57 protein-coding genes, 1 tRNA gene and 1 pseudogene (2 of these 59 cut by a window edge) are annotated in these 55,826 nt (G+C 61.2%); 39 read left to right on the forward strand and 20 right to left on the reverse strand.

Annotation, left to right across the window (positions count from 1 at the left end):
* Nucleotides 1-2,402 carry the 3' portion of a cation:proton antiporter domain-containing protein gene (locus PTE31013_RS24785; protein WP_174978514.1) on the forward strand. The gene continues 121 nt to the left of window position 1, outside the view, so only the last 2,402 of its 2,523 coding nucleotides appear in the window; its start codon lies off the left edge, out of view; it ends in the stop codon at nt 2,400-2,402.
* Between the two features lie 100 nt (nt 2,403-2,502).
* Here PTE31013_RS24785 and PTE31013_RS10675 read toward each other — a convergent pair whose 3' ends face one another.
* Complete coding sequence (locus tag PTE31013_RS10675) at nt 2,503-3,402, reverse strand: pirin family protein (RefSeq protein WP_150612787.1); 900 nt, start codon at nt 3,400-3,402, stop codon at nt 2,503-2,505.
* A 199-nt stretch (nt 3,403-3,601) separates the two neighbouring features.
* On the opposite strand from PTE31013_RS10675, the gene greB reads away from it, so the two are divergent.
* On the forward strand, nt 3,602-4,165 hold the full coding sequence (greB, locus tag PTE31013_RS10680) for a transcription elongation factor GreB (RefSeq protein ID WP_150612788.1): 564 nt from the start codon (nt 3,602-3,604) through the stop codon (nt 4,163-4,165).
* A 66-nt stretch (nt 4,166-4,231) separates the two neighbouring features.
* On the opposite strand, the gene PTE31013_RS10685 is transcribed toward greB, so the two are convergent.
* The 4 genes from PTE31013_RS10685 to PTE31013_RS10700 all read right to left on the reverse strand — a co-directional run bounded on the left by PTE31013_RS10685 (nt 4,232) and on the right by PTE31013_RS10700 (nt 8,625).
* The gene (locus PTE31013_RS10685) at nt 4,232-6,655 is read right to left on the reverse strand and encodes a RelA/SpoT family protein (RefSeq protein WP_150612789.1); all 2,424 of its coding nucleotides are present in this window, start codon (nt 6,653-6,655) and stop codon (nt 4,232-4,234) included.
* Between the two features lie 60 nt (nt 6,656-6,715).
* Nucleotides 6,716-6,922, reverse strand: a complete 207-nt coding sequence (gene rpoZ / locus PTE31013_RS10690) for a DNA-directed RNA polymerase subunit omega (protein WP_150612790.1) — start codon at nt 6,920-6,922, stop codon at nt 6,716-6,718.
* Nucleotides 6,923-7,012: 90 nt separating this feature from the next.
* On the reverse strand, nt 7,013-7,690 hold the full coding sequence (gmk, locus tag PTE31013_RS10695) for a guanylate kinase (RefSeq protein WP_150612791.1): 678 nt from the start codon (nt 7,688-7,690) through the stop codon (nt 7,013-7,015).
* Nucleotides 7,691-7,695: 5 nt separating this feature from the next.
* Nucleotides 7,696-8,625 (reverse strand): YicC/YloC family endoribonuclease, encoded by a 930-nt coding sequence (locus PTE31013_RS10700; protein ID WP_174978515.1) that lies wholly within the window; start codon nt 8,623-8,625, stop codon nt 7,696-7,698.
* Between the two features lie 210 nt (nt 8,626-8,835).
* Here PTE31013_RS10700 and rph point away from each other — a divergent pair, with 210 nt between their 5' ends.
* From rph to hemW, 3 genes are read left to right on the forward strand one after another with little or no spacing between them, the layout of a single operon-like run.
* Nucleotides 8,836-9,564, forward strand: a complete 729-nt coding sequence (gene rph / locus PTE31013_RS10705) for a ribonuclease PH (protein WP_150612792.1) — start codon at nt 8,836-8,838, stop codon at nt 9,562-9,564.
* A gap of 2 nt (nt 9,565-9,566) precedes the next feature.
* The gene (rdgB, locus tag PTE31013_RS10710; protein WP_150612793.1) at nt 9,567-10,184 is read left to right on the forward strand and encodes an RdgB/HAM1 family non-canonical purine NTP pyrophosphatase; all 618 of its coding nucleotides are present in this window, start codon (nt 9,567-9,569) and stop codon (nt 10,182-10,184) included.
* A 5-nt stretch (nt 10,185-10,189) separates the two neighbouring features.
* Nucleotides 10,190-11,410, forward strand: a complete 1,221-nt coding sequence (gene hemW / locus PTE31013_RS10715; protein ID WP_150612794.1) for a radical SAM family heme chaperone HemW — start codon at nt 10,190-10,192, stop codon at nt 11,408-11,410.
* An 18-nt stretch (nt 11,411-11,428) separates the two neighbouring features.
* Here the strand turns inward: hemW and PTE31013_RS10720 are convergent, their stop codons facing one another.
* Nucleotides 11,429-13,153 (reverse strand): acyl-CoA synthetase, encoded by a 1,725-nt coding sequence (locus tag PTE31013_RS10720; protein WP_150612795.1) that lies wholly within the window; start codon nt 13,151-13,153, stop codon nt 11,429-11,431.
* 314 nt (nt 13,154-13,467) lie between these two features.
* Here PTE31013_RS10720 and PTE31013_RS10725 point away from each other — a divergent pair.
* The 15 genes from PTE31013_RS10725 (at nt 13,468) to PTE31013_RS10800 (ending at nt 23,067) form a co-directional block, all read left to right on the forward strand.
* Nucleotides 13,468-13,557 (forward strand) — tRNA-Ser (locus tag PTE31013_RS10725).
* A gap of 250 nt (nt 13,558-13,807) precedes the next feature.
* The gene (locus tag PTE31013_RS10730; RefSeq protein ID WP_150612796.1) at nt 13,808-15,052 is read left to right on the forward strand and encodes a tyrosine-type recombinase/integrase; all 1,245 of its coding nucleotides are present in this window, start codon (nt 13,808-13,810) and stop codon (nt 15,050-15,052) included.
* Nucleotides 15,052-15,717 (forward strand): hypothetical protein, encoded by a 666-nt coding sequence (locus PTE31013_RS10735; RefSeq protein WP_150612797.1) that lies wholly within the window; start codon nt 15,052-15,054, stop codon nt 15,715-15,717. Before PTE31013_RS10730 ends, PTE31013_RS10735 begins: the two co-directional genes overlap by 1 nt.
* 147 nt (nt 15,718-15,864) lie before the next feature.
* On the forward strand, nt 15,865-16,080 hold the full coding sequence (locus PTE31013_RS10740) for a helix-turn-helix transcriptional regulator (RefSeq protein WP_150612798.1): 216 nt from the start codon (nt 15,865-15,867) through the stop codon (nt 16,078-16,080).
* Nucleotides 16,077-16,814 (forward strand): KilA-N domain-containing protein, encoded by a 738-nt coding sequence (locus PTE31013_RS10745; protein ID WP_150612799.1) that lies wholly within the window; start codon nt 16,077-16,079, stop codon nt 16,812-16,814. The genes PTE31013_RS10740 and PTE31013_RS10745 overlap by 4 nt, the downstream gene beginning before the upstream one ends.
* Nucleotides 16,811-17,122, forward strand: coding sequence for a hypothetical protein (locus tag PTE31013_RS10750; protein WP_150612800.1), 312 nt, complete (start codon nt 16,811-16,813; stop codon nt 17,120-17,122). Before PTE31013_RS10745 ends, PTE31013_RS10750 begins: the two co-directional genes overlap by 4 nt.
* A complete protein-coding gene (locus PTE31013_RS10755) occupies nt 17,122-17,358 on the forward strand; it encodes a transcriptional coactivator p15/PC4 family protein (protein ID WP_150612801.1) in 237 nt (78 codons plus the stop codon). The genes PTE31013_RS10750 and PTE31013_RS10755 overlap by 1 nt, the downstream gene beginning before the upstream one ends.
* Nucleotides 17,358-17,819, forward strand: a complete 462-nt coding sequence (locus PTE31013_RS25070) for an ash family protein (RefSeq protein WP_246174338.1) — start codon at nt 17,358-17,360, stop codon at nt 17,817-17,819. The genes PTE31013_RS10755 and PTE31013_RS25070 overlap by 1 nt, the downstream gene beginning before the upstream one ends.
* A gap of 197 nt (nt 17,820-18,016) precedes the next feature.
* Nucleotides 18,017-18,310 (forward strand): hypothetical protein, encoded by a 294-nt coding sequence (locus PTE31013_RS10770; protein WP_150612802.1) that lies wholly within the window; start codon nt 18,017-18,019, stop codon nt 18,308-18,310.
* Nucleotides 18,303-18,530: a hypothetical protein gene (locus tag PTE31013_RS10775; protein WP_150612803.1), complete on the forward strand. Its 228-nt coding sequence runs from the start codon at nt 18,303-18,305 to the stop codon at nt 18,528-18,530. Before PTE31013_RS10770 ends, PTE31013_RS10775 begins: the two co-directional genes overlap by 8 nt.
* Nucleotides 18,523-18,762: a hypothetical protein gene (locus PTE31013_RS10780; protein WP_150612804.1), complete on the forward strand. Its 240-nt coding sequence runs from the start codon at nt 18,523-18,525 to the stop codon at nt 18,760-18,762. The genes PTE31013_RS10775 and PTE31013_RS10780 overlap by 8 nt, the downstream gene beginning before the upstream one ends.
* Nucleotides 18,759-19,052, forward strand: coding sequence for a hypothetical protein (locus PTE31013_RS10785; RefSeq protein ID WP_150612805.1), 294 nt, complete (start codon nt 18,759-18,761; stop codon nt 19,050-19,052). The genes PTE31013_RS10780 and PTE31013_RS10785 overlap by 4 nt, the downstream gene beginning before the upstream one ends.
* Entirely contained in the window at nt 19,049-21,742 is a 2,694-nt protein-coding gene (locus PTE31013_RS10790; protein ID WP_150612806.1) for a DUF927 domain-containing protein, read from the forward strand. The genes PTE31013_RS10785 and PTE31013_RS10790 overlap by 4 nt, the downstream gene beginning before the upstream one ends.
* Nucleotides 21,743-22,041: 299 nt before the next feature.
* A complete protein-coding gene (locus PTE31013_RS10795; protein ID WP_150612807.1) occupies nt 22,042-22,359 on the forward strand; it encodes a hypothetical protein in 318 nt (105 codons plus the stop codon).
* Between the two features lie 54 nt (nt 22,360-22,413).
* Nucleotides 22,414-23,067 carry a hypothetical protein gene (locus PTE31013_RS10800; RefSeq protein WP_150612808.1) on the forward strand — a complete coding sequence of 218 codons (654 nt, stop codon included), beginning with the start codon at nt 22,414-22,416 and terminating at the stop codon, nt 23,065-23,067.
* 226 nt (nt 23,068-23,293) lie between these two features.
* Here the strand turns inward: PTE31013_RS10800 and PTE31013_RS10805 are convergent, their stop codons facing one another.
* Together PTE31013_RS10805 and PTE31013_RS10810 are read right to left on the reverse strand one after the other, a co-directional pair.
* Complete coding sequence (locus PTE31013_RS10805; RefSeq protein ID WP_150612809.1) at nt 23,294-23,947, reverse strand: hypothetical protein; 654 nt, start codon at nt 23,945-23,947, stop codon at nt 23,294-23,296.
* 190 nt (nt 23,948-24,137) lie between these two features.
* Nucleotides 24,138-24,680 carry a hypothetical protein gene (locus PTE31013_RS10810; protein WP_150612810.1) on the reverse strand — a complete coding sequence of 181 codons (543 nt, stop codon included), beginning with the start codon at nt 24,678-24,680 and terminating at the stop codon, nt 24,138-24,140.
* Nucleotides 24,681-24,870: 190 nt separating this feature from the next.
* Between PTE31013_RS10810 and PTE31013_RS10815 the strand changes: the two genes are divergently transcribed.
* From PTE31013_RS10815 to PTE31013_RS10845, 7 genes are all read left to right on the forward strand, one after another.
* Nucleotides 24,871-25,830: a hypothetical protein gene (locus tag PTE31013_RS10815; RefSeq protein ID WP_150612811.1), complete on the forward strand. Its 960-nt coding sequence runs from the start codon at nt 24,871-24,873 to the stop codon at nt 25,828-25,830.
* A 37-nt stretch (nt 25,831-25,867) separates the two neighbouring features.
* Nucleotides 25,868-26,062, forward strand: coding sequence for a hypothetical protein (locus tag PTE31013_RS10820; RefSeq protein ID WP_150612812.1), 195 nt, complete (start codon nt 25,868-25,870; stop codon nt 26,060-26,062).
* Between the two features lie 306 nt (nt 26,063-26,368).
* A complete protein-coding gene (locus tag PTE31013_RS10825; protein WP_150612813.1) occupies nt 26,369-27,829 on the forward strand; it encodes a DNA circularization protein in 1,461 nt (486 codons plus the stop codon).
* Between the two features lie 13 nt (nt 27,830-27,842).
* Nucleotides 27,843-28,922, forward strand: coding sequence for a tyrosine-type recombinase/integrase (locus tag PTE31013_RS10830; protein ID WP_246174274.1), 1,080 nt, complete (start codon nt 27,843-27,845; stop codon nt 28,920-28,922).
* 247 nt (nt 28,923-29,169) lie between these two features.
* Nucleotides 29,170-29,811, forward strand: coding sequence for a hypothetical protein (locus PTE31013_RS10835; protein WP_150612814.1), 642 nt, complete (start codon nt 29,170-29,172; stop codon nt 29,809-29,811).
* 330 nt (nt 29,812-30,141) lie between these two features.
* Nucleotides 30,142-30,537, forward strand: a complete 396-nt coding sequence (locus tag PTE31013_RS24795) for a hypothetical protein (protein WP_174978516.1) — start codon at nt 30,142-30,144, stop codon at nt 30,535-30,537.
* An 801-nt stretch (nt 30,538-31,338) separates the two neighbouring features.
* Nucleotides 31,339-33,162, forward strand: a complete 1,824-nt coding sequence (locus tag PTE31013_RS10845) for a DUF4209 domain-containing protein (protein ID WP_150612816.1) — start codon at nt 31,339-31,341, stop codon at nt 33,160-33,162.
* A 463-nt stretch (nt 33,163-33,625) separates the two neighbouring features.
* Here the strand turns inward: PTE31013_RS10845 and PTE31013_RS10850 are convergent, their stop codons facing one another.
* From PTE31013_RS10850 to PTE31013_RS10865, 3 genes are all read right to left on the reverse strand, one after another.
* Complete coding sequence (locus tag PTE31013_RS10850; RefSeq protein WP_150612817.1) at nt 33,626-33,967, reverse strand: DHCW motif cupin fold protein; 342 nt, start codon at nt 33,965-33,967, stop codon at nt 33,626-33,628.
* Between the two features lie 285 nt (nt 33,968-34,252).
* Nucleotides 34,253-34,594, reverse strand: a complete 342-nt coding sequence (locus PTE31013_RS10860) for a BrnA antitoxin family protein (RefSeq protein ID WP_174978517.1) — start codon at nt 34,592-34,594, stop codon at nt 34,253-34,255.
* Between the two features lie 6 nt (nt 34,595-34,600).
* Nucleotides 34,601-34,852: a BrnT family toxin gene (locus PTE31013_RS10865; protein ID WP_246174275.1), complete on the reverse strand. Its 252-nt coding sequence runs from the start codon at nt 34,850-34,852 to the stop codon at nt 34,601-34,603.
* 430 nt (nt 34,853-35,282) lie between these two features.
* On the opposite strand from PTE31013_RS10865, the gene PTE31013_RS10870 reads away from it, so the two are divergent.
* From PTE31013_RS10870 to PTE31013_RS10880, 3 genes are all read left to right on the forward strand, one after another.
* The gene (locus PTE31013_RS10870) at nt 35,283-36,167 is read left to right on the forward strand and encodes an MBL fold metallo-hydrolase (protein WP_150612818.1); all 885 of its coding nucleotides are present in this window, start codon (nt 35,283-35,285) and stop codon (nt 36,165-36,167) included.
* Nucleotides 36,168-36,196: 29 nt separating this feature from the next.
* On the forward strand, nt 36,197-37,165 hold the full coding sequence (locus PTE31013_RS10875; protein ID WP_150612819.1) for an alpha/beta hydrolase: 969 nt from the start codon (nt 36,197-36,199) through the stop codon (nt 37,163-37,165).
* Nucleotides 37,166-37,326: 161 nt separating this feature from the next.
* Entirely contained in the window at nt 37,327-38,223 is an 897-nt protein-coding gene (locus PTE31013_RS10880; protein WP_150612820.1) for a LysR family transcriptional regulator, read from the forward strand.
* 38 nt (nt 38,224-38,261) lie between these two features.
* Here the strand turns inward: PTE31013_RS10880 and PTE31013_RS10885 are convergent, their stop codons facing one another.
* Nucleotides 38,262-39,209, reverse strand: coding sequence for a LysR family transcriptional regulator (locus PTE31013_RS10885; protein ID WP_150612821.1), 948 nt, complete (start codon nt 39,207-39,209; stop codon nt 38,262-38,264).
* 179 nt (nt 39,210-39,388) lie between these two features.
* Here PTE31013_RS10885 and PTE31013_RS10890 point away from each other — a divergent pair, with 179 nt between their 5' ends.
* A complete protein-coding gene (locus PTE31013_RS10890; protein WP_150612822.1) occupies nt 39,389-40,312 on the forward strand; it encodes a gluconolaconase in 924 nt (307 codons plus the stop codon).
* A gap of 86 nt (nt 40,313-40,398) precedes the next feature.
* Here PTE31013_RS10890 and PTE31013_RS10895 read toward each other — a convergent pair.
* The 5 genes and pseudogenes from PTE31013_RS10895 to PTE31013_RS10915 form a co-directional block, all read right to left on the reverse strand.
* A pseudogene (locus PTE31013_RS10895) lies at nt 40,399-40,560 on the reverse strand (STAS domain-containing protein); the annotation flags it as partial.
* A 120-nt stretch (nt 40,561-40,680) separates the two neighbouring features.
* Nucleotides 40,681-42,060 carry a tripartite tricarboxylate transporter permease gene (locus PTE31013_RS10900; protein ID WP_150612823.1) on the reverse strand — a complete coding sequence of 460 codons (1,380 nt, stop codon included), beginning with the start codon at nt 42,058-42,060 and terminating at the stop codon, nt 40,681-40,683.
* A complete protein-coding gene (locus tag PTE31013_RS10905) occupies nt 42,057-42,563 on the reverse strand; it encodes a hypothetical protein (protein WP_425495556.1) in 507 nt (168 codons plus the stop codon). The genes PTE31013_RS10900 and PTE31013_RS10905 overlap by 4 nt, the downstream gene beginning before the upstream one ends.
* Nucleotides 42,564-42,623: 60 nt before the next feature.
* A complete protein-coding gene (locus tag PTE31013_RS10910) occupies nt 42,624-43,553 on the reverse strand; it encodes a hydroxymethylglutaryl-CoA lyase (RefSeq protein WP_150613038.1) in 930 nt (309 codons plus the stop codon).
* Nucleotides 43,546-44,832 carry a hydroxymethylglutaryl-CoA reductase, degradative gene (locus PTE31013_RS10915; protein WP_150612824.1) on the reverse strand — a complete coding sequence of 429 codons (1,287 nt, stop codon included), beginning with the start codon at nt 44,830-44,832 and terminating at the stop codon, nt 43,546-43,548. Before PTE31013_RS10915 ends, PTE31013_RS10910 begins: the two co-directional genes overlap by 8 nt.
* Before the next feature lie 198 nt (nt 44,833-45,030).
* Between PTE31013_RS10915 and PTE31013_RS10920 the strand changes: the two genes are divergently transcribed.
* The 3 genes from PTE31013_RS10920 (at nt 45,031) to PTE31013_RS10930 (ending at nt 47,700) form a co-directional block, all read left to right on the forward strand.
* The gene (locus PTE31013_RS10920; RefSeq protein WP_425495557.1) at nt 45,031-46,380 is read left to right on the forward strand and encodes an aminotransferase-like domain-containing protein; all 1,350 of its coding nucleotides are present in this window, start codon (nt 45,031-45,033) and stop codon (nt 46,378-46,380) included.
* Nucleotides 46,381-46,584: 204 nt separating this feature from the next.
* Entirely contained in the window at nt 46,585-47,322 is a 738-nt protein-coding gene (locus PTE31013_RS10925) for a class I SAM-dependent methyltransferase (protein WP_150612826.1), read from the forward strand.
* A gap of 3 nt (nt 47,323-47,325) precedes the next feature.
* A complete protein-coding gene (locus PTE31013_RS10930; RefSeq protein WP_150612827.1) occupies nt 47,326-47,700 on the forward strand; it encodes a GtrA family protein in 375 nt (124 codons plus the stop codon).
* 4 nt (nt 47,701-47,704) lie between these two features.
* On the opposite strand, the gene PTE31013_RS10935 is transcribed toward PTE31013_RS10930, so the two are convergent.
* From PTE31013_RS10935 to PTE31013_RS10945, 3 genes are read right to left on the reverse strand one after another with little or no spacing between them, the layout of a single operon-like run.
* Nucleotides 47,705-48,766, reverse strand: coding sequence for a glycosyltransferase family 2 protein (locus tag PTE31013_RS10935; protein ID WP_150612828.1), 1,062 nt, complete (start codon nt 48,764-48,766; stop codon nt 47,705-47,707).
* A complete protein-coding gene (locus PTE31013_RS10940) occupies nt 48,747-49,694 on the reverse strand; it encodes a phosphatase PAP2 family protein (RefSeq protein WP_150612829.1) in 948 nt (315 codons plus the stop codon). Before PTE31013_RS10940 ends, PTE31013_RS10935 begins: the two co-directional genes overlap by 20 nt.
* Entirely contained in the window at nt 49,691-50,986 is a 1,296-nt protein-coding gene (locus tag PTE31013_RS10945) for a glycosyltransferase family 87 protein (protein WP_150612830.1), read from the reverse strand. The genes PTE31013_RS10940 and PTE31013_RS10945 overlap by 4 nt, the downstream gene beginning before the upstream one ends.
* Before the next feature lie 1,204 nt (nt 50,987-52,190).
* Between PTE31013_RS10945 and PTE31013_RS10950 the strand changes: the two genes are divergently transcribed.
* The 5 genes from PTE31013_RS10950 to PTE31013_RS10970 all read left to right on the forward strand — a co-directional run.
* Complete coding sequence (locus PTE31013_RS10950) at nt 52,191-52,376, forward strand: Flp family type IVb pilin (protein WP_150612831.1); 186 nt, start codon at nt 52,191-52,193, stop codon at nt 52,374-52,376.
* 120 nt (nt 52,377-52,496) lie between these two features.
* Nucleotides 52,497-53,018 (forward strand): A24 family peptidase, encoded by a 522-nt coding sequence (locus PTE31013_RS10955; RefSeq protein WP_150612832.1) that lies wholly within the window; start codon nt 52,497-52,499, stop codon nt 53,016-53,018.
* Nucleotides 53,019-53,049: 31 nt separating this feature from the next.
* A complete protein-coding gene (locus PTE31013_RS10960; RefSeq protein ID WP_150612833.1) occupies nt 53,050-54,471 on the forward strand; it encodes an ATP-binding protein in 1,422 nt (473 codons plus the stop codon).
* 12 nt (nt 54,472-54,483) lie between these two features.
* Nucleotides 54,484-55,326: a Flp pilus assembly protein CpaB gene (gene cpaB / locus PTE31013_RS10965; protein ID WP_150612834.1), complete on the forward strand. Its 843-nt coding sequence runs from the start codon at nt 54,484-54,486 to the stop codon at nt 55,324-55,326.
* A 76-nt stretch (nt 55,327-55,402) separates the two neighbouring features.
* Nucleotides 55,403-55,826 carry the start of a type II and III secretion system protein family protein gene (locus PTE31013_RS10970; RefSeq protein ID WP_150612835.1) on the forward strand. Its footprint extends 1,352 nt past the window's final position, so the window shows 424 of its 1,776 coding nt (coding positions 1-424); the start codon lies at nt 55,403-55,405; its stop codon lies beyond the right edge, outside the window.

A 55,826-nucleotide genomic window follows, 5' to 3' on the forward strand; every position in this document is an offset into this window, starting at 1 on the left:
TGGCCGGCGTGCTGCTCGGCCCCTCCGTCTTCGGCGCCCTGATGCCCGCTTGGCAACACGCCATCTTCCCCGATACCGAAGCGCAGAAAAGGATGCTCGACGCAGTCGCCGAGCTGGGCGTGCTGCTCCTGCTGCTGTCTACCGGGCTGGAAACCGATCTGGGTCTCGTTCGCCGCATGAAGCGAATGGCGATCTTCGCGTCGGCGGGCGGCATGGTGATCCCGTTCGCCTGCGGCGTCGCGCTTGGCTGGTATCTGCCCGGCGATCTCCTGCCGCATCCCGAGACCAGACTCGTCACCGCCCTCTTCCTCGGCACTGCGCTGTCGATCTCGTCCGTTAAAGTCGTGGCGATGGTCATTCGCGAAGTCGACTATCTGCGCCGCAACATCGGCCAGATCATCCTCGCGGCCGCCATCCTAGACGACACCACCGGCTGGATCATCATCGCTGCCATCGCCGGCCTTGGAGCGAGCGGTTCGATCGATCTTGGCCATCTGTCGATCAGCCTGGGCGGCACGTTACTGTTCATCGTGCTGTGCTTCACCGTGGGCAAACGTGCCGTGGCCGTCGCGATTCGCTGGACCAACGACCACTTCACCGCCGAGATGCCCGCGCTCAGCGCGATTCTCGTCATCACGTTCGTGCTGGCGCTCGCCACCGACCGGCTCGGCGTGCATACCGCGCTGGGCGCGTTCATGGCCGGCGTCATGATCGGGCAGTCGCCGATTCTCACCGAGCAGATCGAGGCACAGCTACGCGGGCTGATCGTCGCGCTCTTCGCGCCGGTGTTTTTCGGCGTGGCCGGCCTGTCCGTGGATCTGACGATCCTGCTCGACCGGCGCATGCTCGGGCTGGTCGCCGGATTGATCCTGATCGCGAGCATAGGCAAATTCACTGGCGGCTTCCTCGGTGCACGCCTCGGCGGCATGTCGTCGGCCGAAGCGCTGGCGCTCGCGACCGGCATGAACGCGCGCGGCTCGACGGAGATCATCGTGGCGAGCATCGGGCTCTCGCTCGGCGTGCTCAGCAGGGATCTGTTCACGATGATCGTCATCATGGCGCTGATCACCACACTCATCATGCCGCCCGTGCTGCGGCGGGCACTCGTGCGCATTCCACTCTCGGCGCAGGAGAAGGCGCGGCTCCAGAAGGAAGCCGCCGAGGCGAAGGACTTCCTGCCGAACGTCGAGCGGATTCTGGCCGCGGTGGACGGCAGCGCCAACGGGCGCTTCGCCGCATGGATCGCGGGACTGACGGCTGGCGTGCGCGGCACGCTGACGACCGTGCTCGCGCCCTCGCCTGCCCGAGCGGACGGCGACAACAAGGCGCGTGACGCCAGCGAGACCAACCAAGCCCCGGGCAAACGCGGTGGCAAGGCCAAGGCGGCGCATGAAGCCCTTGACCACGACGGCGACGGGCGCGACGCCTACGAGATCGCGCTCGCCGCCGCCACGCTGGCGGCGCCACGCGCCCCTGGCACACCGGGGGTGGCGGACGATTCAGGGGCTGACAAGGCTCGCGAGGCCGCGCGCTTGGTGCTGCGCGAGCGAAGCGGCAAGGCGCCGCAGAAGACGCCGGAATTGCCGCATGGCCCCATCAAGGCGAACGCCAACAAGGCGGCATCGGCCGACAGGCCGAACAACAGTGCCCCGAAGCACGCACCGGTGGGGGAAGCCTACGACGACAAACACGTAAGCGACGCGACCGAGGCGGGCGATTTCGTCGCAAGCGATCCATCGGACGCAGCGCGCGAGCAGGAAGCGTCGCACCCCGGTCGCAGCAACGAAGCCAATCGCATTTCCGACGAACTCGCCAAGGGCTACGGCTTCGTGATTGCCGGATTCGATGTCCCGGGCGAGGAATCGGATTCCGACGTCCCGCCGCTGCCCTTGCCTACAGGCGTGCTGCCGCTCACCAAAGCGTTCGACGGTGCCATCGGCATCGTGCTGGCCCACGGCGAGCATGCACGCCAGCCCGACGCGCCGCTCAGCATTCTCGTGCCGGTGTCCGGCACCGACTATTCGCGGCATGCGGCCGAACTCGCGATCACGCTGGCGCGCGCAGCGAACGCGCCCGTCACGGCACTCCACGTCTCCGCGCGCGTCGCGCCCGGCATGCTGCACCGGCGCTGGCGCCCGCGGGTGCTGCGGCCCGACGCCGCTGAAGCGGCCATGTTGGACAACCTGCATGCGCTGGCCGAGCGCAACGGCGTGAAGCTGCGCACCCGTCTGCTCGCCGGCGGCAAGGTCGACGAAGCCGTGCTGTATCAGATCCATCACGGCAAACACAATCTGCTGGTACTTGGCGTGCAGCCGCGTTTCGGTGACCGCCTTAACTTCGGCGCCGTCTCTCACCGTCTGCTGGAAGAGCGCCGATGCTCGGTGATCGTGCTCAGTGCGTAAGATGGACCATGAGGCATCGGCCGTCAGCCTGAGCTGCTGGCAGAAAAAACGCCCGCTGCCGATCGCTTCGGCAACCGGCGCCGACACGCCCAGGCGACGCTCAACTCGCCGACGGCTTGCGCGCCGGCAGTGGAATCCACTCCGCCTCACCAGGCACGGTGCCCATCTGCTGGGCCGTCCAGGCCGCCTTGGCCTGTTCGATGCGCTCACGGCTCGATGACACGAAGTTCCAGAAGATGAAGCGGTCGCCGTCGAGGGGCGCACCGCCCAGCAGCATCAGCCGCGCCGGTGTGTCGCCCGCCACGATGCGCATGTCCGCGCCCGGCGCGAGCACGCCCATGCGGTGCTCCAGCAGCACCTCGTCGTTGACCGTCACTTCGCCCTGCACGGTATAGACGGCGCGCTCCGCATACTCGGGCGGCAGTACGAATGCTGCGCCCGGCGCCATATCGACGGCCAGATAGAAGATCGGCGAAAACACCTTCACCGGTGCTTTCTTGCCAAACGCCTCGCCGAGAATCAGACGCATATGCACGCCGGGCAGGAAGATATCCGGCAGCGACGAGGCCGCGTGATGGGCAAACGTCGGCTCGGTCTCTTCGTCGGCCTGCGGCAGCGCCACCCACGTCTGAATCCCGTGCACGTCGCCGCCACGCTCGCGCACGTCATGCGGTGTACGTTCGGAGTGAACGATGCCACGCCCTGCCGTCATCCAGTTGACTGCGCCCGGCGTGATGCGCTGATCGCTACCAAGACTGTCGCGATGCCAGATCTCGCCGTCGAACAGGTAGGTGACGGTCGCCAGGCCGATGTGCGGATGCGGACGAACGTCCATGCCCTGCCCCGGCGACAGCGTGGCCGGCCCCATGTGGTCGAAGAAGATGAACGGCCCGACCGTCTTGAACGGCAGGCTGGGCAGGCTGCGCTGCACGGTGAAGGCGCCGATGTCGCTCAGATGCGGCGCGAGCACGGCGAGGAAGGGACTCGTGGATTCGGTCATGGTGCGGCTCTCCTGCGTTCGGATGGGCGATGGGGCGAATGTGAAGTGATTGTAGAGGACATTGCGGACACACTCCATGACACCTGAGCATGATTGCCGAGCGGCTTATCGCGCCTGCACGCATGTGCGACGCGCATCGCTCCTATAATGCAGGGATCCCGAAACGCTATATGCACACGCGCGTCGTGTGCATCGACTTATGAACAAGGCCTTCGTCAAGGAAGACAGCGGCGACGACGATGACGATCTCGACGCCGGCACCCCGGAAATTCCCGCGGGTACCAAGAACTACATTACGCCGACGGGCTATCGGCGCCTGAAGGACGAGTTGCTCGACCTCCTCGACAATCAACGCCCTGAGGTCGTGAAGATCGTGTCGTGGGCGGCGTCCAACGGCGACCGCTCGGAGAACGGCGATTACATCTACGGCAAGCGACGCTTGCGCGAGATCGACCGGCGCATCCGCTTTCTCACGCGACGCCTCGACAACGCCGAGGTGGTCGACACGCGTCGTCAGGAGAACGTCGATCAGGTGTTTTTCGGCGCCGAAGTGACCTATGCCGACGGCAAGGGCAACGAACACACGATCATGATCGTCGGCATTGACGAGGTCGATCTCGATCGGGGGCATGTGAGCTGGATTTCGCCGATGGCCCGCGCGATCACGAAAGCGAAAGTTGGCGACACAGTGCCGCTGCGCACCCCCGCCGGGCTGGAACAGATCGAGATCCTGGACGTGCGCTATCCGCCGTCGGAAGGCTAGCGAATAAGGGAATTCGGGCAGACGTTGTCGGCGCACGCCCGTCAAACGGGGGCGCCGGCGCGCGTGTCAATAGTCGCCGCGCTCGCGCGTGATGCGCATGGCGTGACTGGCGTTCAGTGCTTCCTGGTGGCGCTCGCTCGGTCGCTCGCGCGCCACGCGCATCACATCCGGATTCACGCGAATGCGACGCATGACGTTCGCCAGATGTACGCGGTCGCTCACCTGGATGAGGAATCGTAGCGTTGCCGACTCGTCCGGCACCACCTCATCCATGCCGATGTGCACGATGTTCGCGTCCGACGCCGTAATGTCGGCCGCCACCCGCGAAAACACGCCGCGGTTGTGACGCACGAGCACCTTGATGCCCACGTCGAACAGACGTCCCGGCTGCGCCGCCCAGGCCACGTCGATCCAGCGGGTCCGGTCCTTGCGGTGGATACGGTGCGCGACCGGGCAATCGGTCGTATGGATCGCCATGCCCATCCCGATGCCGATATACCCCATGATCGCGTCGCCGGGAATGGGGCGGCAGCACGCCGAGAACTGCACCGACATGCCTTCCGTGCCGGTGATGAGCACTGGCGGCCCGACCGTCTCGTCGCCCATACGCGGAGAATCCGAATCGTCCGGGCTATCGGTATCGTTCTCGCTTTCCTTGCCCGACGAGAGCACGGCGAGGCGCTTGGCCATGACCGCCGCGACACGGCGCCCCAGGCCGATGTCGGCAAAGATGTCCTCCTGGTCCTTGTTGCCCGTCCACTGTGCGAGCTTGTCCCAGATCTCCGGCGAGATTTCGCTCATCGTCAGGCCGTAGCCCTTGAGCGCTTGCTCCACCAGCCGCTCGCCCAGTTGCACCGATTCGGCAAAGCGCATCGTCTTGAGGTAGTGACGAATCGCCGAGCGCGCCTTGCCCGTGCGCACGAAGCCGAGCCAGACCGGGTTTGGCTTCGAATACGGCGCCGTGATGACTTCCACGATATCGCCGTTCTTCAGTTCGGTGCGCAGTGGCAGCAGTTCGTTGTTGATCTTGACGGCGACACACTGGTTGCCCAGGTCGCTGTGGACCGAATAGGCGAAGTCGAGCGCCGTGGCACCGCGCGGCAGTGCCATGATGCGCGCCTTCGGGGTGAAGACATAGACGGCGTCGGGGAACAGGTCGATCTTGACGTGTTCGAGGAATTCGGTCGAATCGCCGGTCTCGCTCTGGATGTCGAGCAGCGATTGCAGCCACTGATGCGCGTGCTTCTGCACATCGTTCATGTCCGCGCCACCGTTTTTGTACAGCCAGTGCGCGGCCACGCCCGCTTCCGCAATTTCATGCATGCGGCGCGTGCGGATCTGGAATTCGATCGGGGTACCGAAGGGGCCGACGAGCGTCGTATGCAGCGACTGGTAGCCGTTGACCTTCGGGATCGCAATGTAGTCCTTGAACTTGCCCGGCACCGGCTTGTAGAGCGCGTGCAACACGCCGAGCGCCAGATAACACTGCGCATTGGACTCGACGACGACACGGAAGCCGTACACGTCGAGCACCTGCGAGAACGACAGTTGCTTCTCCTGCATCTTGTTGTAGATGCTGAAGAGCGTTTTCTCGCGGCCGAAGACGTCGGCACTCACCCCGCCCTCCGTGAGCGCCTTCTCGACGGCGTCGAGAATCCTGCCGACCACTTCGCGCCGGTTGCCGCGCGCGGCCTTCACGGCCTTGTCGAGCACGGCGTAGCGACGCGGATGGTAATTCGCGAAGCTCAGATCCTGCAGCTCGCGGTAGGTATTGTTCAGGCCCAGGCGGTGGGCGATGGGCGCGTAGATGTCGAGCGTCTCGCGCGCCACGCGGCGTTGCTTCTCCGTCGACGTGACGCCCAGCGTGCGCATGTTGTGCAGCCGGTCGGCGAGCTTGACGAGAATGACGCGAACGTCGCGTGCCATCGCCAGGAGCATCTTGCGAAAGCTCTCGGCCTGCGCCTCTTCGCGGCTGCGAAACTCCATCTTGTCGAGTTTCGACAGGCCGTCGACCAGTTCCGCGACCTTCGGGCCGAATCGCTCGGCGAGTTCAGCCTTGGTCACGCCCTGGTCTTCCATCACGTCGTGCAACAAGGCGGCCATGATCGATTGCGCGTCGAGCTTCCACTCGGCACAGATCTCGGCAACAGCGACGGGATGGGTTATGTAGGGTTGTCCGCTCTGGCGATACTGGCCCAGGTGGGACTCATCGCTGAACTGGAAGGCTTCCTTGATTTGCGCGAGATCGTTTTCCTTGAGGTATTCCCCAAGCATGCCCTTCAGACGGGCGATCGAAACGACCTCATGCTTGCGCGGCTGCTCGGGCGTCGCCGTCGGACCGAACAGGTGCCGATACGACTGCTCCAGCAGCGCGTCTATGTACTGTCGCGTGGCGCTCTCGCCCTTTTTCTTTTTGCGCTCGGGCTTGGGTTCCCCCGCTTTGGGTTCATCCGCAGCGATGGACGCGACCGGTGATTTCGCATGACTCATACGTGTACCTGCATTGTCGAGCGGCCCGGAACGTCACATCGCATCAGTGCTGCCTCCCGATCAGAGCGGCACTTTCTTGAGCATCTCGACACCCACCTGACCCGCTGCGATTTCGCGCAGCGCGATGACGGTCGGCTTGTCTTTGTTGTTCTCGAGCTTCGGCGTGTGGCCTTGCGCCAGTTGGCGGGCGCGATAAGTCGCGGCGAGCGCCAGCTCAAAGCGATTGGGGATGCGTTTCAGGCAGTCTTCAACGGTAATTCGGGCCATAAGGAGTTTCCTTCTTGATATGAAGCGTATTCTATCGCAGCCGAGGCACGCTCGCGCAAAACGCAAGTGCGACCGGGGATTGCGAGGGTGTCAGGCGTGATCGTTCGGCGAGTGGATGTCCAGGTCGGTGAACAAGGTTCTGTGCCGCGCATACTGCGAGGCGAAGCGCAAACGCACAGCGGTGAACACGGATTGGAGTTGATCGAGCGCGCGCTGGAATTCGTCGTTGATGATGATGAAATCCGCGTCAGGCGCGTGGGCGATCTCGCCACCGGCTGCCAACAGGCGACGTGCGATGACGTTGGGCTCGTCCGTTCCGCGCTTCTTCAGACGCTCTTCGAGCGCCGCGATGGACGGCGGCAAGATGAAGATCCCGACAGCGTTCGAGAAGCGCTTGCGCACCTGCTGTGCGCCCTGCCAGTCGATTTCCAGCAATACGTCACGGCCTTCGCGCATCTGGTCTTCGATCCACACGCGCGACGTACCGTAATAGTTGCCGTGCACTTCGGCGCTTTCCAGGAACTCGCCGTTCTTCCGGCTCGCCAGAAACTGCTCGACCGAAATGAAGTGGTAATGCACGCCCTCCTCTTCGTTCGGACGCGGCGCACGCGTGGTGCTGGAGATCGACAGGCAAATGTCGGCGTCCTGCGCGAGCAATGCGTTGACGAGCGTGGACTTGCCCGCCCCCGAGGGGGCGACCACCATGAACAGATTGCCGGGATACTCGGCGTGCAGGGTAGCTTGCGGGATTTGCGATGGCACGGACATGCGACTTACTCCAGATTCTGCACTTGCTCTCGCATCTGCTCGATGTACAGCTTGAGCGCCATCGAGGCATCGGCGAGTTCCTTCGAGGCGGCCTTCGAGCCGAGCGTGTTCGCTTCGCGATTGAGCTCCTGCATCATGAAGTCCAGCCGTTTGCCCACCAGCCCCCCCTTGTCGAGGATATGGCGGGTTTCCTTCAGGTGGGCGTCGAGTCGCGTGAGTTCTTCCGCGACGTCGATGCGCACGCCATAAATCGTCACTTCCTGGCGAATGCGCTCGGCGATTTCGTCCTTGCTGGGCGCGGCCGTCCCTTCCGGTACCACGAGACCCAGCGCCTCCATCAGCCGATCGACGATCTTCTGTTGATGACGCGAGATCAGCTCCGGCACCATCGGCTGCAGGCCCGTGAGGATCTTCTCCATATACTCGATGCGCTCGATGAGACTTGCCTTGAGTTGCGCGCCCTCGCGCTTGCGCACATCGACGAGGTCGCTGATCGCCGCACGTCCGGCGTCGATCACGGCATCACGCAGCGCGTCGGCCGTCACCGACGCTTCGCCGAGCACGCCCGGCCAACGCAGGATCTCACCGGTGCGCATGCGCTCGGCGTCGGGGAAACACGCGAGCACTTGCTGTTCAAGCGCGGCGAGCTGGTTGACGGCATCCAGATTGAGGGCACCGTTCGTGCCGCTCTCGGGTCGCTGCACGTTGATGCGGATGTCGACCTTGCCGCGCGAGAGCTTGCCGGTGAGCGCTTCGCGCAGCACCGGTTCGCAGGCCCGCGCCTCTTCGGGCATGCGGAATGCCAGATCGAGGAAGCGCGAATTGACCGTGCGCAATTCGACCGACACGCTCGCGCCCGCGGCGCCATCGGCATGCGCAATGTCGCGCGTGACGCTGGCGTAGCCGGTCATACTGAAAATATTGTTGTCTTTCATCGGGGTGACCGGTACCACAGCCTCGTGACGGTTTTATCGCAAGGCGATGCATACCGGATTCGCATGCATGGATGAATTGCGATTATCGCATTTTCCGGCACTGCGCTCCCGAATCGGCCTGGCGACGCCGTGCGGCGCCGCCAGGCCTGCGGCGTTTAGCGATACCATTCGGGTATTGCCGCACAAACTCACCTTGCAGGACATTCACTCATGACGCAAATTCCCCGCCCGGACGGCCGTGCGCACGACGCACTGCGCCCCGTGCGCATCACCCGCCAATACACCCGCTACGCCGAAGGTTCGGTGCTGATCGAATGTGGCGACACCAAGGTCATCTGCACCGCCAGCGTGGAAGAGAAGGTCCCGGGCTTCCTGCGCGATTCCGGCCAGGGTTGGCTGACGGCCGAGTACGGCATGCTGCCGCGCGCCACGCACACCCGGAGCGATCGTGAGGCGGCCCGCGGCAAGCAAAGCGGACGCACGCAGGAAATCCAGCGCCTGATCGGCCGCTCACTGCGCGCCGTGTTCGACCTCGAAGCGTTCGGCCCGCGCACAATCCAGATCGATTGCGACGTCATCCAGGCTGACGGCGGCACGCGTTGCGCCTCGATTACCGGTGCGTTCGTCGCCGCCCACGATGCGGTCTCGAAGCTGCTCGCCGAAGGCAAACTTCAAACGTCTCCCATTCGCGCGCACGTTGCCGCTGTCTCCGTCGGGCTGTATCAGGGCACCCCGGTGCTCGATCTGAACTACGTCGAAGATTCCGCGTGCGACACGGACATGAACGTCATCATGACGAGCGAAGGCGGTTTCGTGGAAATCCAGGGCACGGCCGAGGGCGCGCCGTTCACGCGGACGCAAAGCAACGTGCTGCTCGATCTGGCCGACGCCGGCATTCGTCAGTTGATCGACGCCCAGAAGCGCGCGCTCGGAGTCTGAGGATGGCCATGCAGAAGATCGTGCTGGCATCAAACAACCCGGGCAAGCTGCGCGAGTTCGCGTCGTTGTTCGAGCCGCTCGGCATCGAGCTGGTGCCGCAGGGGATGCTTGGCGTGTCCGAAGCGGACGAGCCCCACGTGACCTTCATCGAGAACGCCCTGGCGAAGGCGCGTCACGCGTCGGCCGCGACGGGGCTGCCGGCGCTGGCGGACGACTCTGGCCTGTGCGTGCCGGTCCTCGGCGGCGCGCCGGGCGTGTATTCCGCGCGCTACGCGGCACGCGCCGGACGCGAGAAATCGGATGCCGCGAACAACCGTCACTTGATCGAGCAACTCGCGCGGCACGCCGACACCCCAGGCTATCGCAACGCCTACTACTTCGCCGCGCTCGCGCTGGTGCGTCACGCCGAAGATCCGCAGCCGATCATTGCCGAAGGACGTTGGGATGGCGAGATCGTCGACACACCACGCGGCGCGCATGGCTTTGGCTACGATCCGCACTTCCTCATCCGAGCGTTGAATCAGACCGCGGCCGAACTCGATCCCGCCGTGAAGAATGCGCACAGCCATCGGGCGCGCGCGCTGCGCGTGCTGTTGGAAAAGCTGGGCCGGGAGGCGTGAACGGCATGAGTCAATCCGAGATGCCCGTGCAGAACTTCCTGCGGCCCGGCAAGATCAGCTTGCCGGCGCTGCCGCCGATGTCGTTGTACGTTCACTTTCCGTGGTGCGTGCGCAAGTGCCCGTATTGCGATTTCAACTCGCACGAGTGGCGGGGCGACGGCGGCGCGCAAGCGTTCCCCGAGCAGGCCTATCTCGACGCCTTGCGCCACGACCTGGAGCAGGCGTTGCCGCTGGTGTGGGGGCGCCCCGTGCACACCGTGTTCATCGGAGGCGGCACGCCAAGCTTGTTGTCGGCCGGTGGCCTGGACCGTCTGCTCTCGGATTTGCGTGCGCTGCTGCCGCTCGACGCCGACGCCGAAATCACCATGGAAGCGAACCCCGGCACGTTCGAGGCGGACAAGTTCCGTAGCTTCCGCGCGAGCGGCATCAATCGGTTGTCGATCGGCATCCAGAGCTTCAACAGCGCGCATCTGAAGGCCCTCGGACGCATTCACGATGGTGACGAAGCGCGTCATGCCATCGAGATTGCCCAGGCGAACTTCGACAACTTCAACCTCGATCTGATGTTCGCGTTGCCGAACCAGACCTTGGCGCAGTGTCAGCACGATGTCGAGACGGCGCTGTCGTTCGCACCGCCGCACTTGTCGCTGTACCACCTCACGCTTGAGCCGAACACGCAGTTCCACAAATATCCGCCCACCGTGCCCGACGACGACACCGCAGCCGACATGCAGGACTGGATTGCCGAGCGCACCGCGCTGGCGGGGTATGGACACTACGAGGTGTCGGCTTATGCGCAGCCGCACCGTCGAGCCAAGCACAACATGAATTACTGGGAGTTTGGCGACTATCTGGGGATCGGCGCGGGCGCGCACAGCAAGATTTCGTTCCCTCACCGGGTGCTGCGGCAGGTGCGGCACAAGCATCCGCAGCGCTTCATGGAAGCGGCCGCGGCGGGCAACGCGGTTCAGGAGGAACACGAGGTCGAGGCGCGCGATTTGCCGTTCGAGTTCATGCTGAACGCCTTGCGGCTGACCGAAGGCGTGAAGAGCGAGCTGTTCGCCGATCGCACCGGGTTGCCGATGGCACGGCTTGCCAAGGCGTTGGCGGCGGGTGTCGAGAAGGGGTTGCTCGTCGACGATCCGCAGCGCATTGCGCCGACCGAATTGGGGCAGCGCTTTCTCAACGACCTTCAGGGAATGTTTCTCGAGCGCGACGCAAAGTGACGACCTGACGCCGCCGCGTTACCCCAGCACCGTGCCCATTTCACGCAGCGCCTTGCGGATGATCTTGCCGGTGACGGTCATCGGCAATTCCGGCAAGAACACGACCTTGCGCGGGTACTCGTGCGCGGCGAGTCGGGTTTTGACGAAATCCTGGATTTCCTTGGCCAGCGCGTCGGACGGCGCGTACCCTTCGCGCAGCACCACGAAGGCCTTCACGATTTCCGTGCGGAGGTCATCCGGCTCACCGATGACGGCGGCGAACTGCACCGACGGATGTCGGATCAAGCAGTCTTCGATAGGCCCGGGGCCGATGCGGTAGCCGGCACTGGTAATCACATCGTCCGAGCGCCCGGTGAACGTGATGTACCCCTGCGCGTCGACGAATCCCGAGTCCCCCGTAAGCAGGAAGTCGCCGCGATACTTCTCCATCGTGGCGTCGGGGTTATGCCAGTAACCGAGGAACATGACCGGGTTGGGTCTTGCGATGGCGATGTTGCCGACGGCACCCACCGGGAGCGGCGTGCCTTCGTCGTCGACGATGGTCACGCCATGACCACGAACGGCGCGTCCGATGGCGCCGGGCAGCGCCGGAAATTCCGTGGCGCAAGACGAGACGACCATATTGCACTCCGTCTGCCCGTAGAACTCGTTGATGTCGACGCCGAGGTGCTCGCGCCCCCAGGCCAGCAGTTCGGGGCCGAGCGACTCACCGCCGCTGGCGACCGAGCGAAGTTGCAACGGCCAGTGTTCGCGTGGCGATGCAACGGTGCGCAGCATCTTGAGCGCGGTGGGCGGCAGGAAAGTGTTGCGCACGCCGTGTCGAGCCATCAGGTCGAATGCGGCGACGGGATCGAATTTCTCGAAGCGTCGCGAGAGCACGGGCACGCCGTGGTGCAGCGCGGGCAGCAGAACGTCAAGCAGTCCGCCGATCCAGGCCCAGTCGGCGGGTGTCCAGATCAGGTCGCCGTCTTGCGGAAAGCCATTGTGCGACGTCTCCACGCCGGGCAGGTGGCCGAGCAGCACCCGGTGCGCGTGCAGTGCGCCCTTGGGTTTGCCGGTGGTGCCAGACGTGTAGATGATGAGCGCGGGGGCGTCGGCGCGGGTCTTGACGGGTTCGAAATGCGTATCACGCGAAGCGATGGCGGGCCAGAGCGCGAGCAGGCCGTCTTCGGCGACGCCCCAGTCCTGATCGTCGGCGACGTGATGATGGGCTTCGGGCAGGTCGTCGTGGACGACATATACAAGGCGCAGGTCGGGGAGTTCGGCGCGAATATCGTCGATCTTCGCGACGCTCGCGAGGTCGGTGACGAGCACGGCGGCGCCGGAGTTTTGGAGGCGATAGGCGAGCGCCTCGGGGCCGAAGAGCGTGAAGAGCGGGACGGCGATCGCGCCGAGTTTGTAGGCGGCGACGTGGGCGACGAGCGTGGCGGGCGATTGTGGCAGGAAGATACCGATGCGGTCGCCGGCCTTGACGCCGTGGGCGCGCCATTCGTTGGCGAGCTGGTTCGAGAGTTGTTTCAGGACATCGAACGTGAGTCGCACGTTTGAGCCGTCGGCGCTTTCGTGGATGAGGGCGAGCCGGTTGGTGCCATCGGCCCACTTGTCGCAAACGTCGACGCCGATGTTGAACAGGGTGGGAATCTGCCAGGTGAAGGCGTTGGGCGTCGGGGTGTCGGTCACGCGCTCGCCGCTGGCGTCATTTGACGTCTCTTGGGCGCAGTCGCGGGAGGTGTCGGCATCCATGAGGTGTCTCCGGGTCATGTCAGGCCTCGCACGGTGACGCGCGGGGCGCTCACCATACGTCTTCAGGCATGATGCATGCGGGACGGGCACAAAACAAGGGGGATGGGGGAAAGCGTGAGCGTTTGGGCGGGGTGTGAGGTGAATTGGGTGGAATGAAGGCTTCACACGGCGGGATGAGCGGGTATAATGCCGGCTGCCGTGCGGTACCGGTCTGCGCCGGGGTTCCGACGCCGATTCTCCCGGACCGCATGCATCCCAAGTCGTCGCCCAAGACGACATCGCATGCCACGACACCCAGTCGTGCGCAACGCCTCGGAGGCGTGCCAGAGTGGTTTAATGGACTGGTCTTGAAAACCAGCGAAGGGGTAACCCTTCCGTGAGTTCGAATCTCACCGCCTCCGCCAGATCATCAGTTTTGAATAATCCGAAACAGTCCGAAGCAATCGCGAAAACCCAGTAGCAGAAAGGGTTTCCGGCGATTTCATCAAAATCAAACCGTCCGATCTCGTCTGATATAATCCGAATAAATCGTGATTTTTTTGGTGGGTTGGATGGTGGGTCAAGAACGCCTCCACCCGATCGTGCGAATTTCGTCCGCCAGAAACTAGACCCCTAGCACTGGCGCGGGTTTCCGAGGGGAGTTCGATTCCCACAATGCCAAAACGCTCCAAAGAGCTCGGCGCACTTGCGGTTTCAAAATTGACCGCCCCTGGCCTGCACGCGGTCGGCAAAGTCGCGGGGCTCGCACTTCAAATTTCGCCCTCCGGTTCACGTTCGTGGATTCTCCGCGTGAGCGTCGGCGGACGTCGTCGTGAGATTGGATTGGGCGCTTACCCCGGCGTCACACTGAAAGAAGCCCACGAGAAAGCGCGAACGACGCGCAATGACATTGCCGCCGGCATCGATCCAGTTCTGGCGCGCAAGGAAGCCGCCAGCCGGCTCCGAGCGGACCAGGCAATGGAACTCACTTTCGAGGCCGCGGCGAAACGCTTCATCAAGTCCAAAGAGGCCGAGTGGCGCAATACCAAGCACGGCGCCCAGTGGCGAAACACGCTGGCCATGTATGCGTATCCGCAGATCGGCTCGCTACTTGTTGGCCACATCACACGCACCCACATCACCGAGATCCTTGAGCCTATCTGGCTGACCAAGACCGAGACGGCATCGCGCTTGCGCGGCCGGCTTGAGGCTATTTTGGACTGGGCCCGCGTGAAGGGCTTCCGTGCTGAGGGCGTCAATCCCGCTGCGTGGCGCGGCAATCTGGACAAGATCCTGGCGGCCCCGAAGAAAACGAAGCGAGTACGCAACCACCCTGCCCTCCCGATTACGGACATGTACGCCTTCATGCAAACGCTGCGGGGCATGGAAGGCGTGAGCGCACGGTGCCTCGAATTCACAGTTCTAACGGCAGCCAGATCGGGCGAGGCGCGTGGCGCGCGTTGGTCAGAGATTGACCTGAACCGCGGCATCTGGTCGATTCCGGCGGAGCGAATGAAGGCGAAGAAGGAACACCGCGTGCCGCTGTCATCGCCGGCCGTCGAGCTACTGAAGGCGATCGAGCGCACCGAAGGGCAGGAACTCGTGTTTCCCAGCCCGCGCAGTGGTAGCGTGCTCAGCGATATGGCATTGCTCGAACTGATGCGCCGACAGAATCTCGCCGCCACTCCGCATGGCTTTAGATCGACGTTTCGTGACTGGGCGGGCGAGTACACGAATTACCCGCGTGAGCTCGCTGAGGTAGCGCTGGCCCACATCAAGGGTGACGCTACCGAGGCGGCATATTGGCGCGGCGACGTGCTGGAGAAACGGCGGCGCTTGATGGCCGACTGGGCGGCGTTCATCGCCACGCCACCGGCATGCGGCGACGTTGTACCGATCAACAAGACTGCGAGGCAATAATGACCGACGAGTGGAAAATCGAGCCACCTGATGTGGCAATGGCCCGTTACGAAGCCGAATATCAAGAGATGATCGGCAATGCTCGGTCGGCAGAGGAGAGCGCGCTTGAGCTGATGTGTGATCTCGAAGACCTGTGGCTTTCCGTCGCCCCCGGAAAGACTTCTGATGACTTCATGAAGGACGTTCATCGGATGTTCGATTATGAAGACCCCGATATAGAAGCAATGGAAGCAGCGTACATTGAGACAGCCAATACCGACGAACGTACTCTCGGTGCGTGGCCATTCATCGACACGCCGATTCGAATTGCCTACGGACATGCCTACGTGGCGAGTCTTGCCGCCATCCGTACCGGCGCAACGAATATGGCCTTTAACGAGATTCAGCGCGCATCGTTATGGCATGGCATTGCGATTGGCCTTTCGCGCACAGGAGCACGTGGGACCGAGCGACCGAAGAGTATCGCTGACGTAGCTCGGGATGCAGCCATTGCCCGTAACAGCGAGAATCGCGCCATAAAGCAATCAGCGCTCGACTGGCTTGACGAGCATTTCCACGAGTGCAAGAGCATGGATGACGCCGCCGCACGGCTCACGAAAATTGTCCCCGTCGTGTTCCGGACGGCCCGCCGCTACGTCACATATTGGAGTCTGTCAAGACACTGAGCGCGCACAGAGCAACGTCCGCGCGTAGAGTGCTCCTCCTGCGCGCACCGGCGGCAGTCTGCGCGCGCAAGGGCTTCTGCCAATAGCTGATGAGGCAAAAAATCCGTATCGACCCGTCCAATCCCGGACGCTTTCGTGTCGATGCGTATGAAAACAGAAAATACCCTCAAATGCTTCGATGACCTGCCAAACGCGGCCGGCGTCGACGTCAAGACTGTGGCTGCCCTGTGCGGTTGCAGTATCTCTACGGTGTGGGAGCGCAGTAAGCGCGGTGCACTCCCCGAGCCCATCAAGATTGGCGGCGCTGCACGCTGGAATGTGGGCAAGCTGCGCGCGATCCTCGGCGGAGGTGTCGCAGCATGAACCAAAAGAAAAACGCCCGACCCAGCAAAGCCGAATCGAGCGCCATCGAACAGCGCCAGTTTACATCCGCCACTCCGAACCACGCAACGCGCGCGGGGAGTATCTACGCCGCTGAATATGAAGGCATCGCCGTCACCTTCACGGGAGATGGGTGGTTCAACGCGACGGCGGCTGCAAAGCGTTTCAACAAGCGCGTGGACAACTGGCTTCGCCTGGCCGAAACGAAGGAGTACATGGCGGCGCTCGTCGAAGCAGAAACTTCCTCAGATGTGAGGGAGTTAGTTCGAACGCAGGAAGGTCGCAACGGTGGCACCTGGTTGCATCCAAAACTGGGAGTGGCGTTCGCACGTTGGTGCGACGTGCGCTTTGCTGTCTGGTGCGATCAGCAGATCGACCACATTCTCCGAGGCGGCCTGACGATCTGGGACAAGGCAGCCTCTGAGCCCAGCACCACCTGTGATCGGGAAATGTTGCTAACGGCAGCGGCCGCCATCGTTGCCCGACATCGCCTTTCGTACAGCAAAGTTTACGAGGCCCTCAACACGTTTGCCGGCGTCGTTCACGCTCGCGAGATGACGTGTGCCCAAGTGGTGGAATCGTCAGGCTTCGCTAGCCGCTTACTGGTGGGCAAGTCCACGCAAGGCGACTTCGAGCAGATAGCACAGCACCGCGAAGCACTGGGCATCACCGGCCCGCAAATGCCGCTCATCGACCTGGTGGGAGATGCAGCATGAGCGACCTTTTTGTCAAAAACGGCGACGAATACCTCATGAGTGCAGGTGGGACGTTGCTGGTCGCGGCCGACGCAATGTACGGTCCGGCGGAAGAAAGCACGCCCGAAGGTCGCTGCCGTGCGGCGGCGCTGGCCGACGCAATTCTGTCCGTCGCCACCGAGCGAGGTTTCAAAAGCCGCGATCTCTTCGAGACAATGCTAGCCCGCCGGGAAGTGTCCGACCGGGTACTCGAACTGGCGAGGAAGGTTGATAGGTGTCTCGGCAAGGATGGGTTTCAGGTCGTCCTCAAACGCATTGGAGGTGCCTAATGCCCTCCGAGAACACATTCCTCGACATTCGCAAGAGCGACAGCGAACGTTTGCGCATCACCATTAGTGAGTACCGCGGACGCACGTTCATCGACCTGCGCACCTGGTACTCAACCGAACTCGGTGAGTTCAAGCCTGGCCGCGCCGGCGTTACGCTGCGCCCCGACCAGATCATGGAGATCGTTCAAGGCCTGATGCTCGCCGGCCGCGCTATCGATCCGAAGGGGGTTGTCTGATGAAAAACCCCTTGACGCTCGTAAACCACCGGCTTTATTCTTGGGCCGTCGCTGAAACAACGGTGACCGAGATTGGCGTCTCGAACAACAAAGGCGGACAGCCGCCCATTGCGGCATTTTTTTCGTCCGTCATGCCTTTACGCGCCCCTATCAACGGGCGGGCCTTGGCAGGGGCATCCTCGGATGCGCCGGTTTCCTTTGTTGCCGGTACGCCAACCCTGTCATGTGCCCGCCCACCCCGATTGGCGTCGGACGGCGGGCCTCTCTTCCAAACAAAGGAGGCCGCAATGCCTAGAGCCCTCGCTCGTCCTGAGCAAACCCAATCCCCTATCGAAATCATCCGCGCAGCATTGCGCGAAGCCGCTATTGCTCCGACCGTCTTCGACGCGCTCGACGTAACCGGCGAAGCCCTTCGTATCCTGGCTGAACTCGCCCAAGCTGAGGTGCATCATGGCCGCTAAATCGATGTCGGCAGATTCAGCCGCTCTAGTAATCGAAAACGCTCTGACGTACTTGGAGCACTTGGAAGCATTGTTCGACGCGCTTCGCGCGCAGTTGGATGAAAGGACCTACTCCCATGCACTCGCGGATCTGGGGCAAAGCACTGCATCCTGGTACGTCGGACAGATCGCGCATTTCGCCCAAGCGGAGGTCCGCCATGGCTGAGATCACCATCGAGCAACTGCGCACCACGATCATCGATAACGACGCACTGGCACAAGATGGTTTTGAGGAAATCCGAGCCATCGCAAAACTCGCGCTCATGGCACTCGAAACCCCGGCAGGGCAGAACAGCCCGGAAACCCTTGCTCGAGCTTTCGAGGCCATTTGGGGCATCAGCGAGAGAGTCGAAGGCGCCATCAGTTCCAACGCTGAAGAAGTCGGGTGCAACTACGTCGACTCTCGATTTGAGAGTCGCGCGAAGGCAATGGCGGAGGCGCGACATGCATAAGCCAACCCAAGCACTGGAGCGCGCATCCCGCGAACTGAGCACCGCATCTGACGTCCTCACGCAAGCGCGCGCACTATTTGCAGCGATCGAGCACGCTGTGGCCGGCGGCGCTTCTGTCGACATCGCCGCATTGGCCCAGGTCGGGGCGGATCTATCCACGGCGTACTCCGAACGCTTTGAAGCTGAAAGCGAATGGTTCGAGGGGGTGCGCCATGCGTAACACGCGCTATCGCAAAGTCCTCTCCCCTCGGGATTTCGTTGTCGTCGCACCGACCGGCACGGCCTATTTTCCGCCAGTGTCGATCGAAGAAGCCCGACAGATGGTCGCCGAGCGATCCAGTCCTGGCGAAACCGGATGGGAAATCGTCCCGCTGTGGCTCTGGATGCAGGCGAAAGACTATTTCGCCAAACGGTACCCCGCCATTCGTCGACAGGGAGGTGTGCACGCATGAACGCCCCCATCAATTTCGAACAACAGTTCGCCGCGGCGCCGGCGCGGGTCCCGCTTGTCGTGTCCGTTGGTGAGGTGATCAATCTCATCGGCTTCATGGACTCTGAGGCTTCGGACCTACGCGAAATACTCGATTTCATCTGTGGGCTTGCGATGGCACGCAACGATGTCGTGCTGCTCGCGCTAGCGACGAGCGCACGCGACCACACCTTGGAGATGACCATACGGGCGCTCGACGTCGATCTTCGAAACAACATTGGCTATTTCGCCGAAGAGCGGGAGGACCTATGAGCTACGTCGCAGATCAAGAGGGTGAGATCCGGGCCGCGCTCGAATTCATCGAATGCGACGACCGCGACGACTGGTTGCGGGTAGGCATGGGGCTCAAGGACGAGCTTGGCGACCGAGGTTTTCCAATGTGGGACGACTGGTCGCAGGGATCGGACAAGTACAAGGAAAGCGACGCGAGGGCGACGTGGCGCTCGCTTAAGCGCAGTGGCATTACTATCCGCACGGTTTTCAATATGGCTCGAGCCAACGGTTTCACACAGAATGCTCAAGTCTTGCCGATCAATGCTGCCGACCGCGCCCGTCGCCGCGCCGAAGCCGGACAGCAGCGCGCGGCTGAGCAATCCTCTGCGAAAGCGAAACTCGAGGCTCAACACATGGAAGCCGCACGAGTCGCTGCCGAAATATGGGAAGGCGCCGCGCCGGCGCCGGTTGATCATCCATATCTGGCACGCAAGAACGTCCAGGCGCATGGCGTGCGGATTTACTCGGGACCGAAGGTGATCGCTGATATGCCCTGCGACGGTTGCCTGATCGTGCCGATCAGGGCTCCGGCCGGGGCGCTCGCCTCTCTCGAATTCATCCGATCCGACGGCGAAAAGCGATTTCTTTGGGGTGGACGAAAATCGGGCGGTTTCTACCTGGTTGGCGATGTTGGTGATCGGATCGCCATCGGCGAGGGATTTGCCACGTGTGCGTCCGTCGAGGAGCACGCCGGCATCGCCGTGGCTGTGGCGTTCGACGCTGGCAACATGCGCGCCGTTGCCGAGCATCTTCGCGCACAGCACCCCAACGTGGGCATCGTCATGCTCGCAGACAACGACGAGTGCGGCACTGGCGAGAAGGCCGCTCGAGCGGCTGCCGAGGCCGTCGGTGGAATTGTTGCACTTCCCTCGAATGGCGAAGGTTGGCACGGCGATTTCAATGACCTGGCTGCCGCAGCAGGGGGCGCCGCGGTTCAGCAAGCTATCCTCCATGCGCATCTGGTGCTGACTCCCAGTCCGTCGACGGGCAGTCACGCAGATGGTTGCGTGCCGATCGGCTTCACCGTGTCCGAGCGCGGCGTCTTCTATGAGGAGGACGATGGTACGCCTCACTGGATCTGCTCACCGCTTCACGTCCGCGCGCTGGTTCGCGATCGCGCTTCTGAAAACTGGGGGCGCTTACTGGAATGGCATGACGCCGACGGCCATCCCCACGTGTGGGCGATGCCAATGGAAATGCTCAGATCGGACGGTGCGGACATGCGTGGCGAGCTGGCACGCCTGGGGCTCGATATCGCCCCAGGAGGAAAGGCGCGCAATAAGCTCACGGAGTACGTCACGACCGCAAAGCCGAAAGCTCGCGGGCGCTGCGTCACGCGGACCGGCTGGCACGGTGGCGCATTCGTCTTTCCCGATCGGACCATCGGCGAAGCGAAAGAGCGTGTGATCTTTCAGGCGGAAGCGGTAATGCGCACGTATTCGCAAGCCGGCACGCTCGACGACTGGAAACAGAACGTCGCCCGCCTCTGCTCCGGCAATTCTCGAATGCTGGTGGCCGTCTCCACGGCATTTGCCGGGATGATGCTCAGTTACTCGGGGCAGGAATCAGGCGGATTGAATATCGTGGGCGACTCTTCGACTGGCAAGACGACGGCCCTGCGCGCCGCGTGCAGCGTCTTTGGCGGCCCGGAGTATATGCAGCGGTGGCGTGCAACGTCCAACGGGCTGGAAGGCTTAGCGGCGCTTCACAACGACACGTTGCTGGTCCTCGACGAGCTGGCCCAGGTTGATCCCCGCGAGGCTGGCGAGATCGCATATATGCTCGCGAACGGCAGCGGGAAAGCGCGCGCCGGCCGAACTGGAGCGGCACGAGCTAGGCAGACATGGCGCCTGCTGTTCCTGTCAGCGGGCGAAATTGGGCTTGCCCAGCATATGCAGGCAGGCGGCAAAAGGGCCAAAGCTGGGCAAGAGGTCCGCCTGGTGGAGATTCCCGCGGATGCAGGCGCCGGGCATGGCCTTTTCGAGACGCTTCACGGCATGAGCGGCGGCGCGCAACTGTCGTCGACCATCAATGACGCGTGTTCGCGATGCTTCGGCACACCGGCACTCGAGTTTCTGTCGTCGATGACGGCGGAACCGGCCGTCATCGAGCAGTGGCTCAAGAGTCAGACGGCCGATTTCCTGGCCGCTCACTTGCCGGCCGATGCAAATGGCCAGGCACACCGCGTTTGCCAGCGCTTCGCCCTCATTGGCCTTGCCGGCGAGTACGCGACGAGCTCGGGCATCACGGGGTGGGCCGACGGCGAGGCACTGCAGGCAGCAGCAACATGCTTTGCTGCCTGGCTCGAGAACCGCGGCGGCGCTGGAAATCACGAGAAGACGTCGATTCTCTCGCACGTAAAGGCATTTTTCGAGGCCCACGAGGAGTCGCGGTTTACCGATCTGAACGACATGTCCGACCGCCCGACAATCAACCGAGCCGGCTTCCGCCGCAATGGGGAGAACGGCGTCGAATATCTCGTGCTTCCCGAGGTGTTCAAGCGTGAGATCTGCGCCGGGTTTGAACCGAAGAGCGCCGCGAAAGCATTGGTGGACGCCGGGTGGATCAGGCCATCGCCAGACGGGAAGTTCCAACGCGTCGAGCGATTGCCTGGCAAGGGAGCCACGCGCCTCTACGTCTTCTCTTCAGTCGTGTGGGATGCGCAATGAACATCATGGTTCGGATCATTAGAAAACGTGGTGTAACAGGTGTAGCGGGTGTAACGCGAGACGAAAACCCCGCCGCACAAGGCTTCCCGCGTAACACCATGTGCATGTATCCGTTACACCGTTACACAAGGCAGGCACTTCGAGCAGGGGGCGTTACACCATGTTCCTCGATTATTTTGGGTGTAACGGGTGGGTGTAACGGCGAAAGCCTTGTCTGGCTTGGGTTTGGTGTCTGCGTTACACCTGCTACACCTGTTACACCAGAAAAACAATGCTGGGGAATGTCCGGGAGGCCGTCCATGAGCAAAGAACTCCTTCCCATAGATAGGAAATCGAAGCGCCGCGAGCCGCATGTTCTGCCCGTCGAAGACGGCCCCTACGAGCCGTGGCTGCCACCAGCCACGGCCGAGCAGGTTCGGCAATGGCAAAAGGAACTGGATACGGCCATAGCGGAGTTCGCCGCTCTGGCCGACTGGTCAGATGAACTGCTGGAGCGAGTTTTGTTCCAGGTGGAGCGTCAGCCTGTTTCCACACTTTTGCCCGACCTGCACTGGTTCCGCTCGGAGGTGCAGGCTGCGATTGTTGCTCGCGCCACCAGCATGGAGCATCGCCGATGACCGACGAACGTCCACCGTCGATCCCATCCGTCACGATATCGCCAGAGAACAAGCATGAAGACTAACGATAACTACGCGCATTTCCTCACGAACGTTGAAGCCGCATCGGCGATCGCGGCGGCGCTTCACCCTCAGGATGAGCAACTGCGAAGTCAGGTGGACACGGTCTATCGATGCGTCCTCTATGACGCGCTGTGTTCCGGGGAGCTCACCGGAAGGTATCCCGACACCCGGCTGAGAATTGACCCCGAACGCCTCGGCAGCATCTTGGCGTTCAGCGATTGCCTGATAGGGGTGCAGGAGCTGAACGCCTTGCTTGACCAGATCGGGTGCGGCGTCCAGGTGGCCAGTGGCATCGAGGAACAGCCGCCTGCGGCGGCCGCCGAGGATCAGCTTCCGACGAGTAGGGACGTGGCGGAGGCGTTTGGGCCATACCTGTCCGAAGGTAAGGACGAGCACTGGCTGAAGCGAATTCTCGGGGAAAAGCGGGGGCGCCCGTCGCTTATTAAATTCAGATGCTTTCCGGAAGGCTGCCGCACGGCCCGGTGGAACCCTGTCGGAGTCGCGAAGTTCTTGATTGAGCACGAGCACATGACTCGCGATAAGGCCCGCGAAGCTGTGAGAGTTCACTTCCTTGAGAAGCTCCACCTCTTGGATGGGTTGTGCGGGACGGGGCGGGCGAGTCCGGCGAGCACCTGGCATCCGTAAGTTTGCCGATGCGTATGAGCAACAGCCCCACCCGCTGACGGTATCCGGCTATTCCGGATACCCTAGCGCACACAATCGACAGCAAACGTCCAAAGCGCCCTCGTGTTCGATGCGGGTTGTGGATCTCGTGGCCTTACCCATCCTGGCTAAAATCCGAACCGTATAGATCGACCAGCGGTGAGGCAGGCGTTTTGCTGGCCGCCGGCTCCTAGGTCAGGCCCGCAGTCTATTCGTTGCTTTGGTCAGTGGAGAGTTGAAGAATTTTTTCGGCTTGATAGGGCGACTGCGTGATCTGCCCATGTTCAATGACTGTAAGGTTAAGCGCCTGAAGCATCCGAATCACGATGCGTTCAAAGACCGCCTCCGTGACCTCGCGTGCGAACTCAGCTTGCTCGGCGCTGACCTTTTCCCCACGATGAACGATTCCGTTCCGAATGATTTGAAGATCCTTGCAGTCATTGAGCAACGTCTTCGGGGATGAAGTGTCTCGCCGGACTGCCTTCACATCGACCTTGGCCAAGACGAAAAACAGTTCCGCTAGCAAGTCCGTATATCTGTCAAGGCTCAAGTCGCTCATTGCTCTTTGGACGATCGCTTCCGCCAGTGCCTCGCTGTGCACCAAGCCGTAGATAACTGGACGAAGTAGCGTTGCCTTAAGAAGCATCTCCACTGCTGACGTGAAAAATACGATCGCAGCCTCGAAATGCGCTTCTTTCTGCTGCCAGCCTCCCTCACTGATAGCAAGTACTGCCGGCCGCATTACGTCCGGATGTTTGTCGTAGTAGGACTGTAGCCGCTCGGAAGTGAAGTCGTTGATCGCCTCTCGCCGTACTTCGTCGTAGAACTCGTCTCGTGCAGCGTCGTACTCATCGTAGCTCATCTCCGGCTCCCAATAGCTAGGGCAGACAGTACATAAAGCGTGCGCTGCCCCGGAGATATGGAGCGAAGCACGCCGAGCAACTAGCATCCGTAGTGTCTCCGATGTTTACTAACGACTGACCGCAATCCCAAAGGAGGCGGTGCTATCGGTTGACAGCAGACACCGTTGATTACTCCTCCCAATGGCCAGCTTACTTGTCCTTGAGGAAATACCACAACGCGAATAGCGCCAACGCCCACACCGGGGCTGATGCCAAGGCACTCGTGAATTTGATGAGAAGGAAGATGCCGAGCGCAATGCCGAGGAGCGCGAGAATTAATTTTCCGCCGCCGATCACAACGCCCGTCACAATTAAGTACAGCGCTCGCACAGGCCGGACGAATGGTCTAGCAATTCGCGCATAGAAACGCCAGGTCGCGTCACAAAGTGGCGACAGCGGACTAGAGCGCTCGACCGCCAACAGGCCATTCGTAACCGGGTCGCGTCGATATGCTGCGGCTGACTTGGTGATATTCGTTGCGACCAGCAGCCCGATAGGGAAGGTGGCGATGAGAATAACTCCGAAAATCGCGAGAGAGAGCCCCCGCGGGTTCTCAATTCCCAAAAGGTCTCCCGGAAGGACCGCGATAATGCCAAACAGCATCACTGATCCGATCAGCCAGGCGAGAGCCGCGACGATGAGATTGAAAGCGAAGCCAACGGCTCTGAAAGTCGCAAGAACGAACGTCCCCATAACATCCCCGGACACGATTTATGTTGACGCCAATTCTAGCGCGTCGTCGGCGGGAAGCAAGTTGGGGTATGAGACTGTCGAACACCTTGCCCTCTGGTCCGTGCGGCTGGTACGGCCGCCGCTGCGGTTGCTTCGTTAAATCCACCGTAGTCACACTGGCCTCCATCGTTAGGACACATGGAGACCCCAAGTGAAACACCCCCCAAAGGCAACCGAGGTAAAAAGCCGATTCTCGGATCTCGAAGCGTTGCAAGAGATCGAGGGCCTGCTCTCCCAGCGAAAGGCACTTGAGCAGCACGCCGATTCCATCCCGGCTCAAATCGATGCGGCAAAGCGCCAGCTTGAGGCTATCGGCGGACAGATCCTGGATGCCGAAATGGAACTGCTCACCGCTCCGGAGAAGTCGATCCCCAAAATCACAAAGCAACGAGACGACCTGGAGACGCAGCAAGTCGAGTGTGAATTGAGGATTCGGCGACTCCAGACACAGCTGGCGGCAATCGAAGCCCGCGCGCCTGAGATTGACGAAAAAATCACCGTCGCCATCGGTTTCGTCAAGCTGGAGGCCACGATAGCCTCTGAGGAGATCCAAGCGGCGCTCGCAGAGGATATCCGGCGAGACGTGGCGGCGCTTCGCCGAACGTATGCAAAGGTGCGTACCTTGCAAGCACTCGTGCCAATGCCGCGCACAAGTGATTTCTTGCTTGACGCCTACGTGCCCGACATCGAGTCGTGCATGCGCGTCGACAATGGCGCAACTCACTACAACACTGCGCCGAATTTGCTGGCGGAGAAGAACTCCGATACCGAGCGCGCCGCGGTCGAAATCGCCGAAGCACTCAAACCAATCACCGATGCACTGCACGTTTGCCGCGCTCACCGCCCCTACGTACCCATCGCAAAGCGCCCGCAGCCGTATCAGTTCCGCGGCTCGAATCAAGGTCCGGCTCGTGGCCTTGGCAGCCCGATCGGCGAACCGGCGCCGCCGATTCCCGTCAATCATCCGGAACCCACATTCAAGGGCTACAAGACCGCCGAGGCGTATCAGATCAAGGGCGACCAAAGCGGTATTCGGACTCAACAAGCAGCCGCCGCGGAAATGGATATGGGGCGCGCCATCATGCAGGCCGCCGAGTCACGAGAGCACTGAGCAATCCAACTGCAGCACTTGAACGATAGGTGAAACGATGACCATCAAAAAATCCTCACTTCCCGAGAAAGACTCTCGATTTGCGTACCTCGCAAACCTGAGCCCTTCGGAAATCGACGGCATCCAGCAAGCGGCCACGGCTCCAGCATTGGAGCGCAGTTGGAGCGCCGCGATGAGCAAGCATGCGCCGGCGGCACAGGTGCGTGGCCGTCGATACGGGGCTGCGCGCTAGCACTCCACCGGTACCGCTTTTGAACGGCGAGCGGAGCGCCCCAGCCGGCGGTGGGCGCTTACAGAGAAAAACACCGGCGCTGTCGCAGCACATGGAAGCGGTGAGGCCTCGCCCGGCATTCGTCAACCGGGTCCAAATCGCGGCGGGCGGCAGATATTACGCAGAGGAGTACGTCGTGGTAGCAACTCTCAACCAGCTCTGTCGACCGATGGTGGAAATTGGTTCATGTCCTGGAACTCAATGCAACTGCCGCCGGCGCTTGTGCCGGACGGCAATCTTATATTTAACGCACGCTATAGGTGATATATGGCATCGGGAACAACGTCTAACGCACTGAGCGTAGCCGGCAGCATCGGCGGCGTAGCAGCAGCCGTCGGAAATCTCACCGGATCGATTCAGGGCGGCGGCACACGCTGGGAGGATGCGCTAAGACCGGCACGCTTCGGCGGCGTGCCCTTTGGTGTCGAATCGGTACGCATGTCCGCTGGCAGGAAAACATCGATTCACACGTATCCGTTCCGGGACGACGCGTGGGTCGAGGATCTCGGCAAGAAGTCGCGTCAGTTTGAAGTGATAGGGTTCCTCGTAGAAGACGACATTTTGTTAAAAACCGTCGGCGGCGCGCCGGTTGGAAGCGTCGTCTCACAGCGCAATGATTTGCTGGCAGTCTGCGAGGATCCCGGCGCAACCATTCTGGAACATCCGACGCTAGGTACGATCAAAAACGTTGTCTGTCTCAGTGTGGATATTACCGAACGCAGGGATCTTGGTCGCGTTTTCGAATTTCGCCTCAGCTTGATCGTTTCAGGCCAGCAGCTCTTCCCCACCGCGACGTCATCGACGGAAAGCAACAATGAGCAGCAAGCGGCGGCGACGGGGATAGCGGCTCTTGCGGACTTCGTTAAAACGACCGCTTCGTCGATTTCGGCCGGTGCCGCAGTGGTTCAGCAAGCCGTCTCCACCGCTGTCGGGTGGTATCAGATTGGCGTGACAGCGGTCAACGACGTGAAGCGCCTCATGGGCGCTATATCAACGCTGGCAGGGAACTTCGGAAACCTGGTCGGTGGTGGCAATAGCGGCATCTCAGGAAGTAATCGGCAGGCTCCATCTACTCAGACGGCATCCGGTCTGCTTGCCGCTGCGTCGGCAGCGCGGGCGTCCGTCCTGACGGCAGGCGCCGCGTTCCAAACTGCAGCGGCTAACCCATCGGATTCCGCCACGCTCGGCGCGGCGGCGCAGGCATTTGTAGCGGCCATCGCGGCTTCGGCAACGGCGCCGTCGGATGCTGTCCGACTGGTCAGCGGCCTCACGCAGTATTCGCCGACTCCCGTGGCACAGACGGGGTCTATCGGAACAGCGATGTCCACGATGCAAACGGCGCTGGCCGCGATGGTGCGCCGGTATGCGCTTGCGCAACTCGCGGTGACATTGACGACCTATCAGCCATCGTCGCAGCAGGACGCAGATTCGGTTCTGGCTTCGGCAGTTGGGCTGATCGATGCCGAATCCGACATCGCGGGTGATGCCGGAGACGACAACGCATATCAGGCGCTTCGCAGACTGCGGCAAGCTGTTGTCGCCGATCTGGCGACGCGCGGCGCGGACACGGCGGCAATCTCGACGTTCAGTTTCAATGCGAATCTGCCATCGCTCGTGCTGGCAAACCGAATTTACCGAGATCCTACGCGCGAGCAGCAGCTCGTGCGGCAGGTCGCCCCGCGACACCCTTTGTTCATGCCGACAACCTTCAAGGCGCTCGCAAAATGACGCGGAGAATCGCATGAGGCGCGACGGCATTAGAGTGAATCTGTTTCGAGTTGGCCACGTATGGCACTACCGATTTCAGCTCGAGGGCGCCCGCGTGCAACGCTCGACTCGCGAAACAGATCGCCAACGCGCCGCGCAGGTCGCTGAGCGGGCCTTTCGACACGCAAAACTATGGGCGCGCAACGGCAAGGCTATACCCACCCTGCGCCAGTTGGTCGAACAGTGGATCACGATCCATGCCCCGACCGCCAGCAAGGCTCACGTCAAGGTAGTCGAGACGTTCGGGCGGCTTCACCTGTACGAGATCGGCGATGCTCTGATCGACGAGCTGTCGACCGATCGCGTGGAGCTCGCCCGCGTCAGGCACCTCGAGACGCATGCCCCCGTCTCGGCCAATCAGTGGCTGAAGGTGATGAGGCTGTTGTGCAACTGGGCCGTGCGCCGCGGGATCCTGCCTGCGATGCCCTTTCACCTCCGCGGCCTGAAGGTGCAGAAAAAGCCCCGCGCGATCCTGCCGGTGAAGCTCGCGCAAGACTGGCTGGCCGCGATCGACGAGCGCGAAGGGGAAAGGGACGCCGTGCGCACGGCGGTGCGTCTCATGCTCGGGCTCGGGCTGCGTGAGTCCGAGACGATCTCGGCCAGGTGGGAATGGTTGGATGTTGAGCGCCGGATCTACACGCCGGGGCGCACCAAGGGCAGAGAGGCTGATCCAATCCCCGTTCCAGGTTGGCTACTCGATTACCTCATGCCGAAGCGCCTTCCGGCTGGGCAGATCCTCGTGAAGCCCAACGGCAAGCCATACGCGGCTGGTTTTACCCGCACGGCAATGCTCGCTGCCAACCAGGCCGTAGGCGCACCCCACATCACCGCGCATCGACTTCGCGGCACCTTCGCCACGCTGCTCAGCGAGTCCGGCGTGCCAGTCCAATCCATCCAGCGTGCATTGCGTCACAAGAACCTCACGACGACGGCCGCCTACCTCGAGGTCAACATGGACACCGTGGCACAAGGTCAACGTCATATCGCAGAGAAGATCGGCTTTGGATTACACCCGCCGACCAGTGGCGCGCCAATGGCGAACGAAGCCGCGTAAGGCCCGCTATGACAGGCGATCGTGATTACCAATGGTCATCGTGTGTTTGGACGCTCCGCGGGCGTCAGGAGGCTGCAGGTGGCCGTGAAATTGGGCCTTCCGGCACTGCGGTTTGCTCAAAAAATGAGCGCGGGTCCTCCGAAGGGATTTCCTAACGGGCGGGAGCGAAGACTCGCGAATTCCGCCCAGCTATGAAGTTTCGAAATTTGGGTAACAAGGTAACAAAATTGACCGATAGGAGAAATCTATGACAGTTGAATCGCAGGCAGATTTCGCGCGGCGTTGCAACGTATCTCGCAAGACGGTTAGCGAATGGAAAAAGGCTGGAAGGCTTGTCATGCAAGGCGACCGAGTCGATGTCGAGGCGTCGCTTTCGCTTATGGATCGGCACCGCAAAGGAGGGGCTCCAAGCTCCTCCTCGGCTGTTACCCCCACTGTTACCCTCGCAGACTCAGGTAACAGTCAGGGTAACAAATCCAGCCCAAAAGCGATTCCAGGGCGATGCTCGGAGACGAGCGCTGAAGAGGTCACCATCCTGCCTGGGGAAACCATTGAAGACGCCGCCCAGCGCCTGGTCGGCGACATCGACATGGGTATGTCGTTTGACGAAGTGCGGCGCCTGAAGGAGGTGTATCTGGTACTCCTCAATCGACTCGAGTTCGAGCAGAAGTCTGGCGCCCTTATCGATCTGGAAACCGCGAGCACGATCCTTTTCGAGGAGTTCCGGGCCGCCCGCGATGCTTGGCTGAACTGGCCCACTCGGATTGGTCCCATGCTCGCCGCGGACCTGGGCATCGACGCAGACAAAGTCACGACGGCCCTCTCTGCTTACGTCCACAAGCAAGTGACCGACCTTGGCGACCCGCAAGCGGATTTCGCGTGCCCGTAAGGGATGCAGGTAATTCTGCGACCTGCGCTTGGCGGCCGGCATCACGATTGGAGACCGTTTAAAGATCAGGCTACGACCGCCGTTATGTAGGCATACTCCTAGCGTGAGCGCCCTATGACTTTCCCCCTCAAGGTTCCTGCCAGTTGTGTTGCATTTCTTGCTCTGTCACTTGGAGCATGCTCCACCATAACTAGCATTCATAGATCCGAGGTATCGCTCACGACATTCGGCAGTGCTCCTAATCAATTGGCGAGAAGCAGAGGTCGCCTTGGCTCGGCAAGTACGGTAGATCTTCCAATAAGCGGAACGCGCACGGAGACGTTTCCATTCATGACGCTGAGGCAATGTAGTTCGCCGGATGCTTGTTCCATTGGAATCGGGAAGCTGACCAGCAGCGTCGCGGTAGTGGGCGCAACGGACACCTCCGTTACATTAGCGGTCGCAGCATCCTTCGACGTTGCTGACCACCAAGAGATGGAAAGCCCAAACATGAAGGCGATAGCGTCTGCTCCAGCGGGTGCATCAACGTTGCATCAGCATCAAAATTTCGCAAAAACGGCAACTATCTCCTTCGGCGAGATGCGGAAAATTGAGTTCGCGCATGGCGTGACACTGAACCTATGTGTGAATCGCGCCACTGAATCTGGGATTCCGGAGAATGAATCGTGTCAAACGGACCAATTGATGTCCGGCGTTGTGTCCCAAAGCGTTGTGCGACCACTTTGACGCGCGGGCAGCGTCGTTAGTCAGATAATGGCGCTTTCGATTCATGCAAGCCCGCGACAACGGATCCGTTGATTCGGCGCTGTTGGTGCGGTGCCAGTTGACGCCTTAAATGCGCGGGAGTACCGTAACGACACAAATTTTTCGCGTAGCCCGCCACCGAGCGGGCTTTTGCACATTCGGGACTTAAAATCAGGATGTGTGATGACTCAAAGAGCGGAGCGACGTGCGCACGCTGCACGGCTGAAGAATCTACGTAGGCGTTTGTGCCGCCGCTTGTGGGGGCGAGAACTCAATTCAAAGGAACTCGGGCGGGTGTTTCATACGCCCACGCCTTGTAGCTGTTGGATGTGCGGAAATCCACGCCGGCATTGTCGCGAGAGAACAATGCGGGAGCGCCGATGGATGCAGGATATTGGTGACGACTCGTAGAAGGCAAAAGGCCCTGATCGCTCCAGTAACGAGATGGTTTAAACGTCCCGCGGCCCGAGGCGTCGCGACCGGAACGACTGGCGCTGGACCAGTCGCGAAGGGCAGCATGAAACCGTGCCTTCGTGCGTGCCAACAGTGAGACTTCAGATCGCAACCCCGTTGCAACCGCCTTACGATACCGAGCCCCCCATGTTGGGCCAATTGTGCGGGGCGGCGGCCACCGACGATCAAAGTAGAGAGATTTGGCCCCCGCCGAACCCTGCCCCCGGCGATTTCAAGCCAAGAGAGTTTACTCAGCAGAGGTACTACACTGTGGTCCCGGCCAACATACCTACAGCTGGCAGGAAGTGTTCCATTTAGGGGATAAATTAAATGGCGTTGACGATTCCGCAACCGGTGATAGATCGCCTGGCAGCCTACGATACCGCGCTGGAGTCCATCGGAGAAATCGAACTATCGGGAGAGTTGCTCGCTGCACTGCCAGCCCCGGAATCGCTGACCGCCGCCGAGCGCAAAGGCGCCAATGCAGAGCTATCAGCTTTTCGATTTAGTTCCCGACACGGAGCGTCGTCGGGACGTTGGGGAATCTACTGGCGCGAGTTGACAAGCGCGGTCTTGCAGGACGGTACTGAATTTCTCTCGCCGGACGTGGCGGAGATTGACGAGGAAATACTATCCTACTGGACAGCGAGATCCCAGCAGGTCAAGCACCCCGTACTCAAGGCGAGATACGCCGATCTGGTCTGGGAAATCGGGCGCTTTCTGCGGGTACAGGCGAAGCGGGAAGGCGTCGAGCCGGGCCCCGCTATTCCGGTTACCCTCTGCCATACGGCTGTTGACTCCTACCTTGAAGTGGTAGAAAGCAACCTATTTAAGGACGAGTACCGGGCCTGGACTTATCTGGGCCGGGCCCTGGAACTAGCTCTCCGCCTCAGGGACACGACGCGCATCGGGCAAATCAAGGAGGCCTTGTTCGATCTCTATAGGCGCCTTGATGCCAGCACGCCCCAGTGGACATGGTGGAAGTTCGATGAGCTGGTCTGGACTCACGCCAAGGGCTTGGAACTGGATGCCAAGGAACGATTGACGGTCGTAGACTTGCTCGAGCGCGTGCTGACTAGCTGTTCGGACAGTTCGGACGCGAAGAACTTTGATCCTCACAGTGCCACGTCGGCGGCGGATTGTCTCCAACGGTGGCGGGCTCAGTCGAATGAACTCGCGGAAGCGCGCAGAGCTGTTGGGACGGCTGCACTCGCTTTCGAGGAGGCAGCCAAGCTGGCAGGTGGCATGACGGCCATTTCATGGCTTGAGGACCTGATTCCTCGATACCGTCAAGCGGGAATGATGGAGGATGCGGCCCGAGTGGAGCAGACGATCCGGCAGAGAGCAACTGATGCACAAGCCGAAATGAAAACAGTCGAGGCTTCCATGGAAATCGATCCAGCCGAATTAGAGCAATTTGTGGCTCAGTTCCTGAAGGGTTCGATGGCCGATGCGCTGACCCGCGTCGCTGGGCAATTCATCCTCAAGGAGGAAGCGACTAAGACTAGCCTGCGCGATATGTGCACGGAGGCGCCGCTACTGTCCATGATGCCATCTACGATCGTCAACGGAGAGGGTTTTACAACAGCAACAGTCGGTTCCATAGAGGATGATTTGGACGGCCGCGCACTCCAGCATGCGGCGACGATGTTCAGCTGGAAGGCGCCTTGGCTGCACCTGGTACTCAATCGGGTTCGTCAGAAATACGACATAGATGCTGACGGACTCACTGCGCTGATTCAACAGTGCCCCAGCTTTGCGCCGGAACGTATGTCCTTAATGCGCGATGGTGTCGCCGCTTGGCTGGCCGGCGATTCCGTCAAAGCAATCCATGTCCTAGTGCCGCAAATTGAAGGGGCTCTGCGAGCCCTGCTGAGTGCATTAGGCGGTGCGGTGGTGGTGCCCGACCAAGATGTGGGCGGTTTCAAGGCCATCGGCCTGGGGCCAATCCTGACTCACCCAATCTTCCTCGAGAAAGTGCCTCGGGATATCCGCTTCCACTTACGCGCGCTGTACAACGACCCCAGAGGCCTCAACCTCCGTAACGAGTTGGCTCACGGATTGGTCCGCCCAGAATTGCTGAATATGGGCCTTGCCAATTGGGTAATGCATACCGTGATTCTCCTCAGCTTATTGCGCGTCAATAGAGCCTGAGTCCCAGCCTCTCGTTTGAGGATCAGGCCATCTGCTGGTATTCATTGAACTTACCCGCTGTTCATGCCCGTCCTCGCCCGGGTGGGCCACTTTTACTCCGACGCACTTGGCAGCAGTACTCCGACGCTAACGCGCAGGCCACTCAAGCACGTCCCTGACTCGCATGAGGTGTCGCGCTTATGGCGGGTATTTTGGTGGGTTCAACTACCAATCACACGCAAACCCATTGATACACTTGAGTCATCGGCGGACACCGCCTCCGCCAGTTTTCTTCGATTTCCCTGATAGTCGCTACTGACTTTTGTGGGCGGTGCTCCGCAATTTGGGCGGGGTTGCTCCGCAAAAGCTGGGAATTGTGCCCAGGAACATAGCGCCCGGACGCGGGAATGATTAGCGTACCTTGGCACAATCACTGGCGGTTTGCGACCCAGAGCGGTACTTTGACTATCTCAATTGCGATTGCTCAGTCAACGATGAAGAGCTTGGCACCCGTCTTCGTATAGGACTGATGTGGCTCCGCGTTATCTCCGACTTGATAGCTCGTGCCGGATGTCAAAACGAATTTCCGTCCATCGTCGAGGGTCGTTTCCAACTCGCCTTCCAGGCAGAAAAGAATGTGCCCTTTTTGACACCAATGGTCCGCAAGATAGCCAGGGGAATATTCCACCATTCGCACTCGGATTTGATTCGGCTTTTCACCAAAAAATCGTGTGCGCCAATAAGCTACACCGGTCTCGCCGCTGTGCTCCGTCGCCTCAACTTCCGCCCAGTTGGTCGTACCGAAGGCAAATGCGTCCATTTTCATAATGCTATTTCCCTGTCTAAATTGATCTCGTGCGCATAGGCAGTTCTGGCCCCCCAGGCGCTCAAGCGGCTCGGCGTCAAGACATACCCGAGCAGATTGGTCGCGGCCTATAACGCTGGCAGCACCACGCAGTTGCCCGCGAAAGTTGTCATCAATACCGGGAACCGCCGTGTTACCCGCAAGCTAGGGTTTGGCCGGCAATTCATCCAGTATGAGAACGATTTCGAAAGAACTATTTGAACTTATCGACGCGTCGGTCGCGAGAGAATATCTCAGCACCTTCCATCACACCAAATGTGGGTGCTCTGCGATGAACTGTCGCAACGCCGCATCGATTCGCGTTTGCCAACCGCTGCCCGACGCCTTGAAGTAATCGACAACCTCCGGCGACAGCCGAATGTTGATTCGCTCCTTCGTCACATCGGCCTTGGGCCGACCACGAGGCTTGAGCAGTTTCTCCGCAGCCTCCTCGCCAACAATCCCCGACAACACTCCACTCGCAGGTCGCGCCTTAGCGAACTCCTGCTTCGTCCACGCCGGATTCTGCGAATCCTGGCCCATCTGCTTCTTGATCTTGGCGTCCTCTGCCGGTGTAGGGAGGACGGTTCCCGGCTTACGTTTCGGCATAGCGTTTCACCTCTCGCGAATTCGCCTTGCGCAAGCTGAAGCCATGTATTTTTCTGCGCGAGGCGCGAAGACCAATGCGAACAGCCGACCACCGGTGTACCCAAAGGCCCGGCGGCGTCTTTCGCCATCGTCGACTCGAACATGCTCTTCGATCACCGCGCTGTCCCATTCGAAGTCCAGGACCATCGTGAACGGCAAACCCCATTCCTGCACATTCCGGTCACTTTTCGCCAGGTCGAATCTGGTATCCATCGGCATTTATTGCACTCACAACAATTCTCGCCCAACAACTATTTTTGTGGCGACAATAAATCAAGAAGTTTTCGGAGCGCATGCCGCCAAACCCCTCCAAATCTTGCTCAGCAACCCGTTTTCCGCCCCCAGTAAACACGCGGGCGTCCGGGCTTTCGCGCCTTCCGCTTCTCGAAGCAACGCCTCCCCTAACGCCTTCCCCCACAACGATTTCCCAGCAAGACTTGAAAACCGGCAAAGGGGTAATCGGGGGACGTCACTGCTCTGAAGCCGACAGCGGTCATCCATCGCGCTCCCCGATTGAGGTGACGTCCAACGTTCGCGTTTTCGCAACGATGGTTTCGCCCTTGCCTGCTTCTTTGTCCGGTCTGCGCCGGGCACTATGCGGTCCATGCCTCGATACCTCTTCGCGGCGCCTTTCACAGGACGGCCCCAAATGGACACGATTCACAGTTATCAGATCGGGAACGCGACAGTCACTCGCGTAACCGAACTCATCCTGCCAGAGATTCCCGCAGATTATCTTTTCCCTGACCGCGACCGCTCCGTTCTGACCGACGCCCGGCCGCACTGGATTGGCTCGGAAAACACCTCTGATGACGGCCAGAACGTCGCGCTGAGCGTACACAGCTGGATCGTTCAGATTGGTGGCAAGACCCTCCTTATCGACACCGGCGCAGGTAACGGCAAAAACCGCCCGCTGAATCCCGTATTCAATCAGCTGGAAACGCCGTATCTGAGCCGGCTTGCGGCCGCGGGCGTGCGACCAGCCGACATTGACCTCGTTCTCATCACGCACCTGCACGTCGATCACGTTGGCTGGAATACAGTGCTCGCCGGCGATCGCTGGGTACCGACATTCCCGAACGCGCAATACGTGTTTTCTGCGCCCGAGTACCAGTTCTATGCGAACGAAGAGCATGTGCAAACCCCGAGCGCCGGCATCTTCGCTGACAGCGTGCAGCCGATCGTGGACGCGGGTCAGGCTGTATTGATCGATGCCTCGCATCAGCAGCCTGTCGAGGGCTTCACCTTCCACCAGACCAAAGGACATAGCTTCGATCATCTGTCGATCAGCCTTGAATCGGCGGGCAAACTGGCCTTGTTCTCAGGTGATGTCATGCATCACCCAGTGCAGGTCGCCGAACCTGACTGGAACTCGGTCTTTTGTGAGTTCCAGGACGACGCGCGACGCTCACGCCACTGGGCACTGAATTTCGCAGCGAACAATCACGCCACGTTTTTCAGCAGTCATTTCCCAGGCACCTCGGTTGGCGTTGTTGAACGCGACGGCACCGGATTCAACTGGATTCCGCGCTAATCAATCCCATTCTTTCCAGAGACAAGATCATGACCAAGAAAACCGAAGTTCACGTCCGCGACTTCATGATTCCAAGCGACACGCCAGACATTGAGCTCCATATCCGCAACAAGCGTCCCGCCGGTCAGGAGAAGTTCGACGACGCCCACACCGTGATGATGATGCACGGCGCAACGTACGGATCGGGCAGCCTTTACGACACGTCCCTCGAAGGGTACTCGTTCATGGACTATCTGGCGCAGGCAGGCTTCGACGTGTACGCCGTCGATGTCCGTGGCTACGGCGACTCCACCCGCCCGCAGGAAATGGACCTCCCGGCATCGCAAAGTGAGCCGCTTGGTCGAACTGAGTCCGGCATTCGCGACTTCACGACAGCAGTCAACTTCGTCTTACGCACGTCGGGCATTGCGCGATTGAATGTGATTGGCATGTCGTGGGGCGGCAGCGTCACAGGTACCTTCACAGCGCGTAACGGACACAAGGTTCGCAAGCTGGGACTTATCGCGCCTCAGTGGGTCAGCGACAAGCCGATTCCGCTGGATGCAGGCGGCCCACTTGGCGGCTACCGTGTGGTGCGCGCCGCTGACGCACGTGAGCGTTGGGTGGGCGCAGCACCGCAATGGAAGCGCGATACCCTGATTCCCGCCGGCGGCTTCCAAGCCTGGCTCGAAAACACAGTTCGGTCGGAACCGGATGCGGAACTTCGTGCGAATCAATCGGTGCGCGCTGTTAACGGACCGGTACAGGATATTCGCGAATTCTGGTCCAAGGGGAAGCCGTTTTATGACCCTGCCCAGATCGAGGTGCCCGTTCTCCTGATCCACGGCGAATGGGATGTTGACGTGCCGATTGCGCTGGCTCAAGACTATTTCCTCCATCTCACCGGCACCACCGACAAGCGCTGGCTTGAACTCGGGGAAGCAACTCATATGCTGGTGCTCGAGAAGAATCGCCGGGAAGCCTTCGAGGCGCTTGTCCGGTTCATGGGCGAGGCGTAAGCCATCCGGGTCGTGCGCTGGAACAACACGCAAGCCGCGTCCCGCGGACGCGACTATCCGCCGTTGACACATTGGGTGTGCGAGAATTCAGCGCGCACGCGCTGCTGCCGAACCGACCGTCGTCATAGCTCTCCGTCTGGCCCATCGTAATGGCTCAATGAATGGATAAACTCTCTGCGATGCAAGCATTTGTTCGGGTCGTCGACGCCGGGACATTTACTCGGGCGGCTGATCTGATGAGTGTGCCGAAGTCAACTGTGACACGTTTAGTCCAGGAACTCGAAAAAGAATTGGGTGTGCGCCTTCTGCATCGAACCAGCAGACGACTCACCCTGACCCAGGAAGGTCAGGTTTATTACGAAGGTTCAGTACGCGTACTCGACGAAGTTGGCTCATTGGACGGCAGCGTGCTCAGTGCGATTCGCTCTCCGAAGGGGAAGATCAAGATCGAGCTACCCAGTTCGCTGGCCCAGCACGTCGTCATACCGGCGATGCCTGATTTTTTTGCGCGCTACCCGGATGTACAGGTCGACATGAATGTGGGAAATCGGCCGGTGGACCTGATTGCCGAAAACCTCGACTGTGTGCTGCGGCTGGGACCGTTGCTCAACGACTCGCTTATTGCGAGGCCCGCAGGTACGCTGACGCTTGTGACCTGTGCAGCGCCGGCATACCTTTCCCGACAGGGCACACCGCAAGCCCCTTCCGATCTCGGCCAGGGCCATACGATCGTGCGAATGGCATCACCGCGCACCGGTCGCGACCTTGTGTTCCCGCTCGCAATGGGCGACGCTGTAATTGACGTACACGGTGCCTATCAGATCACGCTCAACGACTCCGGCGCGGCGCTCGCCGCGGGTATTGCTGGTCTCGGCGTGCTCACCACCTACGAGTTCCTGGTGAGACCTCATCTGCAATCTGGCGCTTTACAACGACTCTTTCCAGAATGGCACGGCGCCCAGATTCCGGTCCACGTGGCTTACCCCGCCAACCGACATCTAGCGTCGAAGGTCCGTGTATTTGTCGATTGGGCGATTGAGATTTTGCGCAAGGCCTAGCCTCCCTGGACGCGGCGTCCGACCGACTCTGTCGAGCGCTACCGGTTTCGCGTCGCTTCCGGCCCACGCGAGGACGTCTGATCCCAGTAGGGAGGGGTCCCGACATGGTCGCGCATATGTTCAAGAAAGAGACGGGCCTTCTTCACATGTGATCGACCGGGAAGACGGACTGCATGGATTGCTGGGGCATCCTTCGCCGCGCTCCCGTCCTCTGACGGAAACAGTGAGACAAGTTCGCCACGTCGCAAACGCTCATCGACCAGCCACGTAGCCAGATGCACAATGCCGAACCCCGCGACCGCGGCGTCGAGCAACGTCTCGGTGTCGTCGCATTGCAGCCGCCCTTTAATGGGCAACGGGGCCCCCCGGTTCAGACCGGGAAAAGTCCACCACCCGCGCGGCGTCGGCTTCGACGACACCGTGAGGCATTCGTGATCGAGCAGATCTTTCAGCGTCTCCGGGCGCCCGTACTTTTCAAGGTATCCCGGGGACGCACAAAGCAGCCGCCGCAGCGGAGCGAGATGTGACGCTATGAGTTCCCCATCCGTCAGCCGCCCGATCCGTATGGCGATGTCGACGCGGTCTACCGACAGGTCGATCAACCTGTCGCTCAACCTGAGATCTACCTCTATCCCGGGATAGGTGCGTAGAAACGACTGCACCGCTGGCGCCACGTGCATGCGGCCAAACACGCCTGGTGCTGCGACCGTCAGTTGCCCTCGCAGTTCAGCATCGCTATTGGACATGGCCTCGCGTGCCTCGCTCAGTTCCGAGAGCACGTTGCGCGCCGTTCCCAGAAAAAACTGCCCCGCATCCGTCAACACCAGTTTTCGCGAACCGCGCCGAAACAGCGTAACGCCCAACGCCTGCTCCAAGCCCTCGATTCGGCGGGTCACCGACGACACGGCCACATCCAGGTCGAGCGCCGCCGTTGAAAAGTTTCCTGCGGCAACGACTGCCACAAACACCTCCAGATCTTTCAGCATCCCTTCACCTAAGTGTTTGCGTTTATTGCAAATTTAATTTGCAATCCCCCTCATTGTTGAGCCTTTAACGCAAAAGCACAATAGCGCCATCGACTCAACGGCATCGCGCCGCAAATAAAAGGAAGACGATCATGAACAAGTTCAATACGCTCTTGAACACACGCAAGGTATCGGCAGCTATGGCACTGGCCGCGACAAGCCTGCTTGCTTCGAACATCGCCACGGCTCGTGATATCACGTTCACGGCTGAGCAGACGTATCCGGAAAGCATCACTTGGTCCGCACACCAGCACCGTTTCATGGTGGGTTCCGTCCGGCACGGCACGATCGGAAAGGTGACGCCCCAAGGTAATTACACCCCGTTCATTCACGACGATCGCCTTGTGTCGACGTTGGGCCTGCTCGTAGACGATCAACGTAACGTTCTGTGGGTCACGAACTCAGATCCGGGCGCTGGCGAGCGAACCAGTGAGGCCACGCACGGCAAGTTGGCCGCTGTCGCCACCTACGACGCAACGACAGGTAAGCCGCTCGCGTATTACGATCTTTCGAGTATCGACCCCGGGGCTCACCTTGCCAACGATCTCGCGCTGGACGCCAATGGCAACGCGTATGTCACCGACAGCTTTTCGCCCGTCGTCTATCGAATCGACGCAAAGGGCCAGGCATCGATCTTCGCGCAGGACCCCCGATTCAAAACCGGCGACGGGTTCAACCTGAACGGTATCGCTTTCCATCACGATGGCTACCTGCTGATCGGGAACTACAACTCCGGGGACCTGTTCCGCGTGGACATCCACGATCCGACGAAGATCGCGCTTGTTAAGCTTCCAGAGCCGTTGAAAGGCGCAGACGGATTCGATCTGATCGACGGCAAGCATCTGGTAGTCGTGCAAAACGCGGGAGTGGACAGGACCGTCGAGCTTGTGTCGAACGATGGTTGGCAAACCGCAGCGATTGTGCGCACCGAGAAAAGCGAACAGTCGATGCCGACCGCCGCTGTCAGTAAGGATGGTCACGTGTACGTGCTGAACTCGCGGATCGATACGCTTTTCAAGTCGGGCTCGCCGAAGATCGATCAATACATCCTGCAACAGTTCTAAGTGCTTTCCTCCGGACCAGGTTGGCTCGACCTGGCCGGGGGCGGTTTGCTTGCCGCTGAAGCACAAGGGCGCCATCGCTATTTTCGGTCGGACGCTCGCTCGAGCACAGTCAGCGCGCGTGGCTTAAGCCGCACCAGGAGCAGCCGCTGTCCACGCGACGTCAATTCCGCAGAGAATATGCGCAGTGCTTCGATTACCGAACTATCGACATCCGGCGTTTCCTCGAGGCTCAGTATCACCGTCTGCACCAGGGTTGACTGGAGTTCCCATGATTTCCTGGAGAGTCTATAACCGACTGACAGAAGATCCTGGCCCGAGCGATTTGGCCGCTCACTGGAACGGCCATCGCCACTGTCGATCGACGACTTTCAGAAGAGTTTGACGAGCGCAGGCACACTCAATACCGCGACGTAATAGCCCATGAACTGCACACCGGTATTGAAAGCAAACATGCGCGACAGCAGTCCGCCGAACAACCCCACTGTCAGGATGACCGCCAGCCCGAGAAGCTGCCCCTCCCACACGCTGATGACGACGATGAGTCCGGCAAACGTCGCGATGATGGCTTCGTGACTCAGCTTTCGGGCCACGATCGATGCGGCACGGTGCGCGTAGTTCATGGCGAGCGGATACGCGATTAACGCGGCAAGCAGCACCGATAGCAGTCCGTAGCCGAGGAATTCCCAGCTCGACATCAGCGTATGCAGGTTGTTGACATGCCCCGTCGATGCATCGACAAAGAAGCGCGGCGGCGCGTTGAAGAGCGGCGCGGCCGGTCCCGCAGCGACCGGACTCAATGGCAGGCCGAACGCGATGAGCGGAATCAGCGCCTCAGCGATATACGTTGCCTCCGTCACACCATTTCTCGCCGCGATGACCGTGGTCAGCCGTTGATACGCGTGCTTGATGCGCGCGCCGACGACTTCCCCCATCACGACCGTCATGGCGACCGGACTGAATACGAACGTCGCACTTGAAACAGCAGCGGTCGCCATTGTCCATCCCGCCTGCTGCCGATCCAGCACCCGAAACGGATTGGGAAAATAACCCTTCCACCCCTTCACATCCGGCGCCAGTGAAAACGTCGAACGGTGTTCGCGACGCATGCGACGGCGCTCGACCGGAGACAGCACGGCAAACAGGTCAGCGATCAATGGGCCGATGGCAATGCCGAGAAAATAGCTCACGCTCAGCTTTACGCCGTACGTGCCCGTCAACGCCTGCAGACCCACGATCAGCAACACGAACGGAATCAACAGCAGCACGGACGCCAAGCGGCCCGCAGAGAAGTAGGCGATACCGATCGCAGCGGCAAGAAACACCCACGGCGCCGCCTTGGCGATGGCGCCGCCGAACGGTGCAAGCAGCACCGCAAACAAGACCGCCAGCGGAACCGCGACAAAAGCCGCGATAATCGCACCGGACGTCATCTTGCGCAGCGCGATATGTGGCACGCCGAGTGCGCGCAGCATCGTCGCCTGCTGAAGCAGTGGCGCCGCCATCGTGTCGCCGGGAATGCCCAGCAATGCCGTAGGAATCGAGTGCGTCATATGCTTGGCAACCGCCCCGGCCATGAAGAACGTGAACACGCCCGCCGGCGGCACCCCGAGCAAGGCGACCAGCAAGGTGAGCGGCGCAATGGTCGTTGTTTCGTCTGTGCCGGAGATCAGACCGATGCCCGAAAAAACGATCGCGCCGATCAGACCCATGCCGAGCGCGACGACGATTTGATGGACGAGCGGACTCATTGACGTTCTCCTTGAATCGCAACATCGTCACCGCAGCGCTTTTCCGCCGACGCAAACAGTTCGAGCAGACCGAGTTCCTCCATCTCGGCTCGAGCCGACGGCGAAAGATCGTCGATGGTTCCCAGACCGCCAGATTCTGCGGCAAGTAATTGCAGCACGCGCATGCGCTCGGACTCGTCGGTCGCGTGCTCAACGACCAGCCGCTTCGGTTTGAACAGGTATGCGCAAATAGCGCCGGCCATCAGACAGCCAGCAAGTCCCACGAGCATCGCGTAAGCGCGCGCGATGGCCGCGTCGGCAACGAACGCCGACAGCACATGCTTACCCGCAAAAAACGCCCCGACGCTGATGCCTATGCCAAGCGCGACCGCCCCTCCGAGATGCCGGAGATCGACCGTGTCACCCCACACCTCGGCATAGCGCGCAGAGGTCTCCTCGGCGCGGATTGTTGATGCCGGTTGCACCATAGCGGTTGTCGCGGAATGTCCGCGGTACTGTTCCATCTGTCTCCTCCGTTTTCTGAAGCATTTGTTATGGGATTCGCGTGTTTCCCGCCATCCCTTTCAAACCGACGCACGCCTGACCTCACGCGCACGGCTCGCGCGTGCAACGCTCGACGATGTCGTCCTGCTCAACGCATTCGAAATGAAGCTGCCTGCGTCGATGAGTGCTGCAAGCTCGATTCCCGTCGCAATACCGAGTTCGTGGCACAGATAGACCACGTCTTCTGTCGCCACATTGCCCGTCGCGCCCGGCGAATACGGACATCCGCCGATTCCCGACACCGAACTGTCGAACGTCGAGATACCCGTCTGCAACGCAGCGTAGACGTTGGCCGTTGCCATGCCCCACGTATCGTGGAAGTGTCCGGCGAGCGCTGCGACCGGCACATCCTTCGCGCACGCATCGATCATGCGCCGCGTCTTCACTGGTGTGCCGGTGCCGATAGTGTCGCCCAGACTGATCTCGTAACAGCCCATCCGGTACAGCCGCGCAGCCACCGCGGCGACGTGGTCCGTATCGACGTCGCCTTCGAACGGACAGCCCAGCACGCAGGAAACGTAACCGCGCACGCGAACGCCCGCTGCCAGGGCCTTCTCCACGACGGGGGCAAAGCGATCGATGCTCTCCGCGATCGAGCAATTGATGTTCTTCCGAGAGAAAGTCTCCGATGCCGCAGCGAAGACGGCGACTTCGCCGCATCTCGCCGCCAGCGCGGCATCGAGTCCCTTGAGATTCGGCACCAGCGCCGAGAACACGACGCCTTCCTTGCGTTCGATGTCGCGCAGCACCTGCGCGCCGTCCGCCATCTGCGGCACCCATTTCGGCGAGACGAACGATGCCGCCTCGATCCATCTCACCCCCGCAGCGACCAGCCGGCGGACCAACTCAACCTTCGTCGCACTCGGCACGATCGACGACTCGTTCTGCAACCCGTCGCGTGGACCGACCTCGACGATCTTCACGCTCTGCGGTAGCACCGGCTCACGCATGACGAGGCCCTGCCAGCAATTCAATAGCGAAATCGGTGCGTACATCCTTCGCGGCGACCATCTTTTTCACGACCCAGTCGATCTCGTCACCTTTCGCCCCCGCCGACATTGCAATGTTGCGGGCATGCAGCGCCATGTGTCCGCGCTGAATCCCCTCGGTCGCGAGTGCGCGCAATGCGCCCAGATTCTGCGCGAGACCCACCGCAACGGCGATCTCGCCCAGTTCCTGCGCCGATTTCACATCCATGATCTTCAACGCCAGGCGTGCCAGCGGGTGCGTCTTGGTCGCGCCGCCGACCAGGCCGACCGGCATCGGCAACTCGATTGTCCCGACGAGGTCGCCGTTCTTCGCTTTCTCCCACGTCGTCAGCGATGTATAACGCCCGCTGCGGCTCGCGTAGGCGTGCGCGCCCGCTTCGACCGCGCGCCAGTCGTTGCCGGTCGCAACGATCACCGGATCGATGCCGTTCATGATCCCCTTGTTATGCGTCGCCGCGCGGTACGGATCGATGGACGCGAACAGATAGGCGTCGATCACGCCATTGATGACGTCTTCGCCCGAATACGCCTGGGTTGCGAGCGTCTCGGCGGAATAACGGACCTGCGCACGCGCGAGCCGCAGATCGGCGAGGTTGGAGAGAATGCGCAGACGCACCTTGCCCCCCGTCAGCGTCTCGATGCGGCCCGCAACGGATTCGGCCATCGTGTTGACGGTGTTTGCGCCCATCGCATCGCGCACGTCGACGATCAGGTGCGCGACCACCATCGCGCCGCGTGGCGTGTCGGGAAACACATGCACTTCGATGTCCCGGCATCCTCCGCCGAGACCGATCAGAACCTTGTCACGGCCGTTCGCGAGTTCGATCAGCTCGTCCTTGTGCTTCAGGATCGACAGTCGCGCGCCGTATGGATCGGACACGTCGACGATCTGTACCTGCGCGCGCATCAGGGGCCCCGTGCTCGACGTGCGAAAACCGCCCGACACTCGCGAGAGTTTGGCCATGAACGATGCGGCCGCCACGATCGACGGTTCCTCGACCGCCATCGGCACGATCACGTCCTTTCCGTTGATCTGGAAGTAGCCGGCGACAGCCATTGGCAACTCAAACGTGCCGATGACGTTTTCGATCATTCCATTCGCGATGTCGAGCGGTAGTGCGCCGGGTTCGGCCAACTGCGCGTGCGCCGCATCGTCAAGCCCAACGGCCTTGCTGAGATGTGCGAGACGCTGCGCTGGTGACAGCGCACGATAGTTGGGAAGCGTCGAATCGATGGTCATTCATTTGTCCTTTGTGTCGAATGCCGCAGGGTCGTTATTGCTTGCGGTGGCCAGTCAGTGGACGAATAATAGGCTCCGTGTACCCTTTTTGAAGATACAGTTATCCACGACAGTCGAATGACTGTACCCATTACGGTCGGCTTATTTTGCGGAGCAACAATGAGGAATCGGCATGAGAGGGGCACCCTATCGAGCTCGATGGCAGACAATTTGGCCAGACAGATCGAGGACGGCTTACTGCCCGCTGGCGCCAAGCTCCCCTCGATTAGGGAATACGCTGAGGCGGCCGGTTGCTCGAAGAACACAGTCATCAGCGCGTTCGACAACCTGACGGCGAAAGGGCTGATCGAGCCGCGGCGCGGCTCCGGCTTCTTCGTGGCACGGCGCGTGAAAGCCACCGACGAGATCGATGAACCATCGACGCTCGATCGCGCCATGGATATCGTTTGGCTGATGCGCGAGCAGTTGCAGGTCAAACCCGACGTGCTCAATCTCGGTGAGGGGTTCCCGCCGGTCGAATGGCTCGAAGAGACGCGCCTCGATCAGTACCATCAACGCGTCGTGCGCACCGGCGTGGCGTCGCTGTTCCGTTATGGAAGCCGCTACGGCTATCTGCCTCTGAGGCAGTCGCTGCAGCAAAAACTGGCAGGCTACGAGATCGACGCGAGTCCGTCGCAAATCGTGCTCGCGCACGGCGCCAATCAGGCAATGGACCTGGTGCTGCGTTACTTCGTACGGCCCGGCGACACGGTTCTGGTCGACGATCCCGGGTACTACCCGCTGTTCGGAAAGCTCAGGCTGAGTGGGGCGAACATCGTCGGCGTGCCGCGCGACGTCGACGGGCCAGACATCGGCAAGCTCGAAGCGCATCTCGTCACGTATCGGCCGAAGCTTTTTTTCACGCAGTCGGTGGGCCATAATCCGACTGCGACCGATACCAGTGCGGCGAAGGCCCATCGCATTCTGCAACTGGCCGAACGACACGATCTGACGATCGTCGAAGACGACGCGCTTGCCGATCTGAGACCACGCTCGTTGACACGCATCGCGACCCTGGACCAACTGCGGCGCACGATCTATATCGGCAGCTTCGCCAAGTCCGTTTCCGCAGCATTACGCGTCGGATTCCTTGCGTGCAACCCAGCGCTTGCCAGCGATCTGGCCGACGTGAAAATGCTCACCCACGTAAGCAGCTCCGAATACTGCGAACGCACACTCGATGCGATCATCAGCGACGGTCACTTCCTGCGGCACACAAATCGCCTCCAGGAGAAGCTGCGACGCGCAACGGGCGCGGCTATCACCGCGCTCACCCGTTTGAATGCGGAAATCTATAGACCTTGCGACCAGAGTCTGTATTTGTGGGCATCGTTGCCGGGCTGGTCCGATTCGATGAAGCTGGCCGCGGCGCTCATCGAACATGGTGTCATCCTCGCGCCGGGCGCGGTGTTCTCGCCGACGGGGGAGCAAGTGTCGGCTTACTGCCGGTTCAACGTTGCGTACCTCGCGGACAAGCGCTTTGCGGCTGCGTTGAACGCCTGCGCGTAGCCGACCTTCACCGCCGTAGTCCTGCGAGGCTCTCCATCCTGCCGAATGGTCAAGATCAAAAATTGGCACTTCTGTACATCGGGCTTTCCGGCATCGAATCAGGATTACCCGATAACGTCTGGCTTCGGCTGGTCCCCCTGCCTATACTGAACGCATAGTCGCGTCGAGACTCCGGCGCGGTGGCTCACACGGGAGGAAAGCGCCATGTCGCCTGAAGCATATCTCGATATGGCCGGCACCGAAGACCATCACTGGTGGTTCCAAGGTCGCAGAAGCATTCTCGGCGATGTCATCCATCGCTTGTCATTGCCTGCGAATGCCGCGATTCTGGAAATCGGTTCGGGCACTGGCGGCAACCTCGATATGCTGGCCGCTCACGGGCGTGTCCACGCCATCGAGATGGACACCGAGGCATGCGCTATCGCCCGTCGAAAAACCGGCGGACGTTTCGACATTCGGCAAGGCCATTGCCCCGACGAAATGCCCTTCGACGGCACCCGCTTCGATCTGATCTGCCTCTTTGACTGCCTGGAACACATCGGGCCCGATGTTGCTTCGCTGCGATGTGTTCGCGATCGCCTCGCGCCCGGGGGGGCGGTTCTGGTTTCCGTGCCGGCGAACGCGTGGATGTGGAGCCAGCATGACGTGATGCTGCACCATCATCGGCGTTATAGCCGGCAGACGTTGACGACGACCGCCGAGTCCGCCGGGCTCGCCATCGAACGCGTGACCTACTTCAACACCGCCCTGTTCCCCCTGGCTGTCGTTGCGCGCATGAAAGATCGACTCCTTCACGCCCCAATCGCCTCGGGCACCACCGTCCCGGCATCGTGGCTCAACACCTCGCTCTATCGGATCTTCAGTGCCGAGCGCTGGATCCTGCCCTACATCGACCTGCCGTTCGGCGTATCGCTGCTGGCGGTGCTCCGCGCGAATCCCTAGCGCATGATCCCGGTGATGCAGGGGCGTTTCGTTCGTTTCGGGATGTCGGGCATGGCATCGACCGGCGTGCACGTGGCAACGGCGGCGACATTGCTGGCGACAACGCCGGTGGGGCCGACGTTCGCGAACGCCGCGGCGTTTTGCGTCGCAACGATCTGCTCCTATTTGCTCAACACGTTGTGGAGCTTCTCGTCGCGTATCGATCACGCCAACGTCGCCCGCTTCGCGCTGGTGTCACTGATCGGGCTGGGCATGACCACGGCGATTGCCCACACCGTGGCGGCGATGGGTGGCGTCGCATGGCTCGGCATTGGCGCCGTCGTGGCCACGGTGCCCCCCGTTACGTACCTGATGCATCGCCACTGGACTTATCGCTAAGCGCTCAGTGCGTGCCCCAACGCCTCGCGGAAACGGTGGGCATACGATGGTCACGCAAGCGTGTCGCCGCATGTCGCGGACGCGGCAACACCTGGGTCGGAAGATGGCTCACCTTGCCGGTGCCTTGATACCGGTGTCGCACCAGGTACACAGGCCGCCCCTTGGATTCGTCGTAAATCCGGCCCACGTATTCGCCCACGACACCGATACCGATCAGTTGGATGCCACCGATGAACAGGAGCACGCTCAGCAACGACGCGTAGCCCGGCACGTCGATGCCGAGGATGAAGGTGCGAAGGATGATGAACAATCCGTACACAAAGGCGGCAAAGGCAATCGAAAGCCCCGCGTAGGTCCAGCTTCGCAGCGGCCAGGTGCTGAAGCTTGTGATGCCCTCAAGCGCGAAGTTCCACAAGCGCCATCCCGAGAACTTCGATTGACCGGCGCTGCGAGGCAGGCGCTCGTACTCGATGACGGCAGTCCGATATCCAACCCACGCAAACAGCCCTTTCATGAACCGGCGGCGTTCGGGCAGGCGTTTGAGCGCATTCACCACGCGCCGGTCCATCAAACGGTAGTCCCCGACGTTCTCCGGCAACTTCACGTCTGAGAGCCAGTTGTGAACCCGGTAGTACATACCCGCCGTGACCCGTTTGAGATAAGGGTCGCAAGCGCGGTTCGCGCGCTTGGCGAGGACCACGTCGGCACCCTCTTCCCACAACGCGACCATCCGCACCATCAGCTCCGGCGGGTCCTGGAGATCGACGTCGATCGGAATGACCGCATCGCCGGTTGCTTCGCTGATGCCGGCGGTGAGCGCGGCTTCCTTGCCGAAGTTTCTCGTCAGGTCGATAACGCGAATACGTGCGTCGCGCTTGCGATAGCTCAGCAGTCGATCCAGCGTGTCGTCGTCGCTTCCGTCGTTGACGAAAACAATCTCGAAAGCGATCGATGTCATGCCCTCCATAATCGGCAAAATGCCTCGGAAGAACGGGTCGATGGCTTCGCTTTCGTTGAAGCACGGCACGACGAGCGATATCCGCTTTTTATCCGTGGATTTGTGCATGGTGGGCTCCCGGTTCCGAAGGGGCGATGGGCGGCAACGAACCGCCCGAGCCGGCGTGGACGCTCTGCGCCGGTATCATTTTCTCTGGCACGACGCCGAGAAGGGGGCGCGCGACGAAGATGGCAAGGACAGCGACGCCGATGCCGGCGAGAATATCGACCAGATAGTGACCGCCCTCGCTGATGGCGGACACAATCACCAGCAGGTTCAAGGGCACGAACACCCGGGCAAGACGCCGAGATCCACGTGCGGCGTGGATGAGCAGGACAGACAGCACCGCGTGATACGACGGCATCGAGATCAGGCCCTGAAGTTGCCCAAGATCGACGACCAGGAGTCGATGCTGCCGAAGCGCGTCGAAATGGGTCAGATCGGCAAGCTTGGCCGGATCTCCCCCAAAATGCGCAAAGGCGCCGGCCGCCGGTACGAATCCCGAAACGGCGATCGTCACCAGGCAAGACAACACCATGGCCGTCGAGAACACGCGCACCTCGACGAGCCGTCCGGTCAGCGACAGGAACACCACGACGAAGGCGATCTGCACCATGCCGCTGGCGTAGGCGAGTGCGAACGCCAGTGAGAGCAACCGATGCGCACGAACAAACGCGTGCCAGGTCGGCCAGTCGAAATGCAGCCACGCATCCATTTTCACGAGGCTGACGTCAACGAGCGGTGCATCGGTGGCGACCACGACATAACTGAGCAGCGCCGCTACATGACTGAAGACGATCAGGACGATGACCTGGGAGCAGGCAGTGCGAATTCGCTCGTCCGGGCGATAGTGCGTATAGACGATCCACACACCGGCAAGCGTGACGCAGGCCAGTGCCGGCAGGACAAGGCTGCCGGGGGCGATGCCGATCTGCAGCAAGGTCAAGCCGATGACGGCGGCAAGCGTAACGCAGGCGTTGATCCGGAGCCAGTTCATGATGTCGCCTCCCCGATCGGTTGCGTCGGCAGCGCGCGGGTTTCGCACCGGATCTTGCGGTGGATGCCCGCGAGGGTCGTCAGCGTGACCAGCGGCAGGAACTGGAAGCCGACGGCGTCCACCACGACGAGGCCCAGCAGCGGCGTGAGCCAGAGCAACACCAGCCACTCGCGTTCGCCGACATGCCAGCCATGCGTCACGCCATGAACGCATAGCCACGCGATCACCAGGCCGAGCCACACCATGTCGTAGTCATAGAGATAGGGGCTGATCAGCAGGCTGGCCGTGATAAGCGCGGCGGCCCGCAAGGGATAAGCACATGGCTTGCGCCAGGCGTTCGCGACGACCGCGACCGCCGATAGCGCCCCCATGGCATGCAGGACATAGGCGACCGATATCGGCGCATGCAGCATGCGGGCCATGATGAAAAGGCTGGGCATTCTGAACAGGTGCGCCTGTCCCTCGGCAACGGTCCCCTGCGCCACCTGCACGCCATGCACGAACGCCAGCACGGTGTCCGGACCGAACGCCGCGAGACTGAGCAGCCAGGTCGTCAGCACTGTCGCGAGACATGCGGCCAGCGCGCGCCAGGCTCGGCAGCACAGAAAGGCCAGCGGGAAAAGAATGGCGAGATGGGGTTTTACGAACAGCAGACCGGCACAGACCCCGGCCCAGGCGGCGTGTCGACGCAGTAGCCAGAGCGAGAGCCCGGCGAGTCCAGCGGTAAGGCAAGCCGCCTGTCCGGCGACGAGTACCAGCGCGACGCCGGGGAACCCGAGGATCGGCAGGATCGCCTGCGGCCATGGCGCGATCTTGCGGACAACGCGAACAAACAGCAGCAGCGCGCCGATTGCGAAAACCCCGTACGCCATCCAGTAAGGCAGCCATGCGAGCGGCAGCACCAGCAGCAGCATGGTCGGCGGATACAACCACGGCATGATGCCGTTCAGGTCACGCATGTAAGGCTCGACCAGGGTCTCGACCCGCGTCAGCTTGATGACGTCGTAGGCATCGAGCGCGTGTCCGTGAAGTCCGAGATAGGAAGCACTCCAGAACGGCAGGAAGTCGAGCGCGAACGGTGGCACGTCAGGCTGATGAAGGACGGCTCGACGGACGATCCATCCGATCGCCAGGATGACGTAGCAAGTGAGCGCAGCGAGCGGGTACAGCCTCAAGCGTCGCGCATCAAGCCAGTGAACCGGTGCTTCGCCATTGCCACCTGCGCGCGCCCCGATGCCGGTCCGCATGAGCGTGCATGCACGATGAACGTCCGTCCGGCGTCTAGCCTTCATGGTGTTTCCCCCGAAAGATCACTTCAACGCAATATTTGCGTGAATCCGGTGCCGCTTCGTTTTTCCTTTGACAGTGCGTCGCCACGGTGCAGTTCGTGACGCGTGTCGTTTCTGACGGCTTGGGATGACGTGCGCTTTGTGAAGACCATTGTTTGCGGTTTCCTAATCAAATTTCAAGTCAGTGTTTCTCCTAAACAATCCGTAACTTAGGTCAAGTTAATACCTGGCGTTTCAAATTTGGTTCATTTTTTACGAATTTTTATATTTCATTTTTTCGGCCAAGAAAGGACGCTCAACAACCAACGCCCAATAGCGACTCTCGGCATTTAATCGCTCGTTTCTTCAAACATGAAACCTCATGAAGATTGGCTTTCTGATTGGCTTTCATGGCAGTTATCAAGAATCTTTTTTTCGCCCAATTTTCTTATTTTTATTAGGAATACCCCTTATCCAAGGCGCCTATCGGTGAATTCATTTACTTGGTTTCCCGACTCGCAATCCCCCTTATTTTTTGAATGCAGATAAAGGGTTTCCACCAATAAAAAGATGAACAGCGACGTTTCTCCGGGCGAACGAAAAAGACGTGGGTACGGCAGGGTTTGCGCTTGTATGTTTCAGTTCTGAAACGTTTTTCGCGAGACCTTCCTTGGCTAGCAGCCCGGTACTGATGCGAGGAGCCGCGAGAAGGCCGTCGAATCAGCCTCCCGGGGGAAGCTGGCCTGTCTCTTGCACTGTCTCTGGCGTGCCGCTCAATCACGGGGCGGACCGGTTGAAGATCGTAGCCGTACGCGGCAGATCTCACCGGTCCGAGCGAGATGAGGATCTCGCGGGGTGAGACGGCGCCGGCGAACAGCCGCAGGGCAAGTCATCAAGCCATGCGGTCGCCCGAGAGAGGTACCAGAAAATGTGTGGACTTGATCCATGCTTGTCAGCAGATCGCCGGGGGCGTCCGCACGGGCACCCAAGCCCCGCGCCTTCGGCGAGCCTGCCTTTCGGCGTGTGGCGGCATGTCATGTCGCGCCCCTCAACACGCCGTGTTCCCGGCACCGGTCGCCTGTCACGTCATCACGTCGCCCAGGGTTCTGGCTCGTGCCGCTATCTATCCGTTTTCGAAGGACTGTCGCAAGGCATCGCGTCGCCCTTCATCCCCTATCCGTCGTGCCAACGAAGGATAACTCGCCAACTCAAGTGCAAGGAGATTGTCATGAAAACCATCGTCAAGCTTGGCCAACGCTTCATCCAGGACGAAAGCGGTGTCACCGCCGTGGAGTACGGACTCATTGCCGCATTGATCGCGGTCGTGATCCTCGCTTCGGTGACGATTGTCGGCACGCAGCTCAACTCGACGTTCAGCAAGATCGGTTCTGCGCTGACGTCGGCGAATGGTTGAGTGAGCCGATGTCAAGGCGGGTGGCCTCCAGGAGCGAACCCCGCTCCCCCCCGGTCACCCGCACTATTTTCCCGCGCGAGCACGAGACGCGGACTCCGAACGATAGGCGAGGTAACGATCATGCATGACAGCACATTCATGGCACCGAACCTGAGCGCATTCGGCACGGTGACCCTCGTCGTCGTGGCCGCTGCCTGGGACTGGCAGTCCAGACGCATTCCCAATCGCCTGGTCGGGAGCGCATGGCTCGCCGCGCTGGCGATACAGATTTGGACACACGGTTGGCTCGACGGCAGCGTCGCTTGGACGCTTGGCTGGCTGACCGGATTGGCGATGTTTCTGCCGTTTTACTTGCTGCGAGGCATGGCGGCCGGCGATGTGAAGCTGATGATGGCCGTCGGCGCAGGGATCGGCGCGCATCAGGCCTTCGACGTGGCGATCGCCACCTTCGTGCTCGGCGGCATCTGGAGCGTCGGATTGTCACTCTTGCGCGGAAACGTCGGGCAACTCCTCAGCAATACGCGCGCCATCGTCGGCCAATGGGGGCCGCGCAGGCAGGCCGCTGCGGCATCGGTTGGCGCCATTCCCTACGGACTGGCGATCGCACTCGGCACGATTGGCGTCCTGTTTGCACAGGCCTGAACAACACGGAAACGGTCACGGGGTACGCATCATGGATCAAAACAGCGTAACCGATTCAACGACGCCGCAAGGCAACGACGGCATGTCGCCATTGAGGTCGTCGCACTTTGCGAACGGCCACGACGCAGCACCGGCGCTCCGGTCGGTGGCGGATACGGGACTCGATCTGTCGTTTCTTGTCGATCTCGTCAGCAAATCCTGTTTCGTCAGCGGCAGGACAACCCTGCTGGCACTGATGGACAGTCTCAAGCTCCCGCTAAGCGTCCTGGACGAGCTTGTCGCCTTCATGGTGCGCGAGCACCTGATGGAAATCACCCATCGGGGCGCCCTCGACGCGGACGTTCATCTGCGTCTGACCGATGCGGGACATACCCGGGCGCGCGAAGCGATGAACCTGTGCAGCTACGTCGGACCGGCACCGGTGACGCTCGACGCGTATGTGACCTCGGTTCGGACCCACTCGGTGCGCAAGTTGCAGGTCAAGCGCACCTTTGTCAAACAATCGTTCAAAGGCACGACGCTGGACGCGCGCTTGCTCGACGAGATCGCGTCGTCGCTCAACGCCGGACGCCCCCTCATGCTGTTCGGCCCGGCGGGCAGCGGCAAGACCTATCTGGCCGAGCGCCTGGGCACGCTGCTTCAGGGCACGGCGCCGGTTCCCTTCGCCATCTCGGTGTCGGGGGAGGTTATCCAGGTGTTCGATCCGCTCGTGCATGTTCCGGTGGCCGACGTGAGTGTGGCCGGACAAGCGCATTTGCGAGACCGCCGCTGGGTCTGGTGCGAACGCCCGCTCGTGATCTCGGGCGGCGAGCTGACGCTCGACATGCTTGAGGTCTGCTACGACGCCTCCACCGGTTTCTACCAGGCGCCCCCGCACATGAAAGCCAATGGCGGCATCTACATCATCGACGACTTCGGTCGCCAGATGGCGCCCCCACAGGCGCTGGCCAATCGCTGGATCGTGCCGCTGGACCGCAACATCGATGTCCATACGCTCAACACCGGACGCCGCTTCATCGTGCCGTTCGACGTTTGGCCGGTGTTCTCGTCGAACATCAATCCGTGGGAGCTTTGCGACGAACCCTTCCTGCGCAGGCTGGGATGCAAGCTCTACGTGGGGGCGATGGAGCCCGACGCGTACCGCCGCATCTTCGACGCCGAATGCAGACGCCTTGGGCTCGCCGCAGGCGACGATGCCTTCGAATACCTGACGCAAAGGCTTCACGGCATGTCCGCCACACCGTTGATGGCCTGCTATCCGCGCGACCTGCTGCTGCTCGTCGAAGCCGAGTGCCGCTATATGGAAGGCGCGATGACTGTCACCCCGGACCTGCTCGACGACGCGTGGCGACGGTACTTCGACATGAATCACCGGGCGCGTCGAAGTTGGCAGGACGATGGCATGCGCTCGCTTGGCGACGCCCCCTTCGCCACACCGTTCGATCATCACTGAGGAGCAAAGATCATGAAAAACCCGAAAGCGTTATCGATGCTGCTGATCGCCATCGTGGCCGGGTTGGCCTCGGTGGTGTTCGCCGCCCAATGGCTATCCCGTCAGTCCGCGGCTTCGGTCACCTCTGTCGCCGTGGCGGCCGGAGACGTCGGCCTCGGCCAACCGATCAATGCCGAACTCATCAAGATGACCAACTGGCCCGCCGACAGCATTCCGGCAGGCGCGTTCCACGATCCCAAGCTGCTCGATGGCCGCGTCGCGCGCGTGGGCATGCAGCGCGGCGAGCCGATTCTCGAATCGAAGCTGGCACCGCAGGGGACCAGGGGCGGTCTGTCAGCGGTCATCGGCGAGGGCAAGCGAGCCATCACGGTACGCGTCAACGACGTGGTCGGCGTGGCCGGCTTCGCGCTGCCCGGCAACTACGTCGACGTCATCGTCAACACCAGCGAGACCGAACGCAAGGGGCCGGCCGATCAAAGCATCTCCAAGATCGTGCTCGAGAAGATCCTCGTGCTCGCCGTGGCACAGCAAGTCAGCCGCGACGATACCGCGCCCAAGGTGGTCAACGCCGTGACGCTCGAAGTCACGCCTGACCAGGCGGAGAAGCTCGACCTCGCGCGCAGTGTCGGCACGTTGTCGCTGGTACTGCGCAATCAGGTCGACCGCGCGCCGCTGGTGACCACGGGCGCGACCAAGATGACCCTGCTCAACGAACCGGTGGTGGCACCGCCGGTCGCCGCCCGGGAACCCGTGCGCGCACACGCGGTACGCAAGCCCTCGCGGCCCGTGACGCCACGCATGAGCGATTGCGTGGGCGTGCTGTCGGGTACGCACGGCGGTGTGGAGTGCTTCTGATTACAACAAACCGGTCAACGCAGACACAAGGCAATGCCGAACTGCGCGTCAAGGCGCGCCACCCCGGGGGAACATCATGAAAATCATTCGCAAAACTCGTCAGGCCCGCCGCATGGCCATCGCCGCGGTTGCTGGTTGCGCGCTCGTCGCAATGTCGCACGCCGGGGCGCAGACCGCTGCGGAGTACGGTGTCATTGCCCACGGGGCGCCGTCGCAGGGCAGACCGCTCGCCGCCGGCGGGCCGGTGCAGATGACGATCAGCATGGCGCCGTCCGCCCCCGCGCAACCGGCCGTGAACGTGCGCGGCCCCAACTGCACGGGCAACCTGCGTAGCACCCGGGACGTCGTCGTACCGATCGGGAAGTCGACGATACTTCAGCTCGACGAGCCGGTGCGCAACCGCTCGCTCGGCGATCCGTCGGTGGTGCAGGCCGCGATGGTATCGCCCAGGACAATGTATCTGCTCGGTCTCGCGGTCGGCACGACCAACATGATCGTGC

The sequence above is a fragment of the Pandoraea terrigena genome (genome assembly GCF_902459705.1).
Lineage (GTDB): Bacteria > Pseudomonadota > Gammaproteobacteria > Burkholderiales > Burkholderiaceae > Pandoraea > Pandoraea terrigena.

Bases quoted from the DNA above. Each gene is read 5' to 3' on its own strand.
- greB (WP_150612788.1), top strand. From the start codon at position 3,602: ATGAACAAGGCCTTCGTCAAGGAAGACAGCGGCGACGACGATGACGAT.
- PTE31013_RS10675 (WP_150612787.1), bottom strand. From the start codon at position 3,402: ATGACCGAATCCACGAGTCCCTTCCTCGCCGTGCTCGCGCCGCATCTG.
- PTE31013_RS10835 (WP_150612814.1), top strand. From the start codon at position 29,170: ATGACAGTTGAATCGCAGGCAGATTTCGCGCGGCGTTGCAACGTATCT.
- rpoZ (WP_150612790.1), bottom strand. From the start codon at position 6,922: ATGGCCCGAATTACCGTTGAAGACTGCCTGAAACGCATCCCCAATCGC.
- PTE31013_RS10915 (WP_150612824.1), bottom strand. From the start codon at position 44,832: ATGACCATCGATTCGACGCTTCCCAACTATCGTGCGCTGTCACCAGCG.
- PTE31013_RS10805 (WP_150612809.1), bottom strand. From the start codon at position 23,947: ATGAGCTACGATGAGTACGACGCTGCACGAGACGAGTTCTACGACGAA.
- PTE31013_RS10720 (WP_150612795.1), bottom strand. From the start codon at position 13,153: ATGGATGCCGACACCTCCCGCGACTGCGCCCAAGAGACGTCAAATGAC.
- PTE31013_RS10890 (WP_150612822.1), top strand. From the start codon at position 39,389: ATGGCACTGGCCGCGACAAGCCTGCTTGCTTCGAACATCGCCACGGCT.
- rdgB (WP_150612793.1), top strand. From the start codon at position 9,567: ATGGCCATGCAGAAGATCGTGCTGGCATCAAACAACCCGGGCAAGCTG.
- rph (WP_150612792.1), top strand. From the start codon at position 8,836: ATGACGCAAATTCCCCGCCCGGACGGCCGTGCGCACGACGCACTGCGC.
- hemW (WP_150612794.1), top strand. From the start codon at position 10,190: ATGAGTCAATCCGAGATGCCCGTGCAGAACTTCCTGCGGCCCGGCAAG.
- PTE31013_RS10910 (WP_150613038.1), bottom strand. From the start codon at position 43,553: ATGCGTGAGCCGGTGCTACCGCAGAGCGTGAAGATCGTCGAGGTCGGT.
- PTE31013_RS10780 (WP_150612804.1), top strand. From the start codon at position 18,523: ATGCGTAACACGCGCTATCGCAAAGTCCTCTCCCCTCGGGATTTCGTT.
- PTE31013_RS10850 (WP_150612817.1), bottom strand. From the start codon at position 33,967: ATGAAAATGGACGCATTTGCCTTCGGTACGACCAACTGGGCGGAAGTT.
- PTE31013_RS10880 (WP_150612820.1), top strand. From the start codon at position 37,327: ATGGATAAACTCTCTGCGATGCAAGCATTTGTTCGGGTCGTCGACGCC.
- PTE31013_RS10930 (WP_150612827.1), top strand. From the start codon at position 47,326: ATGATCCCGGTGATGCAGGGGCGTTTCGTTCGTTTCGGGATGTCGGGC.
- PTE31013_RS10810 (WP_150612810.1), bottom strand. From the start codon at position 24,680: ATGGGGACGTTCGTTCTTGCGACTTTCAGAGCCGTTGGCTTCGCTTTC.
- PTE31013_RS10790 (WP_150612806.1), top strand. From the start codon at position 19,049: ATGAGCTACGTCGCAGATCAAGAGGGTGAGATCCGGGCCGCGCTCGAA.
- PTE31013_RS25070 (WP_246174338.1), top strand. From the start codon at position 17,358: ATGAAAAACCCCTTGACGCTCGTAAACCACCGGCTTTATTCTTGGGCC.
- PTE31013_RS10865 (WP_246174275.1), bottom strand. From the start codon at position 34,852: ATGCCGATGGATACCAGATTCGACCTGGCGAAAAGTGACCGGAATGTG.
- PTE31013_RS10740 (WP_150612798.1), top strand. From the start codon at position 15,865: ATGAAAACAGAAAATACCCTCAAATGCTTCGATGACCTGCCAAACGCG.
- PTE31013_RS10940 (WP_150612829.1), bottom strand. From the start codon at position 49,694: ATGAACTGGCTCCGGATCAACGCCTGCGTTACGCTTGCCGCCGTCATC.
- PTE31013_RS10730 (WP_150612796.1), top strand. From the start codon at position 13,808: ATGCCAAAACGCTCCAAAGAGCTCGGCGCACTTGCGGTTTCAAAATTG.
- PTE31013_RS10770 (WP_150612802.1), top strand. From the start codon at position 18,017: ATGGCTGAGATCACCATCGAGCAACTGCGCACCACGATCATCGATAAC.
- PTE31013_RS10955 (WP_150612832.1), top strand. From the start codon at position 52,497: ATGCATGACAGCACATTCATGGCACCGAACCTGAGCGCATTCGGCACG.
- PTE31013_RS10735 (WP_150612797.1), top strand. From the start codon at position 15,052: ATGACCGACGAGTGGAAAATCGAGCCACCTGATGTGGCAATGGCCCGT.
- PTE31013_RS10820 (WP_150612812.1), top strand. From the start codon at position 25,868: ATGACCATCAAAAAATCCTCACTTCCCGAGAAAGACTCTCGATTTGCG.
- PTE31013_RS24795 (WP_174978516.1), top strand. From the start codon at position 30,142: ATGACGCTGAGGCAATGTAGTTCGCCGGATGCTTGTTCCATTGGAATC.
- PTE31013_RS10885 (WP_150612821.1), bottom strand. From the start codon at position 39,209: ATGCTGAAAGATCTGGAGGTGTTTGTGGCAGTCGTTGCCGCAGGAAAC.
- PTE31013_RS10920 (WP_425495557.1), top strand. From the start codon at position 45,031: ATGGCAGACAATTTGGCCAGACAGATCGAGGACGGCTTACTGCCCGCT.
- PTE31013_RS10750 (WP_150612800.1), top strand. From the start codon at position 16,811: ATGAGCGACCTTTTTGTCAAAAACGGCGACGAATACCTCATGAGTGCA.
- PTE31013_RS10870 (WP_150612818.1), top strand. From the start codon at position 35,283: ATGGACACGATTCACAGTTATCAGATCGGGAACGCGACAGTCACTCGC.
- PTE31013_RS10860 (WP_174978517.1), bottom strand. From the start codon at position 34,594: ATGCCGAAACGTAAGCCGGGAACCGTCCTCCCTACACCGGCAGAGGAC.
- PTE31013_RS10700 (WP_174978515.1), bottom strand. From the start codon at position 8,625: ATGAAAGACAACAATATTTTCAGTATGACCGGCTACGCCAGCGTCACG.
- gmk (WP_150612791.1), bottom strand. From the start codon at position 7,690: ATGTCCGTGCCATCGCAAATCCCGCAAGCTACCCTGCACGCCGAGTAT.
- PTE31013_RS10795 (WP_150612807.1), top strand. From the start codon at position 22,042: ATGAGCAAAGAACTCCTTCCCATAGATAGGAAATCGAAGCGCCGCGAG.
- PTE31013_RS10825 (WP_150612813.1), top strand. From the start codon at position 26,369: ATGGCATCGGGAACAACGTCTAACGCACTGAGCGTAGCCGGCAGCATC.
- PTE31013_RS10960 (WP_150612833.1), top strand. From the start codon at position 53,050: ATGGATCAAAACAGCGTAACCGATTCAACGACGCCGCAAGGCAACGAC.
- PTE31013_RS10900 (WP_150612823.1), bottom strand. From the start codon at position 42,060: ATGAGTCCGCTCGTCCATCAAATCGTCGTCGCGCTCGGCATGGGTCTG.
- PTE31013_RS10950 (WP_150612831.1), top strand. From the start codon at position 52,191: ATGAAAACCATCGTCAAGCTTGGCCAACGCTTCATCCAGGACGAAAGC.
- PTE31013_RS10905 (WP_425495556.1), bottom strand. From the start codon at position 42,563: ATGGAACAGTACCGCGGACATTCCGCGACAACCGCTATGGTGCAACCG.
- PTE31013_RS10800 (WP_150612808.1), top strand. From the start codon at position 22,414: ATGAAGACTAACGATAACTACGCGCATTTCCTCACGAACGTTGAAGCC.
- PTE31013_RS10830 (WP_246174274.1), top strand. From the start codon at position 27,843: ATGAGGCGCGACGGCATTAGAGTGAATCTGTTTCGAGTTGGCCACGTA.
- PTE31013_RS10945 (WP_150612830.1), bottom strand. From the start codon at position 50,986: ATGAAGGCTAGACGCCGGACGGACGTTCATCGTGCATGCACGCTCATG.
- PTE31013_RS10785 (WP_150612805.1), top strand. From the start codon at position 18,759: ATGAACGCCCCCATCAATTTCGAACAACAGTTCGCCGCGGCGCCGGCG.
- PTE31013_RS10925 (WP_150612826.1), top strand. From the start codon at position 46,585: ATGTCGCCTGAAGCATATCTCGATATGGCCGGCACCGAAGACCATCAC.
- PTE31013_RS10935 (WP_150612828.1), bottom strand. From the start codon at position 48,766: ATGCACAAATCCACGGATAAAAAGCGGATATCGCTCGTCGTGCCGTGC.
- cpaB (WP_150612834.1), top strand. From the start codon at position 54,484: ATGAAAAACCCGAAAGCGTTATCGATGCTGCTGATCGCCATCGTGGCC.
- PTE31013_RS10845 (WP_150612816.1), top strand. From the start codon at position 31,339: ATGGCGTTGACGATTCCGCAACCGGTGATAGATCGCCTGGCAGCCTAC.
- PTE31013_RS10775 (WP_150612803.1), top strand. From the start codon at position 18,303: ATGCATAAGCCAACCCAAGCACTGGAGCGCGCATCCCGCGAACTGAGC.
- PTE31013_RS10755 (WP_150612801.1), top strand. From the start codon at position 17,122: ATGCCCTCCGAGAACACATTCCTCGACATTCGCAAGAGCGACAGCGAA.
- PTE31013_RS10685 (WP_150612789.1), bottom strand. From the start codon at position 6,655: ATGAGTCATGCGAAATCACCGGTCGCGTCCATCGCTGCGGATGAACCC.
- PTE31013_RS10745 (WP_150612799.1), top strand. From the start codon at position 16,077: ATGAACCAAAAGAAAAACGCCCGACCCAGCAAAGCCGAATCGAGCGCC.
- PTE31013_RS10875 (WP_150612819.1), top strand. From the start codon at position 36,197: ATGACCAAGAAAACCGAAGTTCACGTCCGCGACTTCATGATTCCAAGC.